A 54839-nucleotide genomic window follows, 5' to 3' on the forward strand; every position below is an offset into this window, starting at 1 on the left:
CCGCCGCTGGACAGAAGCGTGTAGGGGCCGGGGTCGTTGTCGGGATAGCCGGTCGGCTCCATCGGCAGTTCGATCATCACCTCATGGCCGTGGGCGCGGGCCATGTCGATCCAGGTCTGAAGGCCTTCAGCATAGGGCACGAAGGACAGGGTCACCTCGGCGGGCAGACGTTCGATCGCCGCGCGGGTGGTGGCGCTGTTCAGACCCAGACCGCCGACCACGAGGGCCACCATCGGCTTGCCGTTCGAACGGAAGGGCCGGGCGTAGGCCTGGGCCGGGACGCGGCCGTCGGCGGCGATGCGCGGCAGGGGGCCGTTCGGTCCGGGCTGGAACAGGCCCGCGATCGGCGCCTTGGGCAGGGGATTGGACGGCGCGCGCACCGGGGCGCTGAAGCCCTGGCCCGAGGCCACGCTGGCGCCGTCGGGCAGGGTGATGAGGGCCTCGCCCCCCATAGCGCCGCCCTCTTCGCCCATCAGAGCCGGGTCGATGGCGCCGAGGTCCTGATAGATGTCCAGACCGCTGAAGCCGAAAGTCTCGGCGCCGGTCGGGGCGGTGTCCGCTGCGGCGGGGCGCTCAAGTCGCGCGCTGGCCGTCGGCGCGCCGGCGCGCGGATCGCCCAGAACGGCGACGAACAGGGCGGCCGCGCCGATGACGAAGACCCCGGTCGCGCCCGCCGCGACGGGCGGCTTCTTCAGGGCGTTGAGGACCGGCTCCATGGCGACGCGCGACCGGGGCTCCGGCGGCGCGCCTGCGGCGGCGGCTAGGGCGGACTGGCGCTTGGCGAACATGGTCAGGATGGCGGCTCGAGCTTGCAGGCGCCGCACAGGCGCGGCGCCCCTCAGCCTCAGTTAAGCCCTGCGCCGGTTAAGAAACCCTAACGGCGCGTTCACCACGTTCGAGGGCCGCGCCTCAGTCGCTCTTCGGCTTGTTCCCCGGCGTGATTTCCGGGGCGCGCGGCGCCGGGGGGTCTTTCGGCGCGACCGTGACCTTGGGCGTGTCGGTCTCGGCCGTCTCGACCTTTTCCTGTCCCGGTTCGGTGATGACGATCCCTTGGGGCGCGGCGGCCAGTTTGGTCAGGTCGCCGCCGGCGCGCAGCACGTCCAGCGCCCGCTCCAGCTGATAGTCCTTGTCCTTGGCGTAGTCGGCGCCCGGCGCCTCGCGCGGGGTGTGGGGCCCCTTGCGCTCGGCCCCGATGGAGGAGTCCAGCGCCGTCGAATAGGCCGCCTCGGAATAGATGAAGCTGGAGCGCGAGACGATGCGCGCCTCGGCCTCGGAACGGGCGACCTCCAGGTCCGGCTCGATGCCGATTTTCTGGATCGAGCGGCCCGACGGCGTGTAGTAGCGCGCCGTGGTGATCGACAGGGCGCCGTCGCGGCCGCCGCGCAGCGGGATCACCGTCTGGACCGATCCCTTGCCGAAGCTGGTCAGGCCGACGACCGTCGCCCGCTCCTGATCCTTCAGGGCGCCCGCCACGATCTCGGACGCCGAGGCCGAGCCGTAGTTGATCAGCACCACCACCGGCAGGCCGCCGGTCAGGTCGCCCGGCTTGGCGGCGTAGCGTTCGATATCCTCGGGCTTGCGGCCGCGCTGGCTGACGATCTCGCCGCGCTCCAGGAAGGCGTCGGACACGTCGATGGCCGCCGTCAGCAGCCCGCCGCCGTTGTTGCGCAGGTCCAGCACATAACCCTTCAGGCCGGGTTTCTCGCGCTTCAGCTGCTCGATGGTCTCGGTCAGCTCGCGGCCGGTGTTTTCGTTGAAGGTGGAGACGCGCAGGTAGCCGAAATCGCCTTCCAGACGGCCGGTGACGGATTCGACCTTGATGACTTCGCGCGTCAGCACGACCTCGCGCGGCTCTTCGCCATCGCGCAGGAAGGTGATGGTGACGCTGGTGCCGGTGGCGCCGCGCAGCTTGTCCGAGACCTCGGAGACGCTGAGACCAGCCGCGTTCTGACCATTGACGGCGCTGATGACGTCGCCTGCCTGCACCCCGGCGCGGCCAGCCGGGCTGTCATCCATCGGCGAGATGACCTTCACCAGCCCGCCTTCGGAGGTGATCGTCAGGCCGACGCCGGAATACTCGCCCGATGTGCGCTCGCGCAGATCGCCGAACGCCTTGGCGGGCATGTAGTTGGAGTGCGGGTCGAGCGCCGTCATCATCCCCTGCAGGGCGGCTTCGATCAGCTTCTTGTTGTCGACAGGGACGACATAGGCCTGCTCGACGATGCCCAGGACGTCGCCGAACAGCTCCAGCATCCGGAAGGTCTCGTTGCGCGGAGTCTGGCTGGCGACAGCCGCCGCCGATCCGCCCAGCGCCAGGGCGGCGGCGCCCACGAGAAGCAGTTTACGCATTCGGTCTCTTTCCATCGGATCCGCTTTCGGCTCCGGTCGTCCAGGGCGGCGCGAGCGCCGCAAAGGCGCGCGCGACAGTTGCGTCGATACAATCAGCGTCCGCGCCGATTTGAAAGGAATTTCGCGCGATTGATCCTACTGCAGCCACGGCGCCGGATCGATGGGCCGTTCTTGGCGGCGCAGTTCGAAATAGGCTTCGCCGTCCTCGCCGGTGCGGCCCAGGGTCTGGCCGTCGGCCACGCGCTGGCCGGTCTCGACTTCCAGACGGTCAAGCCCCGCGATCACGGCGCGCCAGCCGGGGCCCAGGTCCAGGATCACCACCTCGCCCCACTCCTTGAGCGGCCCGGCATAGGCGACACGGCCCGCCGCAGGGGCGCCGACCGCTTCATGGCTGGAGCGCCAGCTCCAACCGGCCGAGCGGCCGCCGAAGCGTTGCGAGGGCGTCCCCGCGATAGGGGGCGTCAGGCGACTACGGCCTGCAGGCAGGCGGGCGGCGGGCGCCTCTTCGGGCGCCTCGGCCACCTGCGGCGTCTGCCCGCCCAGTTCGCGGATACGGGCTTCCAGCGCCTTGGTCGCGCGCTCGGCCCGCGCGGCCTCGGCCCTCAGCACCGAGCGCAGGGCGGTTTTGCGCGCCGTCAGACCCTCGATTTCGGCGCGCCGGTCGTTCTGGGCGCTCTCGACGGTGAACAGGCGCTCGCTGGACAGGGCGGCGAGACGACGGATGCGGCCGATCTCGGCCTGGCGCTCCACCAGGGTCTCGGCGCGTTTCTGCAGGTCGGGCGTGATGGCGCGGATCAGGATGGAGGCGCGCACCGTATCCACGGCCTGATCGGCCGGGATCAGCAGAGGCGGCGGCGGCTTGCGGCTCATCATCTGCAGGGCGGACAGCAGCCGACCCTGAGCCGCGCGTTCACGCGACAGGGCGGCGACCAGGGCGGCCTCGCGCTCGGCCAGTTCCTTCAGCCGGGCGCGCTGAGCCTCCAACTGCACATCGTCCTCGGCCTCGGCCCGGCGCAGTTCGCGCAACTGTCGATCCAGATCGACGATCTCCTCGGCGGCGGCCGCGGCCTCGGCGCGCAGACGGCGGGCGCGGGCGGTCTCGTCGCGATACTCGGCCTGAAGCCGGGTCAGCTCGGCGTTCGGCGGAACCGCGCGCTGGCTGGCCGCAGGCCCGGCGAGGGCCAGCAGCAGGCTGGAAGAGGTCAGAAGAAGAACGGCCCCGCGTCGCATCAGTCGCGATGATAGGGCGAACCGGCCAGAATGGTCACGGCCCGATAGATTTGCTCGGCCAGCATGGCGCGGGCTAGGGCGTGGGGCCAGGTCTGCGGCCCGAAGGCGAGAGTCGAACGGGCGGCGCGGCGCACGCTCTCGTCCAGACCGTCTGCCCCGCCGATGACGAAGACCAGACGCCGCTCGCCCTGATCGCGCAGGGCGGCCACATGGTCGGCGAAGGCGCGCGAGGAATAGGTCCGCCCCCGTTCGTCACAGGCGATCAGATGCGCGCCCTCGGCGGCGGCCAGCAGCAGTTCAGCCTCGGGCGCCTTGCCGGGCTTCTTCGGCTCAAGGTCGATAAGTTCGAGCGGGCCCAGACCCAGCGCCCGCCCCGACAGGGTGGCGCGCCGGGCGTAGTCGTCGGCCAGAGCCGCCTCGGGACCGCGGCCCGGCTTGCCGATGGCCGCGATCGCCAGCTTCATGAGGTCAGCCCGTTTTCAGAAAAAGATCAGCCGCGGACGGGGCCGCCGCGGTGGGCGCTGTCGACCGCCCAGATCTTCTCGATGTTGTAGAAGGTGCGCACTTCGGGGCGGAACAGGTGGACGATGACATCGCCCGCATCCAGCAGCACCCAGTCGCAGTGCGGCAGGCCCTCGACCTTCACCTTGCCCAGCCCCTGCTCCTTGAACAGGCGCAGAAGGTGATCGGCGATGGCGCCGACGTGGCGATGCGAACGTCCCGACGCGACGATCATGGCGTCGGTCATGGGGCTCTTGCCGCGCAGGTCGATCAGGACGATGTCCTGAGCCTTGTCGTCGTCGAGTTTGGCGAGAATGGCCTGTTCCAGCTCGGTCGCGCCGACCGGCAGGGGCTGGCGCTCGCCGCTACTGGGGCCGTCCTCGGCCTGACCGTCTTCGGAATGGACGGAATCCATCAGGTCCATTTCGTGCGCCGCGTTCGAAACGGCGTCTTGCGCATCGTGCGCGGTCGAGGGGGTCAGCGGAGGGCTCCAAGGCGATTTACTAAAAGCCCAGTCTAGCACGCCCGGCGCGAAAGGTCACCCGGCTGGCGGCGACTCTTCGCCCCGCGCGGTTCGCGCAGCCCGGATCGCGGTCGAGGAGCGATGATTCAGCGGCGCCGACAGATAGGTCCAGGCGGGCGCCTCAAGACTGGGCAGCAGCCCGGCCTGGGCCATCGGCACGCGATAGCGGGCGAAACGCACCGCGGCCGGCGCCGTGCGGCTGTCCAGTAGACTGCCGGGCCGGGCGATCACCGCCACGGGCATCAGCCGCATGATGTCGGTCCAACCGCGCCAGCGATGGAAGTCCGCCAGATTGTCAGACCCCATCAGCCAGACGAACTGAACCCGCGGATGGCGCGCGACGATGGCGCGCAGGGTGTCGACGGTCCAGCGCGTGCCGGCTCTGGTCTCGAAATCCGACACGATCATCGCCGGGCCGACCGTCGCGGCCGCCGCCTGCGCCGAGGCCATCCGCTCGGCCAGGGGGGCGGTCTCATGGGCGGACTTCAGCGGGTTCTGCGGCGAGACCAGCCAGACCACCCGGTCCAGCCCCAGTCGTTGCATGGCCGTGGCCGCCACATGGGCGTGGCCGTCGTGGGCCGGATTGAACGAGCCGCCGAACAGGCCGACCTTCATCCCCGGCGCCAGATCCAGCGCGTCGCGCAGGGCGCCTCGGCGAAGACCGGAGCCTTTCGGCGCAGGACCGGCGTGGAAGAAGGACAAGGGCGTCGTCTCTTGCGGCGGCGGCGAACAGATGAGCGCGGCCGGAACGCCTTATGCTCACCTGCGCCCTAACACGGCCGAACGCGCCTGTCTCGCTCCGCGAACGGACTGAGCGGTGCAAGGGCGATTTGGCCTCGCCCTAGAATTCCTTCCAGCTCGATCCCGGATCGCGCTCGCCCGGCTGGGCCAGTTGCTGGCCCCAGGTCAGCATCATGAAGGCCTTGTGGCTGCGGATCTTGTACTGGCCGATCATCGGGGTGACGGCGCCCAGCGGCATGCCCGTGCGCGCGTCGTAGAGGAAGCCGGAAAACTCGGCCACGCCCATGCGATCGCGGTTGGAATAGATCGACAGTTCCGGCAGGGAGACGACGTTCAGGCTCTCATTGATCGGCACCCGCATGTCGGGAATCCCGACCACGCGGCGCAATTGGTCCAGCGACAGGGCGCCGGCGCGCACCTCGAAGATGGCGTCCGCTTCGCCGCGCTCGCGCACGATGGCGTAGCCAGCTTCCGACAGAGCGGCGCGGATGGCGCTCAGCGCATAGCGGGCGTTCTCAGCCTGGAAATAGGTCTCGTCGACGAAGACGCGCGCGCCCTGCGGGATCGGCAGTGTCAGGCCCTCGACCGCGCGGTCGGCCGCCCGGTTGACCAGCAGCATATCGGTGGCCGTCCGCGCCGGATTGGTCTCGGTCACCATGGCGCAGGCGCCCAGACTCAAGACCGCCAGCCCGAGGATCAGCCGCGCCGAAACGCTCACCAGGCGCCCACGTTCGGCATGGAGGCCCAAGGCTCGGCCGGAGCCAGACGCTCGCCCGCCTGCAGCAGTTCGATGGAAATGCCGTCCGGCGAGCGGACAAAGGCCATATGGCCGTCGCGCGGCGGGCGGTTAATGATGACGCCGCCGTCCATTAGCCGCTGGCAGGCGGCGTAGATGTCGTCGACCTGAAAGGCCAGGTGACCGAAGTTGCGGCCGCCATCGTAATCCTGATCGTCCCAGTTGTAGGTCAGTTCGACCTCGGGCGATTTCTCGGCCTCGGCGCGGGCCTTGTCGGCCGGCGCGGCCAGATAGACTAGGGTGAAGCGCCCGGCCTCATAATCGGCGCGGCGCGTCTCTTCCAGACCCAGCAGGTCGCGGTAGAAACGCATCGAGGCGTCCAGATCCTTCACCCGGACCATGGTGTGCAGAAAGCGCATCGCCAGGCCTCAATGCGCCTCGGGCGGGCGGGCCGCCGGGTCGAGGTATTCGTTCTCCGGCTGCGGGTGCGCCGACAGCACGAAGCGGCGGTCGCAATAGCCGCACTCGATGAAGTCGTCCTCGCCCATGTCCATGTAGACGAGCGGGTGGCCCAGGGCCCCGCCGCCGCCGTCGCAGGCGACGCGCTTGGTCGAGACCACGATCTCTTCGGGGGGAGGAATGACGGCTTCGAGATGGCGGGGAGGCATGATCCGGTCCGGTCTGGAAAGGCTTTGCGCCGTTCCTAGGCGGACCGGACCGTCAGGTCAAACGTCCGAAGCGGCGGGCTTGCGGCCCATCACCCGATCGAACAGGGCCTTGCGCTTCTTGAACAGGGTCAGGCCCAGGCAGCCCGCGCCGACCCACAGGCCGATCTCGCCGATGACAGCAGCGACGGCGGCGATGATCGCCGCCTGCGTCATAGGCAGATAGTCCAGCTTCCCCGCCAGCAGAGCGAGAGTGAAACCAGCGTAGCCGACGACGCAGAACCCCATGGCGATGAAGCCGATCAGGCGGGTGCGGGTCATGGCTTTATGGGGAGCGATGGCGGTGGTCATGGCGTGTCCTCATCCAAGGGAAGTTGTCTTTATGACAAGCAAGCTAGACACCCTTACGCGTGCCGTCAAGCAACTTTTACATATCGTCTCGCAGCCTTGTCTTCGCATCGCAACGACGCCTTGGCGAACGGCGCCGCGCCCCCTACCTATGCGGTCCGCTCATCACTGCCCGAGTTGAAGTCCCCGCCATGACCCAAGCCCCCGCCCTGCCCGTCAACGCCATCGAGGTCAGGGGGCTGAAAAAGACCTACAAGGGCTCGCGCAAGTCGCCGCCGAAGACGGCCCTGCGCGGGGTCGACCTGACGGTGCCGCGCGGCTCCATGTTCGGCCTGCTGGGACCGAACGGCGCAGGCAAGTCGACCCTGATCAACATCATCGCCGGGGTGGTGAACAAGTCCGAGGGCACGGTCCGCATCTGGGATCGCGACATCGACCATGAGGCGCGCGACGCCCGCTCGGCCCTGGGCGTGGTGCCGCAGGAGATCGTCGCCGACGTCTTCTTCACTCCGCGCGAGGCGCTGGAAGTTCAAGCCGGTTTCTATGGCGTGCCGGCGAACGAGCGCCGCTCGGATGAACTGTTGGCGGCGCTGGGCCTGTCGGACAAGGCCAACGCCTATGTCCGCGCCCTGTCCGGCGGCATGAAGCGGCGCCTGATGGTGGCCAAGGCCCTGGTGCACAATCCGCCGGTCCTGATCCTGGACGAGCCGACAGCGGGCGTGGACGTCGAGCTGCGCCGCCAGCTGTGGGACTATGTCCGCAAGATCAACGAGGAGGGGGTGACGGTGATCCTGACCACCCACTACCTCGAAGAGGCGCAGGAGTTGTGCGACACCATCGCCATCATCAACCGGGGCGAGGTCGTGGCCTGCGAGCCGACGCAGCAGCTCTTGAAGCGGCTGGACACCCGCAACGTCGTGGTGACGCCCGAAACAGCGCCCGACGCCCTGCCCGCCCTGAACGGCTTCGCCGTCGCCCCGCGCGCCAACGGGGCCTTCGTCGTCACCTATCGCACGGGCGAATCCAGCGTCGAACAGGTGCTGGCGGCCGTCCGCGCAGCGGGCGTGACCATCAAGGACATCGCCACCGAGGACCCGGATCTGGAAGACGTCTTCCTGGCCATGACCTACGGCGACACGAGCCGTCCGGATCCGACGCAGGACTGAGGCGCGGGCGTCGCCGCCCTGTCGCCGCCCTGCCCTCAGGCGACCATCACCGTGCCCAGCAGAAGTTTGGCTCCCGGTTTGCCGAGGATCGAGCCCGTCGCGTGTTGCAAGGCGACAACCAGCCATTCGACATCCGGCGGCGCGTCCGGCAGCAACCGCTCTGCGGCGATGCGGACCACCTCATTATAGACGGCGCTGAGACGCGGCTGGGACAGGCGCGCCCGCTCCATCAGGGCGCCGTCGGCGATGTCGAGCCCTGTCTCGACCGTCATGACCCCGCGCCGCCCGTCGCGGCGCAGAACGGTCGCCGTGGCCGTGGGCAGGGACAGATAGCCGCCCTTGCCGCCCCGACTCTTCTCAGGCGAAGCGTGGGCGACGCCCGCCCATACGAGGCCGCTCAGAGTCAGGCCGATCAGTTGACGTCTGTCCATGACGCCACCCTAGACGCGCTCCCTTTCCCGGACGTTGACGCCTAGCCCCCGGCATGGCGGGGGCGTATGCGAAGGAGCATGAGCATCGACCTGTCCCTCTATCGCCCCAACGTCGGGGTCGTCCTGTTCAACCCGGCCGGCCAGGTCTGGTTCGGCCGCCGCGCCGACACGCCCGAGCCGTGGAACTGGCAGTTCCCGCAAGGCGGCGTCGATGACGGCGAGGACCTGGAAGCCGCCGCCCGCCGTGAACTGCACGAGGAGACGGGCGTGCGATCCATCGCTCTTCTGGGCCGCACGACCGAGTGGATTCCCTATGACTTCCCGCAAGGGCTGCCGAGCCCGAAAAGTTGGAGGGGCTGGAAAGGCCAGCGGCAGCAGTGGTTCGCCTTCCGCCTGACCGGCGCCGACGACGAGATCGACCTGAACGCCTACGGGGAGCCCGAATTCGACGCCTGGCGCTGGGGGAGGCTGGAAGAGGCGCCAAGCCTGATCGTGCCGTTCAAACGCCCGATCTATGAGCAGGTGGTGCGGGCGTTCGGAGAGTGGGCCTCCTGACGCTCCCTTCCCCCTCGATGGGGAGGGCTTGAGATACGAACAAAACAAAAGGCCCCCCGCTAGAGCGAGAGGCCTTTGATCGTTTCAGCCGCGCGAACCTTAGTTCGCGGTCAGTTCCGAAGCCTCTTCGGCCAGGATGGTCAGGCCTTCGCCGTTGACGTCGGCGAAACCGCCCTTGACCTCGAAGCGGCGGCGCTGGGCGCCGTCATAGACGGTCACCACGCCTTCGCGCAGGGTGGTCATGAAGGGCGCGTGGCCCGGCAGGACGCCGAAGTCGCCCTCGACGCCCGGCGCATCGACCTGATCGACCGAACCGGCGAAGACTTCGCGTTCCGGGGCGACGAGGGAGAAGTTCAGCTTACCGGCCATGACTTAGGCTTCCGCAGCCATCTTGGCGGCCTTCTCAACGGCCTCTTCGATGGCGCCGACCATGTAGAAGGCGGCTTCCGGCAGGTGGTCGTATTCGCCGTCGCAGATCGCCTTGAACGAGCGGATGGTGTCGGCCAGTTCGACGAACTTGCCCGGCGAGCCGGTGAACTGCTCGGCCACGAAGAAGGGCTGCGACAGGAAGCGGCTGATCTTACGGGCGCGCGACACGACCAGCTTGTCGTCTTCCGACAGCTCGTCCATGCCCAGGATGGCGATGATGTCCTTCAGCGCCTTGTACTGCTGCAGGATTTCCTGAACGCGACGGGCGACGGTGTAGTGCTCCTCGCCGATCACCAGCGGGTCCATGATCCGCGAGGTGGAGTCCAGCGGGTCCACGGCCGGGAAGATGGCCTGGGCGGCGATGTCGCGGTTCAGAACCGTCGTCGCGTCCAAGTGGGCGAACGAGGCGGCGGGCGCCGGGTCGGTCAGGTCGTCGGCCGGGACGTAGATGGCCTGGATCGAGGTGATCGAGCCCTTCTTGGTCGAGGTGATGCGCTCCTGCAGGTTGCCCATCTCGGTGGCCAGCGTCGGCTGATAGCCCACGGCCGACGGGATGCGGCCCAGCAGAGCCGACATTTCCGAACCGGCTTGCGTGAAGCGGAAGATGTTGTCGATGAACAGCAGGACGTCCTTGCCCTCTTCATCGCGGAAGTATTCGGCCTGGGCCAGACCGGTCAGGGCCACGCGGGCGCGGGCGCCGGGGGGCTCGTTCATCTGGCCGTAGACCAGGGCGCACTTGGAGCCTTCGCCGCCGCCGGCGACGTTCACGTTCGACTCGATCATCTCGTGATACAGGTCGTTGCCTTCGCGGGTGCGTTCGCCCACGCCGGCCAGAACCGAATAACCGCCGTACGCCTTGGCGATGTTGTTGATCAGCTCCTGCATGGTCACGGTCTTGCCGACGCCGGCGCCGCCGAACAGGCCGGTCTTGCCGCCCTTGGTGTAGGGGCAGATCAGGTCGATCACCTTAATGCCCGTGACCAGGATTTCCGACGAAGTCGACTGCTCTTCGAACGAAGGCGCCTCGCGGTGGATCGGGCGGAACTCGGTGGTCTTGATCGGACCGGCTTCGTCGATCGGCTGGCCGACGACGTTCATGATGCGGCCGAGCGTGCCGGGGCCGACCGGGGCCATGATCGACTTGCCGGTGTCGACGACGGCCTGGCCGCGCGTCAGACCTTCGGTCGTGTCCATGGCGATGGTGCGGACCATGTTCTCACCCAGGTGCTGGGCGACTTCCAGGACCAGGGTGAAGGGCTCGCCCGTCTTCTGGTCGACGTTCTGGGTTTCCAGAGCGTTGAGGATGCCAGGCAGGGCGCCGGTGAACTCAACGTCGACGACGGCGCCGATGACCTGGGCGATCTTGCCCTGGCCCGCGACAGCGACGGGAGCGGCGGCCGGAGCGGCCTTCTTGGCGGCCGGCTTCTTGGCGGCGGGTTTCTTGGGGGCGGTGGTGTCGGTCATCGGGGTTTATCCGTGTCGAATGTCGGCTGTGTCGGGATCAGAGCGCTTCAGCGCCGGCGATGATCTCGATCAGCTCGGTGGTGATCTGGGCCTGGCGGGAACGGTTGTACTGCAGCGTCAAGGCGCTGATGAGGTCGCCGGCGTTGCGCGTGGCGTTGTCCATCGCAGCCATCTGGGCGCCGAAGAAGCCGGCCTGGTTTTCCAGAAGGGCGGCCAGGATCTGCGTCGTCAGGTTGCGCGGCAGCAGGGTCTCGAGGATGTCCTCTTCCGACGGCTCGTATTCATAGAGCGCGCCGGCGTCGGCCGAGGCGTCGGCGTCGACTTCGGCCGGGGCCAGCTGACGCGACGACGGGACCTGAGAGATCACCGACTTGAACTGGCTGTAGAAGAGGGTGACCTTGTCGGCCTCGTCCGCCTCGAACTTTTCAGCCAGCAGTTCGGCGATCGGCTGGGCCGAATGCAGACCCACCGTCTTGTGCTCGCTCAACTCGAAAGTCTTGACGACCCGGTCGCCGAACAGGCGGGTCAGCTGGTCGCGCGACTTGCGGCCGACGGCGACAATCTCGACCGTCTTGCCGTTGGCGATCAGGCTGTTGATGTGATCGCGCGCAGCGCGGATGACGTTGGTCGAGAACCCGCCCGCCAGACCCTTGTCGGCCGTGGCGACGACGACCAGGTGCTTCTGGTCGGCGCCGGTTCCGGTCATCAGGCGCGGGCCGTCGTCGCCGACGCCCGCCGCCAGGTTGGCGATGACCGAGGCCATCCGCGACGCATAGGGGCGGGCGTTCTCCGCCTGCTCCTGGGCGCGCTTCAGCTTGGCCGCGGCGACCATCTGCATGGCTTTCGTGATCTTCTGCGTCGCTTTGACGCTTCCGATCCGATCGCGCATTTCCTTGAGGCTAGCCATCCGGCTCTGCTCTTCCTTTGACTACAGGGCCGAACGATCAGGCGAAGGTTTTGGCGAAGGCCGCCAGGATGTCCTTCAGCTCGGCTTCCAGCTCGGGCGTCAGGGCCTTCTTGGTGCGGATGCCTTCCAGCAGCGAGGCGTGGCTGGCGTGAACGCGGGCCAGAAGTTCGCTCTCGAAGCGGCCGACGTCCGAAACAGCGATGCCGTCCAGATAGCCGCGCGTGCCGGCGTAGATCGACACGACCTGCTCTTCGACGGCCAGCGGCGAATACTGCGGCTGCTTCAGCAGCTCGGTCAGGCGGGCGCCGCGCGCCAGCAGGCGCTGGGTCGAGACGTCGAGGTCCGAACCGAACTTTGCGAAGGCGGCCATTTCACGATACTGGGCCAGCTCGCCCTTAATCGAACCGGCGACCTGCTTCATGGCCTTGATCTGAGCCGAGGAGCCGACGCGCGACACCGAGATGCCGACGTTCACGGCCGGACGGATGCCCTGATAGAACAGGTCCGATTCCAGGAAGATCTGGCCGTCGGTGATCGAAATCACGTTGGTCGGGATGTAGGCCGACACGTCGTTGGCCTGGGTTTCGATGATCGGCAGGGCGGTCAGCGAGCCCGAACCGTAGTCCTCGTTCAGCTTGGCCGAACGCTCCAGCAGGCGGGAGTGCAGGTAGAAGACGTCGCCCGGATAGGCTTCACGGCCCGGCGGACGGCGCAGCAGCAGCGACATCTGGCGGTAGGCCACGGCCTGCTTGGACAGGTCGTCATAGATGATCAGGCCGTGCATGCCGTTGTCGCGGAAATACTCGCCCATGGCGGTGCCGGCGAACGGGGCCAGGAACTGCAGCGGGGCCGGTTCCGACGCCGTGGCGGCCACGACGATGGTGTATTCCAGCGCGCCCGACTCTTCGAGGGTCTTGACGATCTGGGCCACGGTCGAACGCTTTTGGCCGATGGCGACGTAGATGCAGTACAGCTTGGCCGACTCGTCGTCCGACTTGTTGACCGTCTTCTGGTTCAGGATGGTGTCGATGGCGACGGCGGTCTTGCCGACCTGACGGTCGCCGATGATCAGCTCGCGCTGGCCGCGGCCGACGGGGATCAGGGTGTCGATCGCCTTCATGCCCGTCTGCATCGGTTCGTGAACCGACTTGCGCGGGATGATGCCGGGGGCCTTCACGTCGACGCGGCGACGCTCGGTGAACTGGATCGGGCCCTTGCCGTCGATCGGCTCGCCCAGCGGGTTGACGACGCGGCCCAGCAGGCCCTTGCCGACCGGCACGTCCACGATTTCGCCCAGGCGGCGCACGTCGTCGCCCTCGGCGATGGCGGCGTCCGCGCCGAAGATCACGGCGCCGACATTGTCGCGCTCCAGGTTCAGGGCCATGCCCTTCACGCCGGCCTTGGTGAACTCGACCATTTCACCTGCCTGGACGTTGTCCAGGCCGTGGATGCGCGCGATGCCGTCGCCGACCGACAGCACCTGGCCGACGTCGGAAACGTCGGCTTCCACGCCGAAGTTGGCGATCTGCGACTTGAGGATGGCCGAGATTTCGGCGGCGCGGATATCCATGATTGGCTCTTTCGGCTTTCGTCTTCGGTGCGGGCCCGCTGGCCCGGCTTAAACTGGAATTCGGGGCTTAGGCGCGCTTCAGCGCAAAGGTCATCTGGTCGAGCTTGGTCTTCAGCGAGGCGTCGAACAGCTTCGAGCCCACCTTGACCTTGAGGCCGCCCAGGATCGACGGATCGACGCGGGCGGTCAGTTCGGGGTCGCGGCCCAGGGCGGCGCGCAGCTCGCTCTGGATCTTCTTGGTCTGGGCGGCGCTCAGGGCCATGGCCGAGACCACCTCGGCGGCCACCACGCCCGTCTTCTTGGCGTACAGCGCTTCGAAGGCGGCGATCACGCCCGGCAGATCCGCCGCGCGGCCGTTCTGACCCAGCAGACCCAGGAAGTTGCGCGTCGTGGCCGTGAACTGCGCCTTGTCGGCGATGGCCGCCAGACCCTTGGCCTGATCATCCGAAGAGATCAGCGGCGAGGTCGCCAGACGGCGCAGGTCGGCGCTGTCGATCCAGGCCGCCTTGAGCGAAGCCAGATCGGCGCGCACGGCGTCCAGCGCCCCCGTCTCATCCGCCAGGTCGAACAGCGCCTGTGCATACCGTCCGCCGACTTCCGTCGTCCTGAAATCGTCCGCCACTTATATTGGTCCGCGTCTGAAGCGATTGTCGCAAGACCGGCCGCAGTCGCCTGCGCCAGCCAAGGGCCTGATATGCTTTAAGAAAGCACGCTGGGGACGCATCTTTCGATACGCCCTTCGCTAAAGCCGCGCGGCTGATACCATGCAAGGCCGCAAGCCGCAACCAAGGGGCGCGGAACGATAACGCCGCACCCGCGCTCTCTTTGGTCGAAGATGAACCGGTCTAGCTGGAACCGCCAACCGAGCCTGCGACGATGACGACGCTTCAGATCGCTTGATGCGTACTCACGCTCCCGTTACCGGAAAAGTCTTAACCTCCATCAGGAACCCCGATGCTTGAGAGCATAACCCCGCTGTTGACCGATCCTGCCGCCTGGGCGGCCCTTGTGACCCTGGTGGTCATGGAGGTGGTGCTGGGGATCGACAACCTGATCTTCATTTCGATCCTGTCGAACAAACTGCCGCCCGAGCACCGCCAGCGCACGCGGCGCATCGGCATCGGCCTGGCCCTGATCATGCGCCTGGGCCTGCTGGCCACCATCGGCTGGATCGTCGGCCTGACCACGCCCGTGTTCGACCTGGGCTTCCACGGCGAGACCTTCGACACCTCCTTCTCCTGGCGCGACCTTATCCTGATCGCAGGCGGTCTCTTCCTGCTGTGGAAGGCCACCAAGGAGATCCACCACGCCGTCGACACCACCCCGTCGAACGACATGCTGGAGAAGAACAAGAAGGACGTCGTCATCAACAACGTCGGCGCAGCCATCTTCCAGATCATCATTCTGGACCTGGTCTTCTCGGTCGACTCCATCCTGACGGCCGTGGGCATGACCGAGCACGTGCCGATCATGATGGTGGCCGTCATCGCCGCCGTGACCGTGATGCTGCTAGCGGCCGATCCTCTGGCCGACTTCATCGACAAGAACCCGACCGTGGTCATGTTGGCCCTGGGCTTCCTGCTGATGATCGGCGCGGTGCTGATCGCCGACGGCTTCGGCGTCCATGTGCCCAAGGGCTATATCTATGCGGCCATGGCCTTCTCGGCCCTGGTCGAGGGTCTGAACATGTGGTCGCGCAACGCCAAGATCAGAAAGACTCAGGCCGAGGAGGCCGCCAGAGCCGCCCTCAACAAGGCTGAATCCGCCGAGCCCGGCGTCTAAACGTGCGTATCGGGCCGGTCCTGGCGATGCTTCTGCTGGCGCTTCCCGCGTCCGCGGCGGCGCAGTCGCCGGGGCCGGCCCCCGCATCTCCCTCCGCTCAGCCCGCGCCCACGCCGGTTCCGGTCTACGGCCATGAGGTGGTGCGGACCCTCCCTCACGACCCGACCGCCTTCACCCAGGGCCTGGTCATCCGCGACGGCGTGCTGATCGAGAGCACCGGCCGCAACCCGTCCAGCGTCCGCCGCGTGCGGCTGGAGGACGGCGTCGTGCTTCAGAGTCACGAACTCGATCCCGAGTATTTCGGCGAGGGCCTGACCGAGAAGGACGGCCGCGTCTTCTCACTCTCATGGGTCAACGGAGTCGGCTTCATCTGGGATGCGGACGACCTGAAGCCCGTCTCCCGCTTCGCCTATGCGGGGGAAGGCTGGGGGCTGACCCACGACGGCACGCGGCTAATCCTGTCGGACGGATCGGCGACCCTGCGCTTTCTCGACTTCGACACCCAGGCCGAGACGGGGCGTATCGCCGTCACTCTGAACGGCCGCCCGCTGCGCAAGCTCAACGAGCTGGAATGGATCGACGGCGAGGTCTGGGCGAACGTCTGGCAGACCGACTACATCGTCCGCATCGACCCGGCGTCCGGGCGGGTGGTCGGCGCCATCGACCTGACCGGTCTGCTGCCGAGAGACCAGATCAAGGACCCGCTCGACGACGTGCTGAACGGCATCGCCTGGGACGCGCAGAACCGCCGTCTGTTCGTTACCGGAAAGAACTGGCCCAGCCTGTTCGAGATCAGGCTGACCGGGCCGAGGTAGGGCGGCCCTCTTCCGCTCATCCCGGCGGACGCCGGGATCCAGTCCTTTGGCTGCAAACGACCGCGCCTGAGGCTCTCACTGGGCCCCGGCGTCCGCCGGGGTGAGCGGATTAAAAGAGCGCGCTCAAGCAGCGAGCCGCCGCGCGGCGAGCGATAGCGCCCCTTAAAAAGAGCACCCTACAAAAAGCTATAAGGATCCACGTCCACCGTCAGCCTGACGGCCCCCGGAACCTTCACCCGCGCCAGCCAGGCGCGCAGGAAGGCCTGCAGGTTCACATCTCGATCGGCCCGCACCAGCAGCCGCTTCCTGCGCCGCCCGCGCACCAGGGCCAGGGGCGCGTCGGCGGGGCCATAGACCTCCAGCCGTTCAGCGTTGGGGATGGCCTCGGCCAGGTCGCGAGCGACCTTCTCGACCGCCATGGCGTTCTCGCTGGACAGGATCAGCGCCGCCAGACGGCCGTGCGGCGGCAGGGAGGCGGCCTCACGCTCGGCCATCTCGGCTTCAACGAAGGCGTCACGGTCGCCCGCCGCCAGCGCCTGAAGCACCGGATGCTCGGGCGTCCAGGTCTGCAGCAGGGCGCGGCCCGGCCGATCCGCCCGCCCCGCCCGCCCCGTGGCCTGGGCCAGCAGTTGATAGGTGCGCTCGGCCGCGCGCAGGTCGCCGCCGCGAAGCCCTAAGTCCGCATCGACCACCCCGACCAACGTCAGGCGCGGGAAGTTGTGGCCTTTCGCCGCAGCCTGGGTGGCGACCAGAATGTCGATCTCGCCGTCGGCCATGCTCTGTATCAGGGCGCGGGCCGACTTGCCGTCCGGCACCGTGTCCGAGCTGAAGACGGCCGTGCGCGCCTGAGGGAAGAGCTGACGCACCTCCTCCTCGACACGCTCGACCCCCGGCCCGACGGGCACCAGGGAATCCTCGGCCCCGCATGACGGGCATGCCTTGGGCTTGGGCATGGAGAAGCCGGTCAAATGGCAGACCAGCCGCCCGGTGTAGCGATGCTCGACCAGCCAGGAATCCGTGTCCGGCGCCGTCAGCCGATGCCCGCAGGCGCGGCACAGCACCACCGGCGCATAGCCGCGCCGATTGAGGAACAGCAGGCTCTGTTCGCCCCGCGCCAGGGTCTCGCCGATGGCCTCGCGTAAAGGTGCGGACAGCCAGGTCTGCGGATCGGGCGGGCATTCGCGCAGGTCGATCAGGCCGATCTCCGGCAGGACCGCCGCCCCGTGCCGCGCCGCCAGCTTCAGCCAGCGATAGCGGCCTTGATGAGCGTTCCACAGCGTCTCCAGCGACGGGGTGGCCGAGGCCAGCACCACCGTCGCCCCCTCGATCCGCGCCCGCGCCACGGCCAGGTCGCGGCCGTGATAGACCAGCCCCTCTTCCTGCTTGAAAGAGCCGTCGTGCTCCTCGTCCACCACCACCAACCGCAGGTTGGCGTAGGGCAGGAACAGGGCCGAGCGGGCGCCGACGACGATGTTGCAGCGCCCGGCGATCACCGCCTCCCACGCCTGTCGACGGCGCGGCGGGGCGACGCCGGAATGCCATTCCGCCGGGGCGACGCCGAAGCGGGCGGTGATGCGCTCGATCACCGCCTGGGTCAGGGCGATCTCGGGCAGCAGGATCAGCACCTGCGCCGTCGGATCGGCCCGCAGCGCCTGCGCCGACGCCTCCAGATAGGCTTCCGTCTTGCCCGAGCCCGTCACCCCGTCCAGCAGGAAGGGGGCGAAGCCGCCCGCCGCTACGGCCTCGGCGATGGCCGCTGCCGAAGCCGCCTGATCGGGGTTCAGGGTCGCGGGCGCATAGTCGGGGTCGGGCGGGTCGAAGGCGGCGACGGCCTCGACCTCGAACGCCTCCAGCACGCCTTCATCGACCAGCCCCTTGACCACGCCGGACGAGACGCCCGCCGCCCGCGCCAGATCGGGGCCGGGCATGGATCGCGCGCCCAGAGCCTCCAGCACCGCCGTGCGCGCGGCGGTGGGACGTGCCGGACTGCGCCCCTCGACGCGCCGCACCCGCCGCTCGGGCCGGGGCCGGCGCGCGCGCAGCCCCTTCAGCGCCGTCGCCGCCATCTCGCCGGGCGGGCTGAGCGTCCAACGCGCCGCCCATTCGACGAAGTCCAGCGTGCGTTCCGGCAGGCGCGGATCGTCCAGCACCTGCTCGACCGCCTTCAGCCGCCGATTGGAGCCGGTCGTCTCGAACACCTCGGCCACCACGCCCCGGATCAGGCGCGGGCCCAGAGGCACGGCGACCTGATCGCCGCGCGCGACCGACAGCGCCTCGGGGACTTCGTAGTCGAAGGCTTCCGGCACCGGCAGGGGTATGAGGACGGAGGCGACTTTCACCTGTGCTCCCGAAGGGGTAGAACCCCGGACATGAAACTCTTCCTCGACACCGCCGACGTCGCCGTCATCAAGGACCTGCTGCCCACCGGGATGGTGGACGGCGTCACCACCAATCCTAGCCTGATCGCCAAGTCGGGTCGCAACATCGCCGAGGTCATCGCTGAAATCTGCGCCCTGGTCGAGGGGCCGATCTCGGCCGAGGCCGTGGCCACCGATTTCGAGACCATGGTCAAGGAGGGCGACAAGCTGGCCTCCATCGCCCCCAACGTCGTGGTCAAGCTGCCGCTGACGTGGGACGGGCTGCGCGCCACCCGCGCCTTCGCCGACAAGGGGATCAAGACCAACGTCACCCTGTGCTTCTCAGCGGCCCAGGCCATGCTGGCGGCCAAGGCGGGCGCGACCTTCATCTCGCCCTTCGTCGGTCGTCTGGACGATGTCGGCGCCGATGGCGTGGGCCTGCTGGAAGACATCCGCACCCTGTACGACATCCACGACTTCAGCACCGAAATCCTGGCCGCCTCGGTGCGTAATGCGGACCATGTGACCGCCGCTGCGCTGGCCGGCGCCGACGCCTCGACCATCCCGGCTGACGTTTTCAAGGCCCTGGTCAAGCACCCGTTAACCGACAAAGGGTTGGATGCGTTTCTGGCGGACTGGGGCAAGACCGGTCAGTCCATTTTGTAATTTTTGACCCGATGAGAGGTCCCGCTTGAGCACTTCCCTGGACCTCTCTGCCGACCCGGCGGCCAATCCTTCCCTATCTGGCCTGCACTGGCCGCAGGTGCGCGCCTGGCTGGAAGATCACGCCGAACACCTGCTTGACGACCGGGCCCTGCTGGAAGAGCTGGGCCTGACCGCCAGCGGCCGCAACGTCGTCGACTTCGGCCGCGCCGCCCTGGCGCGGCTGGAGGCCGTGGCCCAGCGCGAGGCGGGCGCGCGCAAGCTGATCGAAGAGATCGCCCGCGCCAATTTCGCCGCCCAGACCCAGACCCACGTCGCCGCCCTCGACCTGATGGAGGCCCAGACCCACGCCGAACTGGCGCGGCAACTGGACGCCGTGGCGCAGGGCCGGTTCGGTCTGGCGGGCGCCGCCGTGGCGATCGAGAAGCCGGGCGCCGTCCCCTTCGGCTGGAAGGCGCTGGAGCCGGGCCGCGTCGACGCCCTGCTGGGCGAGGACGGCCTGCACTGGCTCGGCCCCAACTTCACCGGCCTTGGCCTGTTCGGACCGGCCGAGGGCGAAGTCGCCTCGGTCGCCCTGGTGCGGATGAGCCTGAACGCCCCCGGCGATGAGGCGCCGCGCGCGGCCCTGTGCGCCTTCGGCTCGAGCGAGGACGACGGCTTCACCCCCGCCATGGGCTGTGAACTGGTGGCCTTTGTCGCCCGCGTCGTCGAACGCATGGCCGAGCGATGGCCGCTGGAAGCCTGACCTCGCAGGACGCTCTGGCCGCCTGGCTGGAGCATCTGGCCCATGAGCGACGCCTTTCGTCGCGCACGCTGGAGGCCTATGGCCACATCGGGCGGCTGTACCTGGTCTTTCTGGAGCGCCATCGCGGCGGGCCGCAGAGCGCGGCTGATCTTGGCTCGGTCACGGCGGCCGAGGCGCGCGCCCATCTGGCCGAGCGCCGCAGCGGGGATCGCCCGCTGAACGCCCGCTCGCTCAGCCAGACGCTGGCCGCCATCCGGGGCTTTCATGCCTTTCTCGACCGGCGCCTGGGCGTGGCGACGCCGCAGCTGGCCCTGGTGCGCGGGCCGAAGGTCAAGCCGTCCCTGCCCCGCCCGGTCACTGAGGATCAGGCCAAGGGCCTGCTGCACGAACCCGAGGCTGATCCCGACATGGAGCCGTGGGAGGCCGCGCGCGACCGCGCCGTCCTGACCCTGCTCTACGGCTGCGGTCTGCGGATTTCCGAGGCCCTGTCGCTGAAGCGGTCTGACGCCCCCCTGCCCGACAGCCTTCGCATCACCGGCAAGGGCGACAAGACGCGGATGGTCCCCGTCCTGCCGCAGGTGCGCGAGGCGACGGACGCCTATCTGGCGCTGCAGCCCTTCGTCATCGACGCCGATCAGGCCCTGTTCCGCGCACGGCGCGGCGGTCCCTTGAGCGCCCGCCATGTGCAGGCGACGGTGCAGCGGCTGCGCGGACGGCTGGGCCTGCCCGCCTCGGCCACGCCCCATGCGCTGAGGCACAGCTTCGCCACCCATCTGCTGGGGGCGGGCGCCGACCTGCGTTCGATTCAGGAACTGCTCGGCCACGCCAGCCTGTCGACGACGCAGAAATACACCCAGGTCGACGCCGCCCGCCTGCTGGCGGCCTACGCCCAAGCCCACCCGCGCGGGTGACCGTCTGAAGGCGGACTGTTCAGCGCTTCGAAAAGGCGCCAGTTTCCTCCTTGGGGATCGATCGTGGAACGGGAGTTCACCCGCGTGCGCAGACCGATTCTCGTTCCCAAGTCTGATCGCCTCACGTCCAGCCGTCGAGCGGCCCTGACCCTGCTGGCCCAGACCTTGCTAGCCCAGACCTTGCTAGCCCAGACCGGGCTTCTGCTGGCCGCGCCCGCCTGGCCGCAGGAGGCGGCGGGTCCGCCGCCGCCCGACGCCGAGGCGCGTCTGCTGACGAACCTTCTGACGCGCATCGGGGTCGAGGTCGATCTGAACGGGCGCAAGGCGCTGTTCGTCATCGACACGGGCGCGGAACGCAGCGCGGTCTCCGACCGGCTGGCGCAAGCGCTGGACCTTTCCCCCGGCCCGCCCGTCCTGGTGCACGGCATCACCGCCGCCCAGATGACGCCGACCGTACGCCTGCCGCATCTAGCCTTTTCCGGGCGGCGTTTCGCCGACCTTGTCCTGCCGGTCTTTCCCTCTGGGCTGCTGGGCGCCGACGGCCTTCTGGGACTGGACGTGCTGTCGCGCTTTCGGCTGACGCTGGACCTGCGGCGGCGGCGCGTCATGCTGGCGGCCTCGGGCGCGGACGTCGTGCGGCGCGGCCTGTCCTTCGGCGGGCGGGCCAGCCGCTTGGGCCAGGACATCACCGATGTCCGCTCGGGACGTTTCAGCCAGTTGATCCTGACTCAGGTCGCCGCTGACGGCGTTCCGTCCGTCGCCTTCATCGACAGCGGCGCCCAGTATTCGATCGGCAATCGCGCGCTCATGCGGGCGCTGGATTCGCGGCTGGGACGGGGCGAGCGCCCCTTGTTGCGCGTCTATGGCGTGATCGGCCAATCCTTGCTGGTGCGGTCCGGCGAAGTGGCTGATCTAAGGCTGGCGCGGCGCGATCTGGGGCCGACGCCCCTGCTGTTCGGCGATCTTCACGCCTTTCGTATCCTGAATCTGATCGAACGCCCCGCCCTGTTGCTGGGCGCAGACATCCTGACCCGGTTCAGCCAGGTGACGCTGGATTATGGGCGCGGGGCCGTGACCCTGGGCGGCCTGGTGCGGCGGCCCGCCGCCGTTCCCGGCCTCAGATCGCCCTGACCGCTCCGCCGTCCACCCGGATCAGCGAGCCGGTCACATAGCCCGCCAGCGGGCTGGCCAGCAAGGCGGCGACGGCGCCGAACTCTTCAGTTGTGCCGATGCGTCCGGCCGGGATGGTCTTGACCGATTCCGCGCGGGCCTCGTCTGGTTCGACGCCGGTGGCGGCGGCGCGGGCGGCGTCCAGCCGCTCAATCCGCGGCGTGTCGATCCTGCCCGGCAGCAGGGTGTTGACCGTCACCCCATTGGCCGCGACCTCGCCCGCCAGCGTCTTGGCCCAAGCCGCCACGGAAGCGCGCAGGGTGTTGGACACGCCCAGCGTCCCGATCGGCTCGATCACGCTGGTCGAGGCGACGTTCAGCACCCGGCCCCAGCCCATCGACCGCATCCCCGGCATCACCCGATCGGTCAGACGGAAGACCGACAGCACCATGGCCTCGAACTGCTCGCGCCACAGCGCCGGGTCCAGCCCCGCCACGCCCGACGGCGGCGGCCCGCCGGTGTTGTTCAGCAGGATCTGGATCGGCCCGCCCAGTCCTTCCTCGGCGACGTCCACCGCCTTGAGCAGGGCGTCGTGATCGGCCAGATCGGCGGGGGCGATGATCGCCCGGCCCGGCCCCATGGCGTTCAGGTCATCGGCCACGGCCTGCAGCTTGACCGCATCGCGCGACAGGAGCGCCACATGCGCGCCCTCGGCCACAAGGGCCGTCGCCACCGCGCGGCCAAGTCCGCTGGAGCCGCCGCAGATCAGGGCGCGCTTGCCGGTGAGTTGAAGGTCCATGCTGTTTCCCCTGCTTCAAGAAGCTTTGGCCGCTGACATGGGCGCAGGCGCGGCCGATTGCGAGGCCCGTCGACCAAAGTCGCGCGCGAGGGAAGGAAACTAGCGCAGCACCTCATCCGAGCTGACCAGCCGCACGTCGTGCATCTGATTCAGATAGGCTTCGTAGTAGCCCTTGTGAGAAGCGCCGACGATGGTCAGCATCCGCGTGCCCGGATAGCGTCCCAGCACGTCGCGCATATTGGCGACCATGCGCAGATTGCGCGTCTCCCAGTAGCCGAGATAGCGGCGCCCGAACGCCTGCGGCGAGGGCTCCACATGGGTCGCGCCGAAATCCGAACGATAGACGACCATCTGCGTGTCCGGCGTGTTGTAGCCGCGATAGATGTTCAGCACGCCGTCCGGGCGCTCCAGGTCGACATACAGCCGCTGGTCTGCGTCCCTGCGCGCCTGGACATAGGGATTGTCCCACGCCGCCATGATGGCCTTGGCCTGCGCCTCTTCCTCGTCAGGCCGGGTTGCGGAGTCCGCCGTGTGATCATCGACCGCCCACAGGCGCTCATGCCCCAGCCGCGCCGCCAATACGGCCGCGACCAGGTCGACCTCGTTCTTCCGGGTCATCCGGCGGTCCAGGGCAGCCGCCATTTCCGCCGTCAGGCTGTCGCCCGCCACCCGCTCCGCGGCGGGCAGACGAAGCCATTGCACCGAGGCGGAACCCGGCTCTCCCGCCGCGAGGAAGAGCGCCGCCAGACGTCGTCGATCGGCCGCCGTCGGCGCCTTGGGCCAGGCCTCCAGCAGACGCTCGACCTCGGCGTTGGCCGTCGGCACGTCCATGCCCAGCGCCCGGCCTTCGTCGGACGGGTCATAGCAGAAGGCCTCGACCGATTCCGCATAGCGGGACGGATAGCGCCGCATGAAGTCGCACTGCAGGCCCGACAGGTTTTCGACGGCGATGGCGGTCGGCCGCCAGGCCTCCAGCCGCATCAGCAGCGGCTGAAGCTGTTCGGCGCGGAAGCTGTCCGGCAGGTCGGACAGGTGCGGCGAACCCAGCACCAAAACCTCATTGAAGGCGCCCGCCGGTGGGCCTTTCAACTGGTCCGGATGAAAGGTGGGGCGATAGTCCTGCGCCGTGGCGACGGAGCCGATCATCGCCCAGGTCGCCGCCGTCAATCCGATCGCCAGACGCATCATTTCACCTTCGCTCCCGTTGTTGCGCGGGAAAACTGAAGGCAGGCTCAGGCGCCGACAAGTTAAGTTTCAGCAACGAAAACGGCGCGCCCCATGCAGGACGCGCCGTTCTGATTTCAGCCGGAAAACCCGGAAAGGCTTACGCCTGCATCGTCCAGCCTTCGACGCCCATGGCCGCCTGACGGAAGGCTTCCGAGCGGGTCGGGTGCGGGTGGCAGGTGCGGGCCACGTCTTCCGAGGCGCCGCCGAAGGCCATCGTCATGCAGGCTTCGCCGATCAGTTCGCCCGCCTGCGGGCCATAGATGTGGACGCCGAGAACCTTGTCCGTCGCGGCGTCGGCCAGAACCTTCACGAAGCCCTCGGTCTCGTGGTTGATCTTGGCGCGGCTGTTGGCTGCGAAAGGGAATTTACCCTTCTTGTAGTTGACGCCCGCGGCCTTCAGCGCCTCTTCGGTCTTGCCGACCCAGGCCACTTCCGGGCCGGTGTAGATGACCGACGGCACCAGGTCATAGTCGACGTGGCCCGGCTTGCCCGCGATCAGCTCGATCACGGCCACGGCGTCTTCCTCGGCCTTGTGGGCCAGCATCGGGCCGTGCGTCACGTCGCCGATGACCCAGACGCCCGGCGCCGAGGTCTTGAAGTGATCGTTGGCGATGAAACCGCGCTGATCCGGCGTGACGCCGACCGTCTCCAGCCCCAGACCGGCGGTGTAGGGGCGGCGGCCGATGGCGACCAGCACCACGTCGCCCTTCAGGGTTTCGGCCTCGCCGCCCCCATTTTCGCTTTTCTGGGCGGGCTCCAGCGTCAGTTCAACGCCGTCCTTGGAGGTCTTGGCGCCGGTGACCTTGGTGCCCATGCGGAAGGTCATGCCCTGCTTGGTCAGGCCGCGCTGGAAGGCGGTGGCGACTTCGCCGTCCATGCCCGCGCCGACCTTGTCGAGGAACTCCACGACCGTGACCTGAGCGCCCAGACGACGCCAGACCGAGCCGAGCTCAAGGCCGATGACGCCCGCGCCGATGACAATCAGATGCTTGGGAACCTTGGGCAGGAACAGGGCGCCGGTGCTGTCGATGACCTTGCCGTCCTCGAAATCGACGCCCGGCAGCGGGGTCGGCTCGGAGCCGGTGGCGATGACGATGTTCTTGGTCTCGAGCGTAGTCTTGGCGCCGCCCTCGGCTTCGACCTCGACCTTGCCCTGACCCGCGATGCGGCCGAAGCCCTTCACCACGTCGACCTTGTTCTTCTTCATCAGGAATTCGATGCCCTTGGTCAGGGCCTCGACGCTGTCGTCCTTGGCCTTGTGCATCTGGGCCAGGTTCAGCTTGGGCTTCACATCGATGCCGATGCCGGCGAATTCGTTGTTGGCGGCCTCATACAGTTCCGAAGCGTGCAGCAGGGCCTTCGACGGCATGCAGCCGACGTTCAGGCAGGTGCCGCCCAGCGTGGAGCGCTTTTCGACCAGGGCGGCCTTCAGGCCCAGTTGTCCGGCGCGGATGGCGGCGTTGTAGCCGCCCGGCCCGCCCCCGATGATCACCACGTCGTAGGTCTGGGAAGCGGCGTCGGCCATGAGGTCCTCTGACTTGTTCGGGCGCCGGGCAGGCGCTGAAAAAAGAAGCGGCGCGGACACTAGCGCCAGCCCCGGCGGGGTCAACCGCCACGGTCCATATAGGCCCTGATCCCGGCGGGGGCCATGCCGAGAGAAGCAAAAGGCCGGGCGTCGCCGCCCGGCCTTCCGTTTCAGCCGCTAGCTTTCAGCGCTTGGGACCAATCAGTATTTGAAGCGCACGCCCATGAAGACGTTGTAGCCGAACTTCTCATACTCATAGGTCCGCTCGCGCGAGCCGTAGTAGCGGACGCCCGCCGAGTCGGTCAGGTTCTTGGCCTCGCCGAACACCTCGACCCCATTGCCGAAGTCGTAGGAGGCGGTGAAGTCCAGTTGGCCGCGCCCCTCGACCCACAGGTCCATGCCGGGATTCTCAGCGTCGATCGCTTCCAGATAGTCGCCGCGATGGGTGTAGGACACCCGCGCGCTGAGGCCGCTGCGCTCATAGAAGAGGGCCAGATTATAGGTGGCGTCCGACTGGCCCGGCAGGGTGAAGCGGTCGCGCCCGCCATAGGTCCGGCTGGTTTTGATCTCGGCGTCCGTCAGCGTGTAGTTGGCGAAGGCGCCAAAGCCCGACGCCCAGCCCGGCAGGAAGTCGAAGGTCTGCTGCCAGTTGAACTCAATGCCCATCAGGTGGCCGTTCGGCGCATTGAGCGCCTCCGTGATGGTCGCTACTCCCGTCGGCGACGGCTCATAGGGCGCGCCGTCGGTCACCAGAGTGAAGCGGTAGTTCGACAGGTCCTTGTAGAAGGCGTTGGCCGAGACCACGCCCAGCGGCCGCAGATAGTATTCCAGTCCCGCGTCGATGTTGTTCGACAGGGTCGGCTTCAGGTCGGGATTGCCGCGCGACACGGTGGTGCGGCCGCTGTCGGTGGTATCCAGAACGCGCGGCACGATGTCGGTATAGTCCGGCCGCGAAATGGCCCGCGTCAGGGCGAAGCGGCCGACCAGTTGCTCGCTGAAGCTGTGGCGCAGCGTCAGGTTGGGGAAGAAGTCGGTCTGGTCGCGCTGAACCGTCACCTTCACCGGGTCGCCTGTCTCCGGGACGTTGAGCGCCGAGCCCTCGAAGTCCGTTCTCTCGACCCGCAGACCGACCAGGACATTGGTCGCGCCGACGTCAAAGCGCGCCTGACCATAGGCCGCCAGCACATCTTCATTGGCGGTGTAGTCGGCCGTGATCGACTGGGGGATTCGGCGCACGTCCGCGGCCGGATCGGGATTGGTCGACGCCGCGCGAACACGCTCGAAATAATCCGCTATCTGACCGTGATCCAGCTTGTAGCCGAGGCGGTAGTCATAGTTCTGCGACTCGCGGCCCGACAGCAGCGGGCCCATGTCGCCGGGGCTGACAGCGGCGTTGCGGTCGCGGAAACGCTCCTCGTCGGCCGCCACGTCGCGGGTGCTGTATTTGGCGCCGAACTTCAGCGTGACTTCGCGGCCGCCGATGACGGCAGGCAGCTCATAGTTGGTCTTGAAAGCCACATCTTCCTGCGTCGTCGCATTCGAGCGGAAGCTGTTCTCGCGGAAGCTGTAGTTGGCGGCGTTCAGATAATAGCCGTTCGGGTCGGCGAAGGCCGAATAGGTCGGCTGATAATGGTCGCTCGTGTCATAGCTCAGAGTCTGCGATCCTGAGCGGAAGACCAGTTCGTCACGATGCGGATAGGTCTGCTCGCTCTTGGCCCACGACAGGGCCGCATCCCACACGGCGCCGTTGCCGAAGGTGCGCTCGACGCCGGTGTTCAGGGTGGTGATCTGGTTGTTCTGCGTGCGGTGACGCAGCGCCTTGTAGATGCGCGCGCCGGTGAAGGTCGCCGCATGATCGGTCGCGCCCGCCTGGATCTTGCCGTCCGAATAGCCGAACCGCAGGGTGTCGCGGTATTCATCGTCCTCGAACTCGGCGTATGAACCGCGCACCCAGGCCCGCAGATTGTCGCCGGGGCGCCATTCCAGGGCGCCGGTCAGGGCCTGACGCGTGCGTTTGGTCTCATAGTCCTTGAACAGCGTCTCTTCGATCAGATAACGGCCGGAATCTTCGTCATAGACCCAGGCGTTCTCCACGTTGTCGGGGCGACGGTTGGTCTCCGAATAGCTGAGCGACAGCAGGGCGCCGAAGGTCTGGTCCGGGCCGAAGACGTTGGAGATCGTCGCGCCCGCCCGCGTGTCCGAGCCGCCGTAGTCGTTATAGCTGCCGCCTGCATAGCCGCTGACCGCCAGACGGCGCTTGTCGAAGGGCGAGCGGGTCTTGATCTCGACCGCACCGGCGATGGAGTCGGCGTCCTGAGACGGGATCAGGGTCTTGGAGACCTCGACGCTCGACACGATGTCGCTGGGCAGGGTGTCCAGGTCGACGGCGCGCGTCGTCGGGCTGACCGCCGGAATGGCGACGCCGTCGACGGACACGGCCGTAAAGGAAGACGGCGCCCCGCGCACGTTGATATAGCGACCCTCGCCCTGGTCGCGCTGAATGGCGACGCCCTGCACCCGCTGCAGCGATTCCGCCACGTTCGGGTCGGGATAGCGGCCGATGGCGTCGGCCGACAGGACGTTGACCGTGCCGTCGGCGTTCTTCTGCTGGTTCAGCGAGCGAGCCACGCCGTCGGTGATGACGCCGTTGACCACGACGTCGGCCACAGCGACCGCATCGCCGGATCCCATCATGACGGTGACCGAGGTCAGGCGGCCCGGCGCGGCGGCGACGGTCTGCGTCGCGGTCGGCAGGCCGATGTAGCGCGCCTCCAGCGTCACCTGACCGGAAACCCCGCCCAGATTGAACTCGCCCTGGCTGTTGCTGACCGCGCGGCGTCCGCTGGCGCGATCGATGATCTCGACGCCCGGCAGCGGCGAGCCGTCGGCGCTGACGACGCGCCCGATCAGACCGTCGCCCGCCACAGCCGCCACGGCGGCCGGGGCCGCGTCGACATCAGCCGCCACATCAGCAGCCTGAGCGGTCACGGCGAAAATAAGCGGCAGGCTCGCCGCGCTGAGAAGAAGTCCGAGCTTCATGTGCTTGTCCCCGACGCCCGGCGCCGCATCTGGCGCTCCGGTTCTGGCGGGGAGGGCTAATGCGCAGCGGCGACGCGGCAGCGACGGTTTGACGAAAAGGAATCTGCGCGCGGAATACGGAACCGCGACAGTTGATCCCGGTCCGGACCATTCGCCAGAGAGGACAGGCGCGCAAAAGGAAACGGGGCCCGACCTTGCGGCCGGACCCCGTTTTCCCTTTCGACTGGAGCGGGCGAGGCGATTCGAACGCCCGACCCTCACCTTGGCAAGGTGATGCTCTACCCCTGAGCTACGCCCGCACTCCGTTGGGAGCGATGTGCTGCTCCCCGTCGAGGAAGGGGCGTATAGCGGACCGGCTTCGGATCGCGCAAGCCCCTTTTTCGATTTTCGCTCAATCCGTCGATATTTTTCGAATAGCCCTGAAACTTCACACGAAAACGGCCCCCGAAACGCCCGCAGGGACGCCTCGGAGGCCGCTTCAAAGCAGAGCTGTCAGCCCCTTATGCGCCCTGCCCGCTCAAGCAGCGAGCCGCCGCGCGGCGAGCGTTAGCGGCCTTCAGCGTCTCGCTTAGCGAGGGGCGAGGCGTATAGCCCCGTCCAGACGAATGCACTCGCCGTTGATGTAGGTGTTCTCGGCCAGGTGCAGAGCCAGGGCGGCGTAGTCGGCCGGCGTGCCCAGGCGCTTGGGGAAGGGAATCATGGCGGCCAGTGCGTCCTGCACCTTCTGGTCCATGCCCGCCATCATCGGCGTCCACATGATGCCCGGCAGGATGGTGTTGACCCGCACGCCCTCGTTCATCAGATCGCGCGCCGCCGGCAGGGTCATGGCGTAGACGCCGCCCTTGGACGCCGAATAGGCCGCCTGGCCGATCTGGCCGTCTTGGGCCGCGACCGAGGCGGTGTTGACGATCAGGCCGCGCTCGCCGTCTTCCATCGGCTCCAGCGTGACCATGCCCGCCGCCGACTGCGACAGGACGCGGAAGGTCCCGAACAGGTTGATCGAGACGGTGCGCTCGAACTGGGCCATGTCGTGGGCGCGGATCTCGCCGGTGTCGCGCTTGCGGCTGACGGTCTTCTGGCCCGTGGCGATGCCGGCGCAGTTGACGGTCAGACGCTCCTGTCCGTGAGCGGCGCGGGCCTTCTCGAACCCGGCCTTGACGCTGTCGTCGGAGGTCACGTCGACCTTGCAGAAGACGCCGCCGATATCCTGGGCGATGACCTCGCCGCGCTCTTCGTTCAGGTCGAACAGGGCGACCTTGACGCCCTTGGCCGCCAGGGCGCGCGCCGTACCTTCGCCGAGGCCCGAAGCCCCGCCCGTCACCACCGCCGCGATCGAAGCGTCGAGTTTCATGAAAGTCGTCCTATATTCGATTGAACCGAGTGCTCGTGCGAGGATTTAGCGGCCATGACCGCAAAGACCAACGGGGTGTCGCCCAATGACGCCATCAATCCTGAGAAAGCCTTGGTTCCCGCCGTGCAGAAGGTGAACGAGATGCGCGTGCGCAAGGGCTTCTGGCCCAAGATGCGGCGCACCGCCGCCCGCATCCCCTTCGCCCAGCAGGCGGTCGCCGCCTGGTACGCGGCCCAGGATCCAAAGACACCGCTGGCGGCCAAAGGTCTGATCCTGGGCGCGCTCGCCTATTTCGTCATGCCGGTGGACGCCATTCCCGACGTCTTCGTCGGCATCGGCTTCACCGACGACGCTGCGGTAATCGCCGCTGTCCTGGCCACCCTCGGCGCCCACCTGAAGCCGCGCCACCACGATCAGGCGGCGCAGGCGCTGAAACGGCTGCGGGAGGACGAAGAATAGACCGCTTCCTTCTCCCTCCCCTTCATGGGGAGGGTGGTCGCGTAGCGACCGGGTGGGGAGGGCTCGGTGATACGGAACGCGCGCTTGATGCGCCCCGCCGCCCCCACCCGGCTTCGGCCTGACGGCCTCAGCCACCCTCCCCATGAAGGGGAGGGAGAGCGTTGGCGCCTCAATCCTCGACCTTCACCACGACCTTGCCGACAGCCGTGCGGTCGCTGAGCGCCTGAATGGCCTCATGGGCGCGTTCCAGCGGGAAGGTGCGGCTGACGCGCGGCTTGATCTTGCCCTCGGCGTAGAACTGCATCAGCTCGGCCATGTTCGCGGCATGAGCCTTGGGATCGCGGGCGACGGCCGCGCCCCAGAAGACGCCGACCACCGACACCGACTTCAGCAAGGTCAGGTTCAGCGGCAGGGACGGAATCCCCGCCGGGAAGCCCACCACCAGATAGCGGCCGTTCCAGTCCATCGCGCGCAGGGCCGGTTCGGCGTAGTCGCCGCCGACGCCGTCGAACACCACATCGGCGCCGTCGCGGCCGGTCGACAGCTTGAACTCGCCCGACAGCGCCTTCTGGGCCGCCTTGTCCATCGGGCCGGAAGGGTAGATCAGGCCGTTGTCGGCCCCCAGCTCCAGCGCGAACTCCACCTTGTCGTTGGTCGAGGCGGCGGCGACCACGCGCGCGCCCATCGCCTTGCCCAGCTCGACGGCGGCGGCGCCGACGCCCCCTGCCGCGCCCAGCACCAGCAGGGTCTCGCCCGGCTGCAGCTCCGCCCGGTCCTTCAGGGCGTAGTAGCTGGTGCCATAGGTCATGATGAAGGCGGCGGCGGTCTCATAGTCCATGCTGTCGGGAATGGGGATCAGGGTCTCGGCCCTGACCTTCAGCCGCTCGACCATGCCGCCCCAGCCGGGCACGGCGACGACGCGGTCGCCCCGGAACACGCCCTTCACCCCCTCGCCGACGGCGTCGACCACGCCCGCGACCTCGGCCCCCGGCGCGAAGGGACGCTCGGGCCTGAACTGGTATTTGTCGGCGATGATCAGGGCGTCGGGATAGTTGACGCCCACGGCCTTGACCTCGATCACCACCTCGCCCGGTCCGGGCGTGGGGTCCATGACCTCCTCGACGACGAGCGTTTCCGGGCCGCCGGGGGCCTTGGACAGGACTGCACGCATAGGAACTCTTTTCAGCTATCCCCCGTCGACCGTGGCGCCGACACGCCGGTGACGCTAATCAGCCTGCGGCCCGATGCAAAGAGGCCGAATGGGTTCTGAGGAGACGATCATGGCGAAACCCGCCCTCATCCTTCACGGCGGCGCCGGCGCCCGACGCGAGCGCAACTACGACGCCGAGGTCGCCAACATGCGCGAAGTCGTCGAGGCGATGAAGGCGCGGCTAGACGCCGGAGCCTCGGCGCTGGACGCAGCCGTCGAGGCGGTCGTCATGCTGGAAGATTCCGGCCTCTATGTCGCCGGACGCGGGGCCTCGCCCAATCTGGCGGGCGAATATGAGCTGGACGCCAGCCTGATGGACGGCGCGACCGGCAAAGCCGGGGCCGTCGCCGCCCTGCAGGGATTCCGCAACCCGGTCGTCGCCGCCCGCGCGGTGATGGATCGCACGCCCCACGTCATGCTGGCCGGGAACGGCGCCGCCCGCTTCGCCGCCGAACAGGGCCTGACGCGCGTAGAGGACCCCGCCGCCTGGTTCACCGGCGCCGGCAAGGGCGAGGACAACCACCCGCCCAGCATGTTGAGCCACGGCACCGTCGGCTGCTGCGTGCTGGACAGCCAAGGCCGCCTGGCCGCCGCCACCTCGACGGCGGGCGTGTTCGGCAAGATGCCGGGCCGCGTCGGCGACACTCCCATTCCCGCCGCCGGAACCTGGGCCGACGAGCACGCCGCCGTCTCCTGCACCGGCCAGGGCGAGTATTTCATCCGCGTCGCCGCCGCCGCACGCACCGCCTTCGGCGTCGCCGCCGGGCAGTCGCTGGCCAAGGCCTCTCAGAGCGTGGTCGACCGCATCGGCGCCCTGGGCGGCGACGGCGGCCTGATCGCCCTGGACCGCGAGGGGAACATCGCCGCCCCCTACAACAACCAGGGCATGAAGCGCGCCTGGCTGGGGACCGACGGCGCGATCGGCGTCGAGGTGTTCGGGGGATAAACAGCCTGCTTCCGCCCATCTTCAACAGAAGCTGACGTCTCGCCCTGGCTATAGGCGCCCCCTTGGGAACCATAAGCTTTGCCGGGCGCTTGGCCCCCATGCTGACGACCAAGATGAACCCGCGCGTCTTCTGGGGAGCCAGCGCCATCGCGGGAGGGCTTCTGCTGCTCGCCCTGATGGCGCCCGCTACGTCCGACCTTCTGTTCGGGCGCGCCCAGGCCTGGGTCATCGACACCTTCGGCTGGTTCTACGTGGCCTCGGTGGCGGGCTTCCTGCTGTTTGTGACGGTGCTGGCGGTCGGGCCGACCGGACGGCTGAAGCTGGGGCCGGACGATGCCGAACCGGACTTTCCCTATGTCTCCTGGCTGGCCATGCTGTTCGCGGCGGGCATGGGTATCGGCCTGATGTATTTCGCCGTGGCCGAGCCGGTTCAGCACTACATCGCCCCGCCCGAGGCCCAGCCCGGCACGCTGAACGCCGCGCGCGAGGCCATGGTCATCACCTATACCCACTGGGGCGTGCATGCCTGGGCCATCTACGCCGTGGTCGGCCTCAGCCTGGGCTATTTCGCGCACCGGAAGGGTCTGCCCCTGACCATGCGGTCAAGTCTCTATCCCCTATTGGGCAAGCGGGTGAATGGTTGGCTGGGCGATGCGGTCGACATCTTCGCCATCTGCGGCACCCTGTTCGGCATCGCCACCTCCCTGGGGCTGGGCGTCGCCCAGATGAACTCAGGTCTCAACTACGTCTTCGGGGTGTCCAGCACTGTGGTGATGCAGGTCTCCCTGATCGCAGTGGTCATGGGCGCAGCGACGATTTCAGTGCTGACAGGCGTAGACAAGGGCGTGCGGCGCCTGTCGGAGTTGAACCTGGTGCTGGCCGTCTGCCTGATGCTGTTCGTGCTGGTCACGGGGCCGACGCTGTTCCTGCTGCGGGCCTATGTGCAGAATTTCGGCCTCTATCTGGATCATTTCTTCGTCCGCACCTTCACTCTCTACGCCTATGAGCCGCGCGCCTGGATGGCGGACTGGGCCCTGTTCTACTGGGCCTGGTGGATCGCCTGGTCGCCGTTCGTGGGCATGTTCATCGCCCGTATCTCGCGCGGGCGGACCGTTCGGGAATTCCTGATCGGCGTGCTGCTGGTGCCGTCGGCCTTCACCTTCCTGTGGATGACGGTTTTCGGCAACACCGCCATGAGCCTGGATCTGGGCGGGGCGGCGGGGGCGATCTCGGACGCCGTTCAGGCGGACCTGTCGACGGCCCTGTTCCGCTTCCTGGAGTATCTGCCGGGCACGGCGATCACATCGGTTCTGGCCCTCGCCCTGGTCGCCGTCTTCTTCGTCACGTCGGCGGATTCAGGCTCTCTGGTGATCGACACCCTGGCCTCGGGCGGCGCCGAGGACACGCCGCGTTGGCAACGCATCTATTGGTGCGTGCTGCAGGGGCTGGCGGCCGCCCTGCTGCTGCTGGCCGGCGGGCTCGGCGCCCTGCAGGCGGCGACACTGGTGGCGGCCCTACCCTTCGCCATCATCATGATCCTGGCCTGTTTCGGCCTGGCGCGGCAGATGAACGCCGACCTGAGGGGCGAGGCCGTCGAGACCGAGGCGGCGCCGCTGCGCGAACAGCTCAAGCGCATCCTGGCCCCCGCCAGCCGCCGCGATATCGATCGCCAGATCGCCCGCCACGGCGCCCCGGCGCTGGAAGAGGTGCGCGCCGCCGTGGCCGCCGAGGGGCTGGAGAACAGCGAAGTGCAGAGCGACGACAACGGCGTCTGGCTTAGGGTCGAGCACGCCAACGGGCGGGACTTCCTGTATCGACTAGGCGCCCGGTCGCGACCTCGCCCGGCCCTGACCGCGCTGGAGGCGCCCGAAAGCCGCCGCGCCCTGGAATGGCGGCTCAGCGCCGTGACCGGCGACGGCACGCGCCCGCGCGACGTGACCGGCTTCACCCGCGCCCAGATCGTGGCGGACGTGCTGGAGCACCTGCAAAGGTGGCGACTGGCCGCCTAGGTCAGACTCCCCCTTGGCCCGGCCGACCGGCGGCGTTAGCGTCGCCGTTCAGTCTTCGGGAGCGTTCTTGATGTCCATCCGCCTGTCGCGCCGAGCGGCGCTGATCTCTTCCGCCGTCGCCGCCACGGGCGCAGCTCTGCCCGCGAGCGGCTGGGCCCAGACCAGCGCCGATACGCGCTCCGACGAGGAGATCGCCGCCGCCGCCGACGCCTGGGTGCAGCGCTGCATGGCCGCCTGGCCGGAGCAGCCCGCCGTGTCGCTGGCTCTGGTCCGGGACGGCAGGACGGTGCTGGCCAAGGGCTATGGCGTGCGCCGTCAGGGCAAGGCCGAACCGGCCGACGAACACACCCTGTTCGCCATCGCCTCCAACTCCAAGAACGTCACCGCCGCCTGCCTGGCCATTCTGGTCGACGAGGGCAAGGTGAAGTGGGATGAGCCGATCCGCACCTATCTGCCGGGCTTCACCCTGTCCGACCCGCTGGTGAGCGAACAGATCACCGTGCGCGACACGCTGAGCCACCGCGCCGGTTTCGGCCTGGGCGCCGGCGACCTGCTGTTCTGGCCCAACAGCGACCGGACGCGAGCGCAGGTGTTGGCTCAGGCCGCCTTCGTGCCGATCAAGGGCGGTTTCCGCGAAGGCTATAACTACTGCAATCTGATGTTCGTGGTCGCGGGCGCGGTGATCGAAAAGGCATCCGGCCTGTCGTGGGAGGACTTCGTCCAGACCCGCATCTTCGACAAGGTCGGCATGAGCGAGAGCGCGCCCCTGGCCCGTCTGGCGGATCCGGCGAAGTCCGCCCTGCCCCACGGCCGTGTCGGGCCGCCCCTGCGCTATCAGGGGCCGATGACCCAGATCGCGGACTCCATTGTCGAGGTCTGGAACTGGGATTCGGCGGCGGCGGCGGGCGGCATCTGCGCCAGCGCCCACGACTGGGCCAAATGGATCGCCGTGCGCCTGAACGACGGAAAACTGGCCGACGGCTCGCGCCTGTTCTCCGAAGCCGCCGCGCGGGAGATGTACAAGCCAAACATCGTGGTCTCCTCGTCCAACGGACCAACGGCGGCCCTGCCCAATCGGGCCGTGGCCTCGACCTACGCCATGGGGTTGCAGGTTCAGGACTATCGCGGCGAGCGGCTGGCGACGCACGGCGGCGGCTCGCCCGGCGGCATCTCGGCCACGGTGCTGATCCCCGGCCGCAAGATCGGCTTTTCCGTCTTCACCAACGCCGAAGAAAGCTTCCTCTTACGCGCCCTGCGCTCCGGCCTGTCCGACATCGCCATGAACAAGGTCGACGTCGACTGGATCGCCGATTCCAAACGCATCGAGGCCGAGGGGATCGAGAAATCGCTGAAGGCCGCCGTCGAGATCGACGCCAAACAGGCGGCGGGCGCGCCGCCCTCCATGCCGCTGGAGGCCTATGCCGGAACCTGGCGCGATCCCTGGTACGGCGACATCGTCATCGAGCCGAAGACCGAGGGGCGCGGCCGCAACCGCAAGTCCGGCCTGTGGTTGCACTTCACCCACACCCCGGCGCTGCAGGGCTGGCTGGAGCCCTATGACGGCGAGACCTTCCGCACCCGCTTCCCTGACAAGCGCGAAGAAGACGCCTTCGTCACCTTCAGCATCGCCACGGCCAAGCCCGCCACCGCCACGGTCAAGGGCGTCTCGCCCGATATCGATTTCAGCTACGACTATCAGGACCTGCGGCTGACGCGGGTTTGAGGAAAGCAAAAGGGGCGGCCCCGACAGGCCGCCCCTTCTTCATTTCATCGCTACAACCGGATCAGCGCGCCGGCGGACGCTGGCCGGCTTCCAGGATCGGCATTCCGGCTTCGGTGGGGATGTAGATGGTCTGGCGGCCGTCCTTGCCGGCCGTTTCCTGCAGCATGTTGATGTAGGACCAGCGCAGATAGGCCTCAGGGCCGCCCAGGGCCTCGGACATGATGCGGTTGGCCTCATTGGCGCCCTTGGCCCGCTCGATCTCGGCGGCGGCGGTCAGCTTGGCTGAATCCAGGGCGGCCTGGGCCTCCAGCACGCGGATGCGACGGTTCTGCACCGCCTCTTCATAGGCCGCGCGCCCGGCCATCTGCTTGGAATAGACGTTGTAGGTCGGAAAGCCGATCAGCACGATCGCCAGGACGGCGACGAGGCCGACGATGGATCCAAGGGTGAGGCCGACGCCGCGCATGGGCTTGTCCTGAAGCTAAGCAAAAAGAGACCCGCAAGGTGGCGGCGAGAGCCGCCTGCGGTCAAGCATGATGACGAGGCCGATCAGCGTCGGCGCGCCGGCGTTGCGGCAGCGGCCGGAACCAGCTCCAGAATGTCGAGGTTGGATTCATTGGCCGGCCAGGGCGTCACCAGCCGCCAGCGGCTTTCGCCGATTCGCTCCAGCACCGAGACCATGTCGCGCTCAGGCCGCTGGCCATAAGTGCGCGCGGCCGGTTCCGACGCCAGGGCCATCGAGCCGAGGAAGACCATTTCACGATCATTTTCAGGGAACAGCAGGCCCGCCTGGCGTTGCGAGCCGCTGAGCTTGGTCAGCTTCAGCCCCAGGGCGGTGTTCTCGATACGGCAGGCGAACCAGCCGTAGACGACATAACCCAGACCGCCGTCGCCGCCCTGAGAGCCTAGCTTGACCGTCCGGCAGCGATAGGCCCCCTCAGGCGGAGTCACGCCCGCCCGCGTCGCGGCCGGGTCGATCAGGTCGCCCACCAACGCCAGGTCGCCCGAACCCGTCTGACGCCTGGACTGTTCCAAAGCCAACGACCAGGCGGCGACCCGGCGTTGATAACGATCACGATCGGCGGCGGTGATGACGCCGCGCCAGTCCGCCAGAACGGCGCCCGTCGGCGCATCCGGCGCGGCCGGAATGGAAGGGGGCGGCGGGGGGGGAGGCGGCGGCGGCGGGGTCGTGGCGCACGCGGCGAGCACAGCCGACAGCGACAGCGACAGCGTGATCAAGCCGGTGCGGACATGGGCTGGCCGGAAGAAACGGATCGGCGAGCGCTGCATAGCGGGTTTCCCTTACGAACGGGATCGAAAGCCCCATTTCTCTAGGAAGCCGTCGCGGCCCTCCGCGTCAACCCTGAGCCGCGACTTATGACGCGGCGCGCATCGCGTGCGTTCCACCGAGAGTGCGCGTCAACGCCTGCGCCAACCCCGCCACCGAGACCGGGCGGTGCAGCACCTCGGCCACGCCAGCGAGCCTGGAAACGCCGCAGTCCGAACTGACCGCCAGCACAGGGATGCAAGACGTCGTCCGGTCCCTGCCCAGTTCCTCCAGAAATGCCGCGCCCGCGTCAGCCGCCATATCCAGATCAAGCACGACGGCGTCCGGGCGCAGGTCGCGCGCCATCGCGACGCCTTCGGCGGCGCAGCCGGCGACATGAAGCTGCAATCCGCCGAAATCCTGCACCAGACGCCGCATCAGGGCGACGGCGGCCTTGTCCTTCGCCACATAGAGGATGACGCCGTGCGGCAGACGCGCCAGTTCCGGCAACAGCCGATCCGCATTCGGCGCCGTATCCGCCGAAGCCCCTTCGGCGGAAGGCAGGCTGATGACGAAGGCGGCGCCCCGCCCCTCGGCGCTGAGCGCTTCAAGGCGTCCCTGCATGGCTTGGAGCCGTCTCCGGGCAGGGGCCAGTCCGGGCCACGGCGCGCGGGTCCCCTCTTCGCCCGCGACGGCGATGGCGTGGGCGGCGAGCGGCTGGAACAGGGTTTCAAGCTGAGCCGACGATAGACCGGGACTGTTATCGCGAACCGTCACCTGGAGCTCGCCGCCAAGACGGCGCGCCTGGATCGCCACAGAGCCGCCGGGGTCGCTGCGGCGCACCGCGCCCGCGATCACATCGGCGAAGACGCGCATCAGGCGTTCAGGATCCGCCATCGCGGTCAGCCCGGCCTGAGGCTCCGGCAGGACCAGCGACACCTTGGCCGCCTCTGCATCCTGCAGCAGGGGCAGACAGGCGCGGTGCGCCAGCAACAGGGGATCGACGCGTTGAAGCTGGCCCGTCGCCGGCCGTTCGGCCTCGGCCAGTGCGCTCATGCCCTCCACCAGCGTCAGCAGGCGCGTCGCCGCTTCGCCGATGCGCTCGGCCGCCTGCCGTTGGCGATGGCTGAGCGGCTCGCCCCCTGCGTTCAGCCGCAGCAGATCCGAAAAGCCCAGCACGCCCTCCAGCGGCGTGCGCATCTGACGACTGACGACGCGGATCAGATCGGCATGTCGACGACGGCCCTGAAAGGCGTCTTCCTCGGCGCGCAGGCGCGCCGCATCGGACTGCGTCAGAGCGGCCTCGAGCTCGACGACGCGGCGACGGGCGCCGTCCAGCTGGCCGTCATGAAGACGCTGGACCGCGCCGATGCGTCGATGCGCCCGGAAAGACAGCCGGACCCCGGCGACGCCTGTCGCCAGACAGAGAGCGACTACAAAGACGAATAATTCCATCAGCCTTCCTCCCAGAGCGGGAAGAGTGGCCACCAAAGGTTGTATTTGTCTGTAGGCGCAACCCTAACGAGCTAGGCGGGCCTCAGCCTTCTTCGTCCGGGGCGACTGCATCGGCCTTGCGGCGGGTGCGACGCTTGGGCGTGGGGGCCGGTTCATCCTCGGCGGAGGCTGCTTCTTCGGCCGTGATCGGCCGCGTCAGAAAGCCCGGCAGGGCGGCGGCGTCATCGGTCGGTTGAGCCGCATCGTCCTCGGCCGCACGCGCACGTCGCGGAGCGCGAGGCGCGCGGGGGGCGCGCTCGACCGGCGCTTCTTCAACCACTGCAGGCGCCTCGGCGCTCTCTATCGGCTGGTCGTCGCCCTGGGCCGAATCTTCGCCAGAGGCTGCGGCGTCGCCTTCGCCCTCGTTGTTCTCGAAGCGACGGTTACGCTCCTCACGCCGGCGCTCCCAGCGCTCCCGGCGCGTTTCGCGGCGGCCGCCCTCGCGGCTTTCGCCGTCAGCCCCGTTGTCTGATCCTTCGCGGTCACGGTCGCGGTTGGCCTCGCGCTCGGCTCGCTCCGCCTGGCGGCGCGCCTCGTCTTCTACACGGCGCTCCTCGGCTTGCTGAGCAGCGATGATCGCGGCGGCCTGAGCGCCCGATTCGTCCTCGAAATCGATGTCGAACCCCTGGCCAGCCAGTTCGCGCTGGGCGATCTCGCTGACCGGGCGCTGCGGCTGAAGCGCGCGCAGGACGCGGAAATAGTGTTCGGCGTGCTGGGTGTAGTTCTCGGCCAGAACGCGGTCGCCAGCGGCTGCGGCGTCGCGCGCCAGCTGCATATAGCGTTCGTAGACGGTCTGGGCGTTGCCCCGGACCTTGATGTTCTCGGGACCTTGCGAATCCCATGAACGGTTCGGATTGGTGGCGTTGGCGTTATTGCCGCCGCCGGGCTTCCTGTTGCGTCCGCGCTGACGCTTCATGCCCTTGAAATCTCTCATCGGAGCTTACCGTGCTGGTGCGGGCCGCCGTCGAAGAAGACGGGCGGGACCCTGTTCGTCGTTCCGTTCGTTCGGGGCCTATCCCCGGTGCGAGCTGTTCGGAAAACCGTGCGTCCCCCGTGGTCCGCCGCGTCCGTCTGAGGGGCGCGACCGTCACTGGACCCAGACGCGCTTAAGCGAGCAAACCTGCCCGAAAAGGATGCGTTTGGATGGGAACAACACGGACTTAGCGCGCGGCGCGCCGCTTTCCAAGGGTTTTTATTGCCGCGCCCTACTGAACCGGGCCTTCGACCTCGGGGATGGGGCCGACGCGCGGGTCGGGGCCGTTGGTCACCACGCGGTCGCGGTCCGCCAGGTCCTTGACGATCTTGACGTCAGCGAAGCCCGCCGCCTCGAACAGGGCCTTGACCGCCTCGCCCTGATCCCAGCCGATCTCGACGGCGAAGACCCCTTCCGGGCGCAGGATGCGGGCGATCTCGGGCGCCAGGTCGCGATAGGGCTGCAGCCCGTCCGGACCGCCGTCCAGCGCCAGATGCGGGTCGTGCTCGCGCACTTCAGGGTCCAGGGCAGCGATGTCGCCGGTCGGGATATAGGGCGGGTTGGACACCACCAGATCGAAGCTGGCGTCGGCGAAGCCCGCCGCCCAGTCCGTGCGCATGAAGGTGCAGCGGTTGTTCAGGTCCAGATTGGCCGCGTTCTCACGCGCCACGGCGATGGCCTCGGTCGAGATGTCGGTGCCGACGCCGCGCGCGCCGCGCCGCTCGGCCAGCGCCGCCAGCAGGATGGCGCCCGACCCCGTGCCCAGGTCGGCCATTTCAAACGCCGCATAGGGCGGGAAGGCGCGGACGATGACGTCCACCACCGTCTCGGTGTCTGGGCGCGGGCTGAGCACGTCGGGGGTGACGTTCAGCATGATCTTCCAGAACCCCTTGCGGCCCAGGATGCGCGACACCGGCTCGCGGCGCAGGCGGCGGTCGACCATGGCGTCCAGCGCGCGGGTTTGCTCTTCGCTGAGGACGCGATAGGGATCGTTAAGGATGTCGACGCGCCCCGCCCCGGTCGCCGCTTCCAGCAGCAGGCGGGCGTCGATGGAGGGGCTGTCGACGCCGGCGGCCTTGAGGCGGGCCTGCGCGCCCTTCCAGGCGGTCAGCAGGGTCGGTTGGGTGTTCTGATCGGGCATTCCCGGTGATTGGGGTCTGCGGCGCGTGATTTCAAGACGGAACGGCATGGCAGCGTAGCCGTTGAGGGGCGAATGGGGATGAACGACCTGCTCAAATCGAACCGCCGCCGTTCCGGACGGCACCCGTCCCGCCCCTCGGCGAAGGGCGCTGGCGGACTGTTGCGCTACCTGGCCGCTGCGGCCGGCGGACTGGCGACCGGGGCGACCGCGGCCCACCTGCTCTATACGCAGGGCTATCGCTTCGGCCTTGAGCTGCGGCCGCCGCGCCCGGAAGCCCTGCCCCCGCCCGATCCAACGCCCGAGGACTATGACGCCAAGGAGCCGGGACGCGGGCGTCTGGCCCAGCGGCCGTCGCAGATTCCACACAAGGGCTGGGTCGATATTCTGTGGCGCACGGTCATGGGCTATTTCGGCGACCGCGTCGGCTTCGTCGCCGGGGGCGTGACCTTCTTCATGCTGCTGGCCCTGTTCCCGACGCTCGGCGCCTTCGTCACCATCTATGGCCTGTTCGCCGATCCGGCCGACGCCTGGAGGCAGCTCAGCTTCCTCTATGAGGTGCTGCCCGCCAATGTGGCCCAGTTCCTGGGCGCTGAGATGACGCGGCTGGCGGGCAATTCGACCGGCCAGCTGACCTTCACCCTGGTCTGGACCCTGCTGCTCACGCTGTGGGCGGCCAACGGGGGCGTCAAGACGCTCTTCTACGGATTGAACCTCGCCTATCATGAGGTCGAGCGGCGCAACATCGTGGTCTACAACCTGATGTGCATGGGCTTCACCGTCTCGGCGATGGCGGCCGTGCTGCTGAGCTCGGCCCTGGTGGTCGGCGTGCCGGTGGTGCTGGCGGTCTTCGGGCTTCAGGACGAATGGGCCTATCTGGCGCCGCTGCGCTGGCCCCTGCTGTTCTTCGGCTATGTGGGGGCGCTGGCCCTGATCTATCGGCTGGGGCCGAGCCGGGCGCGGGCGCGCTGGCGCTGGCTGACGCCGGGCGCCCTGTTCGCGGCGATCATGAGCCTGCTGGTCTCCTTCCTGTTCAGCTGGTTCCTGACGAACTTCGTGCGCACCGATTCCTACGGCCCGCTGGCGGCGGCCATGGGTTTTCTGCTGTGGACCTGGTTCTCTGTGCAGGTGATCCTGATGGGCGCGCGCCTGAACGCCGAGATCGAACATCAGACGGCTCAGGACACCACCATCGGCGCGTCCCTGCCCATCGGCGAGCGAGGGGCGGTGATGGCCGATTCCGTCGGCGCCCGGCGCGGCAACCCCGCCGCCCTGACCTATACGCTGAAATACGCCGAGAGCCTGGGCGACCGGGTGCTGAAGCGAGGCGCCCGCAAGAAACGGCGCTGAAGTCGGAGCCTTAAGCGAACTCGGCTTCCAGATCGGCCAGGCGAGCGGCCTGATCCTCGGCGATCAGGGCGTCCAGCAAAGGGGCGAGGTCGCCTTCCAGAATCTGCGGCAGGCTGTGCAGGGTCAGGCCGATGCGGTGATCGGTCACGCGTCCTTGCGGGAAGTTGTAGGTGCGGATGCGCTCGGACCGGTCGCCCGAGCCGACCTGGGACTTGCGCGCGTCGGAACGGGCGGCGTCCTTGGCCTGACGTTGCATGTCGTACAGGCGGATGCGCAGGTTCTTCATCGCCTTGTCGCGGTTCACGTGCTGCGACTTTTCCGACGAGGTGGCGACGATGCCGGTGGGCAGGTGGGTGATGCGCACCGCCGAGTCGGTCTTATTGACGTGCTGGCCGCCCGAGCCGGACGCGCGGAAGGTGTCGATGCGGATGTCCTTGTCGAGAATCTCGATCTCGACGTCCTCGACCTCTGGCAGGACAGCGACGGTCGCCGCCGAAGTGTGAATGCGACCGCCCGCCTCGGTCGTCGGCACGCGCTGGACGCGGTGGACCCCGCTTTCGAACTTCAGGCGGCCGAAGACGCCCTCGCCGCTGACGGTGGCGATGATTTCCTTGAAGCCGCCCGCGTCGCCCTCGGTCGCGCTGTCGATCTCGACCCGCCAGCCCCGCGTGGAGGCGTAGCGCGAATACATGCGGAACAGGTCGCCCGCGAACAGGGCCGCCTCGTCCCCGCCCGTGCCCGCGCGCACTTCCAGCACGGCCGAGGCGTTTTCATCGGCGTCGCGCGGCGCCAGCAGCAGCGCGACCTCGCGCTCCAGTTCCGGCAGGCGCTCGATCAGGGCGTCCAGTTCATCGGCGGCCAGGACGGCCATTTCCGGGTCGGCGGCCATGGCCTTCAGGTCCTCGACCTCGGCGCGGGCGCGGGCCAGGGCCTGAACCGCATCGGCCACGGGCTTGAGCTCGGCGTGCTCTTTCGACAGGCGCACGATCTCGGCGCCGTCCGTGGCGGCGCCCATGCGGGCCTCCACCTGATGGAAGCGGTCGAGCACCTGATCGAGCCGGGCCTGGGGCAGTCGCAACGGCGTGTCCTTGCAGAGAAAAGCGAGGGCGGAGCCTTACCCGCGACGCCGCGCCCTGTCGATAAAAACGCCTCTACACGCGCTCATGGAGCGATTGTGAACAGCCGTCACAAGCCCGTCAGCCCGGTTTCTTCGCACCTGCAAACACCCTAGCTCCACCTTGGATTTATCGGGCTGAAACGAAAATTGGAGACAGGGCATGACACATCAGAAGCCTCCCGAAGGGCTTTCGACGGGCATTACGCCGGGCGCCGATGTCGCGCGCCTGTGCGCGCTCTACGACGGGCTGCTGACGCCGGACGGCCCTTCCATAAGCCCCGCCGCTGAACAGGAATTGAAGGCCCTGGCCAAGATCTTCGATCTGGACGCCGAGCGGCCCGCCGCCGAACTGTGGCCCTATGTCCGCGCAGTCCTGGTGCGGCAGGCGCCGCCGGAAACAACGGCGTCCTCCGCGCCGGTCGAGCCCCGCACCGTCCTGTTGGTTGAGGACGACGCCGACGCCGCCGCCGACCTGACCGAGGCGCTGGACGCCGCCGGACATCGCGTGGTCGGCCCTTTCCACAGCGCCGAAGCGGCTGAGGCGGCGACCGCCCTGCACGCCATCGACCTGGCCCTGCTGGACATCAATCTGTCGGGCGAGGCGACGGGAGTCGACCTGGCGCGCAAGCTGAAATCGCGCTGGGGCATGCCGGTCATCTTCCTGTCGGGCGACGTCACCGCGGCGGCCCAGAACGCCGAGCTGGCCGCCGCCATGGTGATCAAACCCTACAGCGGGCGCGACGTGCTGGACGCCATCGCCCGGCTGGAAGGCGCCTGACGCCCGACAGGGGCGCCTTCGCAGGCCATTGCCAGACCGGCCGCGACCTGCGCCTGATGGTCCGTAATCCCCGGCTGAGGCGTTGAATGGAAACCTTCTTCCTGTTTCTGCTGGTCGGCGTCCTGGCCCAGGCGGTCGATGGGGCGCTCGGCATGGCCTATGGCGTCATCTCGTCATCCGTACTTCTGGCGCTGGGGGTGCCCCCGGCCACGGCATCGGCCAGCGTTCACGCCGCCGAAGTCTTCACCACCGCCGCCTCGGCTGGCAGCCACGCCTGGCACAAGAACGTCGAATGGCGGCTGATGGCGCCGTTGGCCGTCGCCGGGGTGATCGGCGGAGTGCTGGGCGCCTATGTGCTGACCGGGCTGGAAGCGGCCGTGATCAAGCCCTTCATCGTCGCCTATCTGGCCCTGATCGGGGTGTGGATTCTGTGGCGGGCCGGGCACGATATTCCCCACCGCCGCCTGCCGGCCTGGATCACCGGGCCGCTGGGACTGGTGGGCGGCTTTCTGGACGCGATCGGCGGCGGAGGCTGGGGGCCGACCGTCTCCTCGACCCTGGTCGGCGCCGGGCACGAGCCGCGCAAGGCCATCGGCACGGTCAACACGGCCGAGTTCTTCCTGACCGTCGCCATCTCGGCCACCTTCGTCTGGGCCCTGGTCACCGGCCATTGGGAAGAGGCGGGCGCCCTGCGCAATCACGCCGCCGCCGTGGGCGGGCTGGTCGTCGGCGGGCTGATCGCCGCGCCCTTCGCCGGCCTGATCGTCAAGAAGGTGCCGCGCAAGGTGCTGACCTATGCCGTCGGCGGGTTGCTGATCCTGCTGGCGGCCTTCCAAGGCTACCACCTGCTGACCTAACGCCGATCATTGACAGCGGGACGCGCGGCTGGCCGACTGCCCCCTCGACAGGTCGGGGGCGACGAATGCGTGCTGGATTGATGATCATCCTTGCGGGAACGCTAGTGTGCGGCTGCGCCTCGACCCAGACGATCCCTCCGCACATCGAACAGATCGACCGGCCCGCTCTGGGCGCCGTCGTCGACATCGAACTGGGCGAGGCGGCGATCGCGACAGGACGGCGTCGCAGCCTGCCGGGTCTGGCGCTGGCCAATGAGCTTAGCTGGGGCGATGGGGTGCTGCGAAAGCGCTTCACCGTCGCGCCCGGTCGGCTGGCTGGCCGCCAGAGCGACGCGCGCCACATCTATTATTTCTCAGACCGAATGACGGCCCGCGATCCGCTGTTCGGAACGACGCCCTACGCCTCCGGCGGGCTGTGCCGCGCCAAGGACGGCTCAGGCCCGGTGCGCGGCTTCATCACGCCGGGCCAGTGCGTCCTGACCTGGAACGCGACGCCCCAGGTGCGCGACATCCGTATTGAGGAGACCGACGAGGGCGCGCGGCGACGCGAGCTGATCTACCACGGCCGCACCGAAGGCAAGGTGCGCTTCCTTTATCGCGAGACGACCGGAGAAGGCGCGGACCAGACCCAGACCATAGACTACGACCTGGGCGACAGCGCGGTGATCGGCTTTCGCGGCGCGCGGCTGGAGGTTCTGGAAGCCGACAACACTCGTCTGCGCTACCGTCTTCTCGCCTCGTTCGACGCGGACGACTGAACCTCAGACCGGATAGGTGTCGATGAAGCTGGGCCGCGTCTCCAGCGCCGCCTGCAGGGCGACCAGGTTCGGGCGCCCAGTCTTCCAGTCATAGTCCGGATGGCGGAAGCCGATCCAGGTGACGGCGACGCCCGCCGTCAACACGCCCATGTCCAGCGCCCCGGCGTCCGGCGCGGCGGCTTCCAGCGCGTCCAGGGCGCGGCCCATGTTGACGGTCCAGCGCTCGATCCAGGACGCCGAGCGCTCCTGTTCCGGCCGGCGCTTCTCCAGCACCAGTTTGACGCCCATCTCCAGCGCCGCGTTGCCCAGCATCTCCAGCCGTTTCACGCGCAGACGCTCCGCGCCCTCGGCGGGCAGCAGGCGCAATCCGGAGCCCATCATGTCCAGATATTCGGCGATCACCGGGCTGTCGTTCAGCGGCAGGCCGTCCTCGGCGATCAGGGTCGGGACCTGAACCACCGGATTGGTCGACAGCAGCTCCGGCGCATTGCCATAGGGATCGACGACGATCTCCTCGATGCGGTCAGCCAGACCCTTCTCACGGGCGACGATGCGCACCTTGCGGGCGAAGGGCGAAGGGGTGGTGATGTAGAGCTTCATGCTTCAGCCGTTGAGATCAGGAATTTCGGTCCGCCATCGGCGTAGATGGAGGCGCCACGCAGCGCTTGTCGCGGAAGAGGGCCCATTCCTCGCACTGGCGCCCGTCGTCAAAGACACAGACTCCGTATTCGCCGCCCTCGGCGTTGCGGCGGATATCCAGCCTCCCACCTTCGCTGCGGCAATGGACGGAGGCGGGATTGGCCATGCCTATGGCCTGGGGCTTCGAAGGACCGGCTGTGTTCACCGGATCACAGGCCGCCGTCGTCAGCAGGATCGCCGCCCCGATCATGCTCTTCAGAACTGTCGTTTTCAGCATCATCCCCCCCTCCCGTGCGCCCTATTCCGCCGCCTTGCGAGCCGCGTCCAGTTCGGCCGCCTTGGCTTCGACCTGGGCGACGATCTCGTCGATCATGCCGTCGTTGGCCTGTTTGTGGGCGATCTTGCCGTTCAGATAGACCATGCCCGCCCCCTTGCCGCCGCCGGTGAAACCGACGTCGGTATAAAGGGCCTCGCCCGGCCCGTTGACGACGCAGCCGATGATCGACAGCGACATGGCCGTCGAGATGTGCGCCAGTCGTTCTTCCAAGATCCCCACCGTCTCGATGACGTTGAAGCCCTGACGCGCGCAGGACGGGCAGGCGATGATGTTCACGCCCCGATGGCGCAGGCCCAGCGACTTCAGGATGTCGAAGCCGACCTTGATCTCTTCCACCGGGTCGGCGGCCAGCGACACGCGGATGGTGTCGCCGATGCCCGACCAAAGCATGTTCCCCATGCCGATGGCGGATTTGATCGTGCCGGTGCGCAACGGGCCCGCCTCGGTCACGCCCAGGTGCAGGGGGCAGTCGATGGCGTCGGCCAGCTGCTGATAGGCGGCGACCGTCAGGAAGGGGTCGGACGCCTTTACCGAAATCTTGAACTCGTGGAAGTCGAGGTCCTGCAGGATGCGGGCGTGGTTCAGGGCGCTTTCCACCATCGCATCCGGACAGGGCTCGCCGTATTTTTCCAGCAGGTCCTTCTCCAGCGACCCGGCGTTGACGCCGATCCGCATGGAACAGCCGTGGTCGCGGGCGGCCTGAACGACCTCCTTGACCCGGTCGATCGAGCCGATGTTTCCGGGGTTGATGCGCAGGCAGGCGGCGCCCGCCTCGGCCGCCTCGATCCCTCGGCGGTAATGGAAATGGATATCCGCCACCAGCGGCACGCGGGCCTCGCGCGCGATAGTGCTGAAAGCCGCCGTCGACTCTTCATCCGGGCAGGAGACGCGGACGATGTCCGCCCCGGTCTCTTCCAGCTGGCGGATCTGTTCCAGCGTCGCCGCCGCATCGGCGGTCGGCGTATTGGTCATCGACTGGACGCTGATCGGCGCGCCCCCGCCGACGGGAACGGAGCCGACCATGATCTGGCGGCTCTTGCGGCGCTCGATGTGGCGCCAGGGGCGGACGTGGCCGAGTTCGGAACTGTGGTCGCTCATGACGCCGTACACATAGGACAGGAAGGACGGCAAAACCACGACAGAGGGCGAAAGATCGTCGTCGTAGTCAAAGGATCAGTTCAGGCAGCGGGCGGCTGGGCGGCCGGCGCGGCGGCCGGCTGATACGGCTGCGGTCCCGGCGCCGTCGTTGCGGCCGCCGCTGCAGCGGCCTGGGCGGCGCGGGCGCGCGCCTCGACGGCGGCGGCGGCGCGCGCCTCGGATTCACGCGCGGCCGCCTGAGCGCGATTGTTCAGCGTGCCCAGCGGCGACTGGGGCGCGGGCAGGACGCCGCCATGCTCGCCGTTCAGATAGATGTCGAACGCCTCCGGATCGGGCGTGTCGATGGTCGCCGACAGGCCGGGCGGCGCCCGCCAGGCCTCGCCCGCCGCCAACTGGCGCGCGAACAGGATACGGCCGTCGCCCTGACGGATGACCAGGATGGCGGGCTTGCGGGCCTGAAGCGTGACCTGCGAAACCGTGGCCGAAGCGCCGTAGATGGCGCCGCGCGGGTTGAAGGCGGCCTGCACCGGCGGGGCGGGCGGCGGGGCGGCGTTGGGGTCGTCCGGGTCGATCCCGGTTAACTGGGCCTCCAGCCCCGGCGTGATGTACATGGCCGGCGTGGTCTGATCCGGCGGAGCGGCTCGGGGCGCGCCGAGGTAGAGGGCGCGGTCGCGCTGGCGGTCGGCCTGCTCGGCCCAGTCCTTGGGCACGGCGACCAGATCCGACGGGTGCGGCGCCTCGATGCGGTTCAGGCGCTGAAACACGTTCCAGCCGATCACCACCGCCAGAAAGGCGCCGATGACGCCCAGGATCTTGGGCGAGTTCTGACGCATCTGCTGCAGGGCGGCGCCCGTTGGCGGCTGCAGCGGCACGGCCGCATCGGGATATTCCTGCTTGAACCGCTCGACCGCGTTCAGCTCGTCCAAACCCAGGGCGCCGGCGTAGGCGCGCACATAGCCCATCGAGAAGATGCGCGACGGCAGGGCGGCGTACTCGGCCTGCTCCAGCGCTGTCAGGAAACGCGGATGCACCCGCGTCATGGTCGACAGCTGGGCCATCGACAGGCCCGACGCCAGGCGCGCGGCGCGCAGGGAGGCGCCCAGGGAATCATCCGAGGGATCTTCCGGCGCCGGCGGGGGCGTCGGCTCAGGGGTCTGATCCAGCGTCGCGTCGGCGTCGAAGTCGAACGCGGCTTGCCGATCCTGGTCCATAGGGTCGGGGTTCCGTCACGCCAGGCGCCCGTGCGCCCGTCATCCCCGCTTAGACGAGGCGAGGAGCGCGGGCAACGCGGGAAAGCGGCGCAGCTTTCCTAGACTTCCACGTTCAGCTTGCGCGCCAGCGCCTCGATCTCGCCGCGCACTGATCCGGCTGAAGAGCCGAGCAGGATGTTCATCCCCCGTCGCGCCGCGTTGAGATCCGCCGACAGGATCATGCGCTTGACCGGCCCCACCCCGCCCGCCGGGGCGGACAAGCGGCTGTAGCCCAAGGTGATCAGGGCGAAGGCTTCAAGCGGGCGTCCCGCCAGCTCGCCGCAGACGGAGACCGGAGTGGCGCTGTCGGCGCATTTCTGTTGAATCTCGGCCAGGGCGCGCAGGAAGGGCGGCGACAGGGCGTCATAGCGTTCGGACACCCGCGGGTTCGTCCGATCGGCGGCGAACATATACTGCATCAGGTCATTGGTGCCGATCGAGACGAAGTCGGTCAGCGGCAGCAGGGCGTCCAGGTGCCACAGCAGGCTGGGGCATTCGATCATGGCCCCGACGCGCAGCAGGGACGGCAGCGGGCGACCGCGACGCCGCGCCCAGTCGCATTCGATGTCGACCAGTTCGCGCGCGGCCCTGAACTCGTCCACCGTGGCGATCATCGGGAACATGACGCGCAGTTCGCGCCCGGCGGCGGCGGTCAGCAGGGCGCGCAGCTGCATCCTCAGCAGGGCCGGACGATCCAGCCCCAGACGGATGGCGCGCCGCCCCAGCGCCGGGTTCTCCTCGCGCTCATTGTCCAGATAGGGCAGCACCTTGTCGCCGCCGATATCGAGGGTGCGGAAGGTGACCGGCCGGTCGCCCGCAGCATCCAGCACCAGCTTGTAGAGCGCCGTCTGCGAGTCCAGGCGCGGCAGTTCGTCCGAGACCATGAACTGGAACTCAGTGCGGAACAGGCCGATGCCCTCGGCGCCCGTCGCGTCCAGATTCTCCAGATCCACCGCCAGACCGGCGTTGGTCAGCAGCATGATGCGCTTGCCGTCCTTCGTTACCGCGGGGGTGTCGCGCAGCTGATCGAACTCGGCGCGTTGCTGGGCGCGCACGGCCATCCGGCTCTCGACCGCCGCCAGCATGTCCGGACGGGGGCGCAGGTAAGCCTCGCCCGTCTCGCCGTCGACGATGACCTGATCGCCCTCGGTCAGGCGGTCGCGCAGGCCCTGCAGGCGGCCGACGCAGGGAATTTGCAGGGCGCGGGCGACGATGGCCGCGTGAGCGGCGGCCGAGCCTTCTTCCAGCAGCAGACCGCGCAGCTTGTCGCGCGGGTATTCCAGCAGGTCCGCCGGCCCCAGATTCTTGGCCACCAGAATGGCGTCGTCGGGCAGGTCGCGCTGGCCCGGATGGTCGCCCGCCATCAGCCGCAGCAGGCGGTTGGCCAGGTCCTCGAAGTCGTGCAACCGCTCGCGGATATAGGGATCGCGGGCGTTGGCGAAGCGGGCGCGGTGTTCGTTGCGGACGCGGTCGACGGCGGCCTCCGCGGTCAGGCCAGAACGCACCGCCTCTTCCAGCGACCGGTTCCAGCCCCGGTCGTCGGCGAACATCCGATAGGTCTCCAGCACCTCATAGGGGGTTCCGCCCAGCTTGCCCTGACTGCCTTCCAGCAGGGCGTCGATGCTGGTGCGCAAACCGTCCAGCGCCGCCTTGAGCCGGACTTCCTCGGCGACCGGATCGTCGGCCAGAAGCTGTTCGGGCGCGATCGGCGCCTCGTGCAGCACGGCCCGGCCGAACGACAGGCCTTCGGCGAACTTCTGTCCCCGCAGCCGTTCGGGCCGATGGGGCGCCACCTCGACGTCGCGCAGCTCCTCCAGCGCCAGCAATTCGCCCGAGGCCACCGTCTCGGCCAGGACCATGGCGATGGTCTGGATGTCCTCGATCTCTTCCTCGTCATAGCGACGGGCGACGCGGTTCTGGACGACCAGGACGCCGATGGCCCGGCCGCCGCGCAGCAGGGGCGCGCCGAGGAAGGCGTGATAGGGGTCTTCGCCCGTTTCCGGTCGATAGGAGAAGCTGGGGTGCGACTGGGCGTCAGACAGGCTCAGCGGTTCGGCCGTGCGGGCCACCTCGCCGACCAGACCCTCGCCGGGACGCAGACGGGTATTGTGGACGGCCTCGGGGTTCAGCCCCTCGGTGGCGAACAGTTCCAGCTCGCCCGAGGCGCGCCGCAGATAGATAGAGCAGACCTCGGCCACCATAGAGCGGGCGATGATCCGCACCACCATGTTCAGCCGGTTCTGGGCGGGCGCGCCGCCCCCCGGCCCGGCCAGGGCCTCGCGGATCTGGCGCAACAGGAGCCGTGGCCCCCTCGCCGTCACTGCTGCGCCCTTGACCATAGTCTCTCCCGCCTTGCCGCCCTCTGGCTTTCAGTTCCCAGATAGGACGGCCCTTCCGTTATCCTAGTCTTCCGCGTCCAGTCCGTAGGCGGCGTGCAGCGCCCGGACCGCCAGCTCTGCATAGTCCGAATCGATCAGAACGCTGATCTTGATTTCCGAGGTCGAGATAGCCTGGAACTTCACGCCCTTGTCGGCCAGGGCGCGGAACATGGTCTGGGCCACGCCTGCGTGGCTTCTCATCCCCACGCCGATCACCGAGACCTTGGCCACGTCGTCATCGACGCGCAGCTCCTCAAAGCCGATATCGGCCTTGGCCGCCATCATCAGGTCGGCGGCGCGGCGCGCGTCGCGACGGCCGGTCGTGAAGGTCAGGTTGACCGCGCCTTCGGTGCGGGCCTGGCTCTGCACGATCATGTCGACATTGACCTCGGCCTCGGCCAGGCGGGTGAAGACGTCGGCCGGGGCGTCCGTCCGGTCCGACAGGCCCAACAGCGTGATCCGGGCTTCGTCCCGGCTCATGGTCACGCCGGAAACGATGCGCTTTTCCACGATCTCATCCTCGTCGCAAATCAGGGTGCCGGCGTGTTGCGGCAGGTTTCCGTTTTCATCCGGTTCAATGAAGCTGGACAGGACGCGCACCGGCACGCGCTTGTGCATGGCCAGCTCGACCGAGCGGGTCTGCAGCACCTTGGCGCCCAAAGACGCCATCTCCAGCATTTCTTCGTAGGACACCTTCTCCAGACGCCGCGCGCGGCTCTGGATGCGCGGGTCGGTCGTATAGACGCCGTCCACGTCGGTGTAGATGTCGCACGGCGCGCCGAGCGCCGCCGCCACCGCTACGGCCGACGTGTCCGAGCCGCCCCGGCCCAGGGTGGTGATGCGCCCGTCGCGGGTCACCCCCTGAAAACCCGGCACGATGGCGATCTCGCCCGCGTCGATGGCGGAGCCCAGCACATCGCCCGGCACGTCCTCGATACGGGCGCGGCCGTGGGCGTCGTCGGTCAGGATCGGAATCTGCCAGCCCATCCAGCTGCGCGCCTTGAAGCCCATGTTGCGCAGGGTCAGGGCCAGAAGGCCCGAGGTCACCTGCTCGCCCGAGGCGACCACCACGTCATATTCGTCGTCAGACAGGGCCCCGTCGCCGTACAGGCCCGGCGCCGCCGCGCCCACGCCGTCGGTCCAGGCGACCAGCTCATTGGTCTTGCCCGCCATGGCCGAAACGACCACGGCCACGCCCTTGCCCCTGGAGGCCTCGGCGGCGACGATGCGCGCCGCGCGACGGATGCGTTCCAGGTCGGCCATGGACGTGCCGCCGAACTTCATCACCAACCGGTTCGTGTCGGCCCGCGTCATCCCTGCGCCTGATCCCCCTGCTTGCATGGCGGGCGAAGGCGGTCCATGCCTGAGCCCATGCCCGCTTCTAACGACAGCCTCGATCCGCGCAAACCCCAAAGCGAAGAGGGTTTTTCACCCTTTGCTACCGATCGTGCCGAAGGGCCGAGCATTGATCCTGCCGATGTGGCGCGCTTTTCGGCCCAGGCGGCGGAGTGGTGGGACCCCAAAGGCCCCTTCGCCCCCCTGCATCGCTTCAATCCCGCGCGACTGAAATTCGTGCGCGACCGGGCGGCGGAGCACTTTGATCGCGACGTAAAGGCGCGCGCGCCGTTCGACGGCCTCAGCCTGATCGACATCGGCTGCGGCGGCGGCCTGATCGCCGAACCGATGCGGCGCATGGGCTTTGAGGTCACGGCCATCGACGCCTCGTCCGAGAACATCGGCACCGCCCGCGCCCACGCCGATCAGGTCGGTCTGGACATCGCCTATCGCGCCGCCACGGTGGAGCAGATGGTGGAAGCGGGCGCCGGTCCGTTCGACGTGGTGCTGACGATGGAGGTGATCGAGCACGTCGCTGATCCGGAGGCCTTCATTCGCGCCTGCTCGAAACTCATCAAGCCGGGCGGCATGATGATCGTCGCCACCCTGAACCGCACGCTGAAGGGGCTGCTGCTGGGCAAGGTCGCGGCGGAATATGTGCTGCGCTGGGTCCCGGCGGGCACCCACGACTGGCGTCAGTTCCTCAAGCCCGACGAACTGCGCGCCATGCTGGACGGCGAACCCCTGACCGTCACCGGTCCCTATGGTCTGGCCTATGATCCGCTGAACGATCGCTGGAGCGAGGGCGACGACGTGGGCATCAACTACATGATGATGGCGACCCGCGACGCATGATCGGCCCGCGCCGCATCGTCCTGACCGGCGGTCCCGGCTCGGGCAAGACAACCTTGCTGGAGGCGCTGGCGGCGTCGGGCCATGCGACTATGCCCGAGGCCGGGCGCGCCATCATCCGCCGCCAGCAGGCCATCGACGGCGAGGCCCTGCCGTGGAAGGATCAGGCCCTGTTCGCCGAACTGATGCTGGACCGGGAGCTTGAGGCCCACGCCCGCGTAGGGGGCGCAGACGGGCCCGTCTTCTTCGATCGCGGCGTTCCGGACGTGGTGGGCTATCTGATGCTGTGCGGCCTGCCGATGCCGGCCCATATGGAGCGGGCCGCGCAAGACATCCGCTATGACCGGCGCGTCTTCATCGCCCCGGTCTGGCCCGAGATCTTCGGCCAGGACGCCGAGCGCAAACAGGATCTGGACGAAGCCCGCCGCACCTTCGACGCCATGGCCGAGACCTATCCGCGCTTCGGCTATCAACTGATTGAGCTGCCCAGGGCGCCCGTCGCCGAGCGCCTGGCCTTCGTGCTGAAGTCGCTTACAGCGGCCTGACCATATAGCGGGCGTCGTCGCCGTAGCTCGCCAGCTTCTCGGCCATGCCCGGCGGGTTCTGAACCTCGAAACCGTTGCGCGCCCAGAAGCTTGATGCGTCGTTGACCGCGACCAGCGCCACCGACGGCCAGCCCGCCGCTCTAGCCTGTTCGGCCAGACGCTCGACCACGGGCCGGGTGTGGCCGCCGCCGCGCGTGTAGGGGTGCAGGGCCAGATCGTGCAGATAAACCACCTCGGCCTCGGCGGGGATGGCGTCGATCAGCACGTTCAGCGCCGGGGCGGCGTTCAGCACCCACGGATAGGCCACCAGATAGCCCATGATCGATCCGTCATCGGCGGCGAGCACGAAGCAGCCCTCGGGGTACAACTGCAGACGGTTGGCGAAGC

54 protein-coding genes and 1 tRNA gene (2 of these 55 cut by a window edge) are annotated in these 54839 nt (G+C 68.3%); 18 read left to right on the top strand and 37 right to left on the bottom strand.

Annotated elements, in window-relative coordinates; genetic code table 11:
- The 10 genes from H556_RS0114475 to H556_RS0114520 all read right to left on the bottom strand — a co-directional run.
- On the bottom strand, window positions 1-788 hold the 5' portion of the coding sequence (locus H556_RS0114475; protein WP_024355129.1) for a divergent polysaccharide deacetylase family protein. It extends 418 nt beyond the left edge of the window; the window shows 788 of its 1206 coding nt (coding positions 1-788); its start codon is at window positions 786-788; the stop codon falls past the left edge of the window.
- Between the two features lie 121 nt (window positions 789-909).
- Complete coding sequence (locus H556_RS0114480) at window positions 910-2349, bottom strand: S41 family peptidase (RefSeq protein ID WP_024355130.1); 1440 nt, start codon at window positions 2347-2349, stop codon at window positions 910-912.
- Between the two features lie 135 nt (window positions 2350-2484).
- Window positions 2485-3579 carry a murein hydrolase activator EnvC family protein gene (locus H556_RS0114485; protein WP_024355131.1) on the bottom strand — a complete coding sequence of 365 codons (1095 nt, stop codon included), beginning with the start codon at window positions 3577-3579 and terminating at the stop codon, window positions 2485-2487.
- A complete protein-coding gene (gene rlmH / locus H556_RS0114490) occupies window positions 3579-4043 on the bottom strand; it encodes a 23S rRNA (pseudouridine(1915)-N(3))-methyltransferase RlmH (RefSeq protein ID WP_003167484.1) in 465 nt (154 codons plus the stop codon). Before rlmH ends, H556_RS0114485 begins: the two co-directional genes overlap by 1 nt.
- 26 nt (window positions 4044-4069) lie before the next feature.
- Window positions 4070-4504 carry a ribosome silencing factor gene (rsfS, locus tag H556_RS0114495; RefSeq protein ID WP_024355132.1) on the bottom strand — a complete coding sequence of 145 codons (435 nt, stop codon included), beginning with the start codon at window positions 4502-4504 and terminating at the stop codon, window positions 4070-4072.
- A 114-nt stretch (window positions 4505-4618) separates the two neighbouring features.
- On the bottom strand, window positions 4619-5305 hold the full coding sequence (locus tag H556_RS0114500) for a nicotinate-nucleotide adenylyltransferase (protein WP_035303173.1): 687 nt from the start codon (window positions 5303-5305) through the stop codon (window positions 4619-4621).
- Window positions 5306-5444: 139 nt separating this feature from the next.
- Window positions 5445-6062: a DUF6655 family protein gene (locus tag H556_RS0114505; RefSeq protein WP_024355134.1), complete on the bottom strand. Its 618-nt coding sequence runs from the start codon at window positions 6060-6062 to the stop codon at window positions 5445-5447.
- Window positions 6059-6499 (bottom strand): VOC family protein, encoded by a 441-nt coding sequence (locus H556_RS0114510; RefSeq protein ID WP_024355135.1) that lies wholly within the window; start codon window positions 6497-6499, stop codon window positions 6059-6061. The genes H556_RS0114505 and H556_RS0114510 overlap by 4 nt, the downstream gene beginning before the upstream one ends.
- A 9-nt stretch (window positions 6500-6508) precedes the next feature.
- Window positions 6509-6748 (bottom strand): zinc-finger domain-containing protein, encoded by a 240-nt coding sequence (locus H556_RS0114515; RefSeq protein ID WP_024355136.1) that lies wholly within the window; start codon window positions 6746-6748, stop codon window positions 6509-6511.
- 57 nt (window positions 6749-6805) lie between these two features.
- Window positions 6806-7096, bottom strand: a complete 291-nt coding sequence (locus H556_RS0114520) for a hypothetical protein (protein ID WP_024355137.1) — start codon at window positions 7094-7096, stop codon at window positions 6806-6808.
- Between the two features lie 188 nt (window positions 7097-7284).
- On the opposite strand from H556_RS0114520, the gene H556_RS0114525 reads away from it, so the two are divergent.
- Window positions 7285-8259, top strand: coding sequence for an ABC transporter ATP-binding protein (locus H556_RS0114525; RefSeq protein ID WP_024355138.1), 975 nt, complete (start codon window positions 7285-7287; stop codon window positions 8257-8259).
- A gap of 35 nt (window positions 8260-8294) precedes the next feature.
- Here H556_RS0114525 and H556_RS0114530 read toward each other — a convergent pair whose 3' ends face one another.
- The gene (locus H556_RS0114530) at window positions 8295-8690 is read right to left on the bottom strand and encodes a hypothetical protein (RefSeq protein ID WP_024355139.1); all 396 of its coding nucleotides are present in this window, start codon (window positions 8688-8690) and stop codon (window positions 8295-8297) included.
- Between the two features lie 78 nt (window positions 8691-8768).
- Between H556_RS0114530 and H556_RS0114535 the strand changes: the two genes are divergently transcribed.
- Entirely contained in the window at window positions 8769-9245 is a 477-nt protein-coding gene (locus H556_RS0114535) for an RNA pyrophosphohydrolase (protein ID WP_024355140.1), read from the top strand.
- Window positions 9246-9344: 99 nt separating this feature from the next.
- Here the strand turns inward: H556_RS0114535 and H556_RS0114540 are convergent, their stop codons facing one another.
- The 5 genes from H556_RS0114540 to H556_RS0114560 form a co-directional block, all read right to left on the bottom strand.
- On the bottom strand, window positions 9345-9614 hold the full coding sequence (locus tag H556_RS0114540; protein ID WP_003167474.1) for an ATP synthase F1 subunit epsilon: 270 nt from the start codon (window positions 9612-9614) through the stop codon (window positions 9345-9347).
- A 3-nt stretch (window positions 9615-9617) separates the two neighbouring features.
- The gene (atpD, locus tag H556_RS0114545; RefSeq protein ID WP_024355141.1) at window positions 9618-11138 is read right to left on the bottom strand and encodes a F0F1 ATP synthase subunit beta; all 1521 of its coding nucleotides are present in this window, start codon (window positions 11136-11138) and stop codon (window positions 9618-9620) included.
- Between the two features lie 37 nt (window positions 11139-11175).
- Entirely contained in the window at window positions 11176-12045 is an 870-nt protein-coding gene (locus H556_RS0114550; protein WP_024355142.1) for a F0F1 ATP synthase subunit gamma, read from the bottom strand.
- A 37-nt stretch (window positions 12046-12082) separates the two neighbouring features.
- Window positions 12083-13615: a F0F1 ATP synthase subunit alpha gene (atpA, locus tag H556_RS0114555; protein WP_024355143.1), complete on the bottom strand. Its 1533-nt coding sequence runs from the start codon at window positions 13613-13615 to the stop codon at window positions 12083-12085.
- A gap of 67 nt (window positions 13616-13682) precedes the next feature.
- Window positions 13683-14237 (bottom strand): F0F1 ATP synthase subunit delta, encoded by a 555-nt coding sequence (locus tag H556_RS0114560; RefSeq protein WP_024355144.1) that lies wholly within the window; start codon window positions 14235-14237, stop codon window positions 13683-13685.
- A 332-nt stretch (window positions 14238-14569) separates the two neighbouring features.
- On the opposite strand from H556_RS0114560, the gene H556_RS0114565 reads away from it, so the two are divergent.
- On the top strand, window positions 14570-15397 hold the full coding sequence (locus H556_RS0114565) for a TerC family protein (protein ID WP_024355145.1): 828 nt from the start codon (window positions 14570-14572) through the stop codon (window positions 15395-15397).
- A 26-nt stretch (window positions 15398-15423) separates the two neighbouring features.
- Entirely contained in the window at window positions 15424-16212 is a 789-nt protein-coding gene (locus tag H556_RS0114570) for a glutaminyl-peptide cyclotransferase (protein WP_024355146.1), read from the top strand.
- Window positions 16213-16388: 176 nt separating this feature from the next.
- Here the strand turns inward: H556_RS0114570 and H556_RS0114575 are convergent, their stop codons facing one another.
- Window positions 16389-18551 carry a primosomal protein N' gene (locus H556_RS0114575; protein ID WP_024355147.1) on the bottom strand — a complete coding sequence of 721 codons (2163 nt, stop codon included), beginning with the start codon at window positions 18549-18551 and terminating at the stop codon, window positions 16389-16391.
- 30 nt (window positions 18552-18581) lie between these two features.
- Between H556_RS0114575 and fsa the strand changes: the two genes are divergently transcribed.
- From fsa to H556_RS0114595, 4 genes are all read left to right on the top strand, one after another.
- On the top strand, window positions 18582-19235 hold the full coding sequence (gene fsa / locus H556_RS0114580) for a fructose-6-phosphate aldolase (RefSeq protein WP_003166309.1): 654 nt from the start codon (window positions 18582-18584) through the stop codon (window positions 19233-19235).
- Window positions 19236-19260: 25 nt separating this feature from the next.
- Window positions 19261-19977 (top strand): DUF484 family protein, encoded by a 717-nt coding sequence (locus tag H556_RS0114585; RefSeq protein ID WP_024355148.1) that lies wholly within the window; start codon window positions 19261-19263, stop codon window positions 19975-19977.
- On the top strand, window positions 19959-20888 hold the full coding sequence (locus H556_RS0114590) for a tyrosine recombinase XerC (protein WP_024355149.1): 930 nt from the start codon (window positions 19959-19961) through the stop codon (window positions 20886-20888). Before H556_RS0114585 ends, H556_RS0114590 begins: the two co-directional genes overlap by 19 nt.
- 84 nt (window positions 20889-20972) lie before the next feature.
- The gene (locus H556_RS0114595; protein ID WP_162140918.1) at window positions 20973-22019 is read left to right on the top strand and encodes a pepsin/retropepsin-like aspartic protease family protein; all 1047 of its coding nucleotides are present in this window, start codon (window positions 20973-20975) and stop codon (window positions 22017-22019) included.
- On the opposite strand, the gene H556_RS0114600 is transcribed toward H556_RS0114595, so the two are convergent.
- From H556_RS0114600 to H556_RS0114625, 6 genes are all read right to left on the bottom strand, one after another.
- Window positions 22006-22797 carry an SDR family oxidoreductase gene (locus tag H556_RS0114600; RefSeq protein WP_024355151.1) on the bottom strand — a complete coding sequence of 264 codons (792 nt, stop codon included), beginning with the start codon at window positions 22795-22797 and terminating at the stop codon, window positions 22006-22008. The two genes, H556_RS0114595 and H556_RS0114600, sit on opposite strands and share 14 nt — an antisense overlap.
- 99 nt (window positions 22798-22896) lie before the next feature.
- A complete protein-coding gene (locus H556_RS0114605) occupies window positions 22897-23985 on the bottom strand; it encodes a DUF5694 domain-containing protein (protein ID WP_035303174.1) in 1089 nt (362 codons plus the stop codon).
- Window positions 23986-24121: 136 nt separating this feature from the next.
- Window positions 24122-25549 carry a dihydrolipoyl dehydrogenase gene (gene lpdA, locus H556_RS0114610; RefSeq protein ID WP_024355153.1) on the bottom strand — a complete coding sequence of 476 codons (1428 nt, stop codon included), beginning with the start codon at window positions 25547-25549 and terminating at the stop codon, window positions 24122-24124.
- Between the two features lie 201 nt (window positions 25550-25750).
- On the bottom strand, window positions 25751-28588 hold the full coding sequence (locus tag H556_RS0114615; RefSeq protein WP_024355154.1) for a TonB-dependent receptor: 2838 nt from the start codon (window positions 28586-28588) through the stop codon (window positions 25751-25753).
- Between the two features lie 224 nt (window positions 28589-28812).
- Window positions 28813-28887 (bottom strand) — tRNA-Gly (locus tag H556_RS0114620).
- Between the two features lie 269 nt (window positions 28888-29156).
- Complete coding sequence (locus H556_RS0114625) at window positions 29157-29939, bottom strand: SDR family oxidoreductase (protein WP_024355155.1); 783 nt, start codon at window positions 29937-29939, stop codon at window positions 29157-29159.
- A 54-nt stretch (window positions 29940-29993) separates the two neighbouring features.
- On the opposite strand from H556_RS0114625, the gene H556_RS0114630 reads away from it, so the two are divergent.
- Window positions 29994-30398, top strand: a complete 405-nt coding sequence (locus H556_RS0114630) for a YkvA family protein (protein WP_024355156.1) — start codon at window positions 29994-29996, stop codon at window positions 30396-30398.
- 169 nt (window positions 30399-30567) lie between these two features.
- Here H556_RS0114630 and H556_RS0114635 read toward each other — a convergent pair whose 3' ends face one another.
- Window positions 30568-31569 carry an NADPH:quinone oxidoreductase family protein gene (locus tag H556_RS0114635; RefSeq protein ID WP_024355157.1) on the bottom strand — a complete coding sequence of 334 codons (1002 nt, stop codon included), beginning with the start codon at window positions 31567-31569 and terminating at the stop codon, window positions 30568-30570.
- Window positions 31570-31678: 109 nt separating this feature from the next.
- On the opposite strand from H556_RS0114635, the gene H556_RS0114640 reads away from it, so the two are divergent.
- The 3 genes from H556_RS0114640 to H556_RS0114650 all read left to right on the top strand — a co-directional run bounded on the left by H556_RS0114640 (window position 31679) and on the right by H556_RS0114650 (window position 36286).
- Window positions 31679-32554, top strand: coding sequence for an isoaspartyl peptidase/L-asparaginase family protein (locus tag H556_RS0114640; RefSeq protein ID WP_024355158.1), 876 nt, complete (start codon window positions 31679-31681; stop codon window positions 32552-32554).
- A gap of 98 nt (window positions 32555-32652) precedes the next feature.
- Window positions 32653-34563: a BCCT family transporter gene (locus H556_RS0114645; RefSeq protein ID WP_024355159.1), complete on the top strand. Its 1911-nt coding sequence runs from the start codon at window positions 32653-32655 to the stop codon at window positions 34561-34563.
- Window positions 34564-34633: 70 nt separating this feature from the next.
- Window positions 34634-36286, top strand: coding sequence for a serine hydrolase (locus H556_RS0114650; protein WP_024355160.1), 1653 nt, complete (start codon window positions 34634-34636; stop codon window positions 36284-36286).
- Window positions 36287-36347: 61 nt separating this feature from the next.
- Here H556_RS0114650 and H556_RS0114655 read toward each other — a convergent pair whose 3' ends face one another.
- The 5 genes from H556_RS0114655 to prmC form a co-directional block, all read right to left on the bottom strand.
- On the bottom strand, window positions 36348-36752 hold the full coding sequence (locus tag H556_RS0114655) for an SPFH domain-containing protein (RefSeq protein ID WP_003167453.1): 405 nt from the start codon (window positions 36750-36752) through the stop codon (window positions 36348-36350).
- 83 nt (window positions 36753-36835) lie between these two features.
- Window positions 36836-37576 carry a DUF4893 domain-containing protein gene (locus H556_RS0114660; protein ID WP_029673688.1) on the bottom strand — a complete coding sequence of 247 codons (741 nt, stop codon included), beginning with the start codon at window positions 37574-37576 and terminating at the stop codon, window positions 36836-36838.
- Window positions 37577-37661: 85 nt separating this feature from the next.
- Complete coding sequence (locus tag H556_RS0114665) at window positions 37662-39008, bottom strand: ATP-binding response regulator (protein ID WP_024355162.1); 1347 nt, start codon at window positions 39006-39008, stop codon at window positions 37662-37664.
- A gap of 82 nt (window positions 39009-39090) precedes the next feature.
- A complete protein-coding gene (locus H556_RS0114670) occupies window positions 39091-39963 on the bottom strand; it encodes a DUF4167 domain-containing protein (RefSeq protein WP_245559511.1) in 873 nt (290 codons plus the stop codon).
- Window positions 39964-40252: 289 nt separating this feature from the next.
- Window positions 40253-41161: a peptide chain release factor N(5)-glutamine methyltransferase gene (prmC, locus tag H556_RS0114675; protein ID WP_024355164.1), complete on the bottom strand. Its 909-nt coding sequence runs from the start codon at window positions 41159-41161 to the stop codon at window positions 40253-40255.
- A gap of 78 nt (window positions 41162-41239) precedes the next feature.
- Between prmC and H556_RS0114680 the strand changes: the two genes are divergently transcribed.
- On the top strand, window positions 41240-42508 hold the full coding sequence (locus H556_RS0114680) for a YihY/virulence factor BrkB family protein (protein ID WP_245559513.1): 1269 nt from the start codon (window positions 41240-41242) through the stop codon (window positions 42506-42508).
- A gap of 10 nt (window positions 42509-42518) precedes the next feature.
- On the opposite strand, the gene prfA is transcribed toward H556_RS0114680, so the two are convergent.
- On the bottom strand, window positions 42519-43586 hold the full coding sequence (gene prfA / locus H556_RS0114685) for a peptide chain release factor 1 (protein ID WP_024355166.1): 1068 nt from the start codon (window positions 43584-43586) through the stop codon (window positions 42519-42521).
- Window positions 43587-43785: 199 nt separating this feature from the next.
- On the opposite strand from prfA, the gene H556_RS0114690 reads away from it, so the two are divergent.
- The 3 genes from H556_RS0114690 (at window position 43786) to H556_RS15785 (ending at window position 46018) form a co-directional block, all read left to right on the top strand.
- On the top strand, window positions 43786-44403 hold the full coding sequence (locus H556_RS0114690) for a response regulator (protein ID WP_024355167.1): 618 nt from the start codon (window positions 43786-43788) through the stop codon (window positions 44401-44403).
- Between the two features lie 86 nt (window positions 44404-44489).
- Window positions 44490-45260 carry a sulfite exporter TauE/SafE family protein gene (locus H556_RS0114695; RefSeq protein WP_024355168.1) on the top strand — a complete coding sequence of 257 codons (771 nt, stop codon included), beginning with the start codon at window positions 44490-44492 and terminating at the stop codon, window positions 45258-45260.
- Window positions 45261-45337: 77 nt separating this feature from the next.
- A complete protein-coding gene (locus tag H556_RS15785; protein ID WP_162140919.1) occupies window positions 45338-46018 on the top strand; it encodes a hypothetical protein in 681 nt (226 codons plus the stop codon).
- A gap of 3 nt (window positions 46019-46021) precedes the next feature.
- Here the strand turns inward: H556_RS15785 and H556_RS0114705 are convergent, their stop codons facing one another.
- The 6 genes from H556_RS0114705 to H556_RS0114730 form a co-directional block, all read right to left on the bottom strand.
- Window positions 46022-46618 carry a glutathione S-transferase N-terminal domain-containing protein gene (locus tag H556_RS0114705; protein WP_024355170.1) on the bottom strand — a complete coding sequence of 199 codons (597 nt, stop codon included), beginning with the start codon at window positions 46616-46618 and terminating at the stop codon, window positions 46022-46024.
- 16 nt (window positions 46619-46634) lie between these two features.
- On the bottom strand, window positions 46635-46937 hold the full coding sequence (locus tag H556_RS15950) for a putative hemolysin (protein ID WP_035303178.1): 303 nt from the start codon (window positions 46935-46937) through the stop codon (window positions 46635-46637).
- Window positions 46938-46955: 18 nt separating this feature from the next.
- Window positions 46956-48092: a flavodoxin-dependent (E)-4-hydroxy-3-methylbut-2-enyl-diphosphate synthase gene (gene ispG / locus H556_RS0114715; RefSeq protein WP_029673690.1), complete on the bottom strand. Its 1137-nt coding sequence runs from the start codon at window positions 48090-48092 to the stop codon at window positions 46956-46958.
- A gap of 80 nt (window positions 48093-48172) precedes the next feature.
- Entirely contained in the window at window positions 48173-49303 is a 1131-nt protein-coding gene (locus tag H556_RS0114720) for a helix-turn-helix domain-containing protein (protein ID WP_024355171.1), read from the bottom strand.
- A 98-nt stretch (window positions 49304-49401) separates the two neighbouring features.
- Window positions 49402-51681 (bottom strand): phosphoenolpyruvate--protein phosphotransferase, encoded by a 2280-nt coding sequence (gene ptsP, locus H556_RS0114725; RefSeq protein ID WP_024355172.1) that lies wholly within the window; start codon window positions 51679-51681, stop codon window positions 49402-49404.
- A gap of 63 nt (window positions 51682-51744) precedes the next feature.
- A complete protein-coding gene (locus tag H556_RS0114730; protein WP_024355173.1) occupies window positions 51745-53034 on the bottom strand; it encodes an aspartate kinase in 1290 nt (429 codons plus the stop codon).
- 57 nt (window positions 53035-53091) lie between these two features.
- On the opposite strand from H556_RS0114730, the gene ubiG reads away from it, so the two are divergent.
- Both ubiG and H556_RS0114740 read left to right on the top strand, forming a co-directional pair.
- On the top strand, window positions 53092-53910 hold the full coding sequence (gene ubiG / locus H556_RS0114735; RefSeq protein WP_024355174.1) for a bifunctional 2-polyprenyl-6-hydroxyphenol methylase/3-demethylubiquinol 3-O-methyltransferase UbiG: 819 nt from the start codon (window positions 53092-53094) through the stop codon (window positions 53908-53910).
- Entirely contained in the window at window positions 53907-54452 is a 546-nt protein-coding gene (locus H556_RS0114740; RefSeq protein WP_024355175.1) for an AAA family ATPase, read from the top strand. The genes ubiG and H556_RS0114740 overlap by 4 nt, the downstream gene beginning before the upstream one ends.
- On the opposite strand, the gene H556_RS0114745 is transcribed toward H556_RS0114740, so the two are convergent.
- Window positions 54439-54839: the 3' portion of a GNAT family N-acetyltransferase gene (locus H556_RS0114745; protein ID WP_081650968.1), read on the bottom strand. 133 nt of this gene lie beyond the right edge of the window; the window shows 401 of its 534 coding nt (coding positions 134-534); the start codon falls outside the window, past its right edge — the gene reads right to left on this strand; it ends in the stop codon at window positions 54439-54441. The genes H556_RS0114740 and H556_RS0114745 overlap by 14 nt on opposite strands.

Origin of the sequence: Brevundimonas naejangsanensis DSM 23858, assembly GCF_000421705.1 — a bacterium.
Classification (GTDB): Bacteria; Pseudomonadota; Alphaproteobacteria; order Caulobacterales; family Caulobacteraceae; genus Brevundimonas; species Brevundimonas naejangsanensis.

Excerpts from the sequence above, each read along its gene's own strand:
- H556_RS0114480 (WP_024355130.1), bottom strand. The coding sequence starts at position 2,349 with ATGCGTAAACTGCTTCTCGTGGGCGCCGCCGCCCTGGCGCTGGGCGGA.
- H556_RS0114485 (WP_024355131.1), bottom strand. The coding sequence starts at position 3,579 with ATGCGACGCGGGGCCGTTCTTCTTCTGACCTCTTCCAGCCTGCTGCTG.
- rlmH (WP_003167484.1), bottom strand. The coding sequence starts at position 4,043 with ATGAAGCTGGCGATCGCGGCCATCGGCAAGCCGGGCCGCGGTCCCGAG.
- rsfS (WP_024355132.1), bottom strand. The coding sequence starts at position 4,504 with ATGGACCTGATGGATTCCGTCCATTCCGAAGACGGTCAGGCCGAGGAC.
- H556_RS0114510 (WP_024355135.1), bottom strand. The coding sequence starts at position 6,499 with ATGCGCTTTCTGCACACCATGGTCCGGGTGAAGGATCTGGACGCCTCG.
- H556_RS0114515 (WP_024355136.1), bottom strand. The coding sequence starts at position 6,748 with ATGCCTCCCCGCCATCTCGAAGCCGTCATTCCTCCCCCCGAAGAGATC.
- H556_RS0114520 (WP_024355137.1), bottom strand. The coding sequence starts at position 7,096 with ATGACCACCGCCATCGCTCCCCATAAAGCCATGACCCGCACCCGCCTG.
- H556_RS0114525 (WP_024355138.1), top strand. The coding sequence starts at position 7,285 with ATGACCCAAGCCCCCGCCCTGCCCGTCAACGCCATCGAGGTCAGGGGG.
- H556_RS0114530 (WP_024355139.1), bottom strand. The coding sequence starts at position 8,690 with ATGGACAGACGTCAACTGATCGGCCTGACTCTGAGCGGCCTCGTATGG.
- H556_RS0114535 (WP_024355140.1), top strand. The coding sequence starts at position 8,769 with ATGAGCATCGACCTGTCCCTCTATCGCCCCAACGTCGGGGTCGTCCTG.
- H556_RS0114540 (WP_003167474.1), bottom strand. The coding sequence starts at position 9,614 with ATGGCCGGTAAGCTGAACTTCTCCCTCGTCGCCCCGGAACGCGAAGTC.
- atpD (WP_024355141.1), bottom strand. The coding sequence starts at position 11,138 with ATGACCGACACCACCGCCCCCAAGAAACCCGCCGCCAAGAAGCCGGCC.
- H556_RS0114550 (WP_024355142.1), bottom strand. The coding sequence starts at position 12,045 with ATGGCTAGCCTCAAGGAAATGCGCGATCGGATCGGAAGCGTCAAAGCG.
- atpA (WP_024355143.1), bottom strand. The coding sequence starts at position 13,615 with ATGGATATCCGCGCCGCCGAAATCTCGGCCATCCTCAAGTCGCAGATC.
- H556_RS0114565 (WP_024355145.1), top strand. The coding sequence starts at position 14,570 with ATGCTTGAGAGCATAACCCCGCTGTTGACCGATCCTGCCGCCTGGGCG.
- H556_RS0114570 (WP_024355146.1), top strand. The coding sequence starts at position 15,424 with ATGCTTCTGCTGGCGCTTCCCGCGTCCGCGGCGGCGCAGTCGCCGGGG.
- fsa (WP_003166309.1), top strand. The coding sequence starts at position 18,582 with ATGAAACTCTTCCTCGACACCGCCGACGTCGCCGTCATCAAGGACCTG.
- H556_RS0114590 (WP_024355149.1), top strand. The coding sequence starts at position 19,959 with ATGGCCGCTGGAAGCCTGACCTCGCAGGACGCTCTGGCCGCCTGGCTG.
- H556_RS0114600 (WP_024355151.1), bottom strand. The coding sequence starts at position 22,797 with ATGGACCTTCAACTCACCGGCAAGCGCGCCCTGATCTGCGGCGGCTCC.
- H556_RS0114605 (WP_035303174.1), bottom strand. The coding sequence starts at position 23,985 with ATGATGCGTCTGGCGATCGGATTGACGGCGGCGACCTGGGCGATGATC.
- lpdA (WP_024355153.1), bottom strand. The coding sequence starts at position 25,549 with ATGGCCGACGCCGCTTCCCAGACCTACGACGTGGTGATCATCGGGGGC.
- H556_RS0114615 (WP_024355154.1), bottom strand. The coding sequence starts at position 28,588 with ATGAAGCTCGGACTTCTTCTCAGCGCGGCGAGCCTGCCGCTTATTTTC.
- H556_RS0114625 (WP_024355155.1), bottom strand. The coding sequence starts at position 29,939 with ATGAAACTCGACGCTTCGATCGCGGCGGTGGTGACGGGCGGGGCTTCG.
- H556_RS0114630 (WP_024355156.1), top strand. The coding sequence starts at position 29,994 with ATGACCGCAAAGACCAACGGGGTGTCGCCCAATGACGCCATCAATCCT.
- H556_RS0114635 (WP_024355157.1), bottom strand. The coding sequence starts at position 31,569 with ATGCGTGCAGTCCTGTCCAAGGCCCCCGGCGGCCCGGAAACGCTCGTC.
- H556_RS0114640 (WP_024355158.1), top strand. The coding sequence starts at position 31,679 with ATGGCGAAACCCGCCCTCATCCTTCACGGCGGCGCCGGCGCCCGACGC.
- H556_RS0114645 (WP_024355159.1), top strand. The coding sequence starts at position 32,653 with ATGCTGACGACCAAGATGAACCCGCGCGTCTTCTGGGGAGCCAGCGCC.
- H556_RS0114650 (WP_024355160.1), top strand. The coding sequence starts at position 34,634 with ATGTCCATCCGCCTGTCGCGCCGAGCGGCGCTGATCTCTTCCGCCGTC.
- H556_RS0114655 (WP_003167453.1), bottom strand. The coding sequence starts at position 36,752 with ATGCGCGGCGTCGGCCTCACCCTTGGATCCATCGTCGGCCTCGTCGCC.
- H556_RS0114660 (WP_029673688.1), bottom strand. The coding sequence starts at position 37,576 with ATGCAGCGCTCGCCGATCCGTTTCTTCCGGCCAGCCCATGTCCGCACC.
- H556_RS0114665 (WP_024355162.1), bottom strand. The coding sequence starts at position 39,008 with ATGGAATTATTCGTCTTTGTAGTCGCTCTCTGTCTGGCGACAGGCGTC.
- H556_RS0114670 (WP_245559511.1), bottom strand. The coding sequence starts at position 39,963 with ATGAAGCGTCAGCGCGGACGCAACAGGAAGCCCGGCGGCGGCAATAAC.
- prmC (WP_024355164.1), bottom strand. The coding sequence starts at position 41,161 with ATGCCCGATCAGAACACCCAACCGACCCTGCTGACCGCCTGGAAGGGC.
- H556_RS0114680 (WP_245559513.1), top strand. The coding sequence starts at position 41,240 with ATGAACGACCTGCTCAAATCGAACCGCCGCCGTTCCGGACGGCACCCG.
- H556_RS0114690 (WP_024355167.1), top strand. The coding sequence starts at position 43,786 with ATGACACATCAGAAGCCTCCCGAAGGGCTTTCGACGGGCATTACGCCG.
- H556_RS0114695 (WP_024355168.1), top strand. The coding sequence starts at position 44,490 with ATGGAAACCTTCTTCCTGTTTCTGCTGGTCGGCGTCCTGGCCCAGGCG.
- H556_RS0114705 (WP_024355170.1), bottom strand. The coding sequence starts at position 46,618 with ATGAAGCTCTACATCACCACCCCTTCGCCCTTCGCCCGCAAGGTGCGC.
- H556_RS15950 (WP_035303178.1), bottom strand. The coding sequence starts at position 46,937 with ATGATGCTGAAAACGACAGTTCTGAAGAGCATGATCGGGGCGGCGATC.
- ispG (WP_029673690.1), bottom strand. The coding sequence starts at position 48,092 with ATGAGCGACCACAGTTCCGAACTCGGCCACGTCCGCCCCTGGCGCCAC.
- H556_RS0114720 (WP_024355171.1), bottom strand. The coding sequence starts at position 49,303 with ATGGACCAGGATCGGCAAGCCGCGTTCGACTTCGACGCCGACGCGACG.
- ptsP (WP_024355172.1), bottom strand. The coding sequence starts at position 51,681 with ATGGTCAAGGGCGCAGCAGTGACGGCGAGGGGGCCACGGCTCCTGTTG.
- H556_RS0114730 (WP_024355173.1), bottom strand. The coding sequence starts at position 53,034 with ATGACGCGGGCCGACACGAACCGGTTGGTGATGAAGTTCGGCGGCACG.
- ubiG (WP_024355174.1), top strand. The coding sequence starts at position 53,092 with ATGCCCGCTTCTAACGACAGCCTCGATCCGCGCAAACCCCAAAGCGAA.
- H556_RS0114740 (WP_024355175.1), top strand. The coding sequence starts at position 53,907 with ATGATCGGCCCGCGCCGCATCGTCCTGACCGGCGGTCCCGGCTCGGGC.